Source organism: Streptomyces sp. NPDC102360, from assembly GCF_044766085.1.
Lineage (GTDB): Bacteria > Actinomycetota > Actinomycetes > Streptomycetales > Streptomycetaceae > Streptomyces.
Map to the genome: position 1 here is coordinate 226,758 of NZ_JBIWLG010000005.1, position 55,956 is coordinate 282,713.

Sequence of the window (55,956 nt, forward strand, 5' to 3'; positions counted from 1 at the left end):
GCCGAGGCCTCCGCCGAGATGAGCAGCTCGCCGGCCAGGCGGCGCATCCGCTCCTCCTTGGCCGATTCGCCGAGCGGCGCCTGCGGGGTGCGGAAGCCGCCCTCGCTGGGCACGGCGTAGATCAGCTCACCACCGGTGTTGCGGATCTTGACCGCGCCCAGCTCGTCCAGGTCGCGGGAGAGCGTGGCCTGTGTGACCGTCAGCCCGTCGTCGGACAGCAGCTTCGCCAACTGGCTCTGGGAGCGCACCGGCTGACGGTTGAGGATGTCCACTATCCGGCGGTGCCGCGCGGCGCGGGTCTGCGGCACGGCCGCCGCCGCATGCGCCAGGTGCGTTGCCGCGGCCACGTCTCTCTCCGCTTTGCTGCTCATCGTCGTCCCATTCCTCAGGCTCGTCCTTCGTCGTCGGCGGCCGCGTCCAGTACGGCGGGCAGCGCCGCGAGGAACGCGTCCGCCTCGGCGTCGCTCAGGTTCAGCGGCGGCATGAGCCGGACGACGTCGGGTGCGGGCGCGTTCACCAGGAGGCCCGCGTCCTGGGCCGCCTGCTGCACCTGCGGTGCGCGCGGCCCGGTGAGCACGATACCCAGCAGCAGGCCTTCGCCCCTGACATGGCCGACCAGCGGGTGGCCGAGGGCCTCGACGCCGGCCTTGAGGCGCTCGCCGACGGCCTTGGTGTTCTCCAGGAGGCCGTCGCCCGCGATGGTGTCGAGGACCGCGAGGCCCGCCGCGCAGGCGACCGGGTTGCCGCCGAACGTCGTGCCGTGCTGGCCGGGCTTCAGCAGCTTCGCCGTCTCGCCGAAGGCGATCGTCGCGCCGAGCGGGAGGCCGCCGCCGAGCCCCTTGGCGAGCGTCACGACGTCGGGCTCGATGCCCTCCTCCGCCTGGTACGCGAACCAGTGCCCGGTCCTGCCGACGCCGGTCTGCACCTCGTCGAGCACGAGCAGGGTGCCGGTGGCGCGGGTGATCTCGCGGGCCGCCTTCAGGTAGCCGGCGGGCGGTACGACCACGCCGTTCTCACCCTGGATGGGCTCGACGATGACGAAGGCCGTGTCGGTCGTCACCGCCGCCTTGAGTGCTTCCACGTCGCCGTACGGGACGTGCGTGACGTCGCCCGGCATCGGCGTGAAGCCGTCCTGCTTTCCGGGCTGTCCTGTCAGTGCGAGGGAGCCCATGGTGCGGCCGTGGAAGCCGCCGGTGGTGGCGACCATGTGCGTCCGGCCCGTGAGTCGGCCGATCTTGAACGCGCCCTCGTTGGCCTCGGCGCCCGAGTTGCAGAAGAAGACCGCGCCGTCCCGCCCGAAGAGCTGGAGGAGACGCTCGGCGAGCGCGACCGGCGGTTCGGCGACGAACAGGTTCGATACGTGGCCGAGAGAGGCGATCTGCGTGGAGACGGCCTCGACGACCGCCGGGTGGGCATGACCCAGCGCGTTGACCGCGATGCCGCCGACGAAGTCCAGGTACTCCTTGCCGTCGGCGTCCCACAGCTTGGCGCCCGCGCCCTTGACCAGCGGCAGCCGCGGGGTGCCGTAGTTGTTCATCAGGGCGCCCTGCCAGCGCGCCGTCAACTCCTGGTTGGCCGTCACATCCTGGTCAGCGGTCATGAGTTGCCCTCCCCCTCCGTGTCGCCCTCTTTGTCGGCCATCACCATCGTGCCGATGCCTTCGTCGGTGAAGATCTCCAGCAGGATCGAGTGCTGGACCCGCCCGTCGATGACGCGGGCCGTGTGCACGCCGTTGCGCACCGCGTGCAGGCAGCCCTCCATCTTCGGGACCATGCCGCTCGCCAGCTCCGGGAGCAGCTTCTCGAGTTCGGTGGCGGTGAGCCGGCTGATGACCTCGTCGGAGTGGGGCCAGTCCTCGTAGAGGCCCTCGACGTCGGTCAGCACCATCAGCGTCTCGGCGTCCAGCGCAGCAGCGAGTGCCGCAGCCGCCGTATCAGCATTGACGTTGTAGACATGCGAGTCGTCCTGGGAACGGGCGATCGAGGAGACGACCGGGATCCGGCCGTCGGCGAGCAGGGCCTCGATGGCGCCGGTGTCGATCTCGGTGATCTCGCCGACGCGGCCGATGTCGACCAGCTCGCCCTCGATGCGGGGCTGGTGCTTGGTGGCGGTGATGGTGTGCGCGTCCTCGCCGGTGATGCCGACGGCGAGCGGGCCGTGCTGGTTGAGCAGGCCGACCAGCTCGCGCTGCACCTGCCCGGCGAGCACCATCCGTACGACGTCCATGGCGTCCTCGGTGGTGACCCGGAGGCCCGCCTTGAACTCGCTGACGATGCCGTGCTTGTCGAGCGCCTTGCTGATCTGCGGGCCGCCGCCGTGCACCACGACCGGCTTGAGTCCGGCATGGTGCAGGAAGACGACGTCCTGCGCGAAGGCGGCCTTCAGGTCTTCGTCGATCATGGCGTTGCCGCCGAACTTGATGACGACCGTCTTGCCGTTGTGCCGGGTCAGCCAGGGCAGCGCCTCGATGAGCGTCTGTGCCTTGGGGAGCGCGGTGTGCTTCCGCGCTCCGGCCGCCTTGGTCTCTTTCGGCTCGTTGGCCTCGTGGGCCTCGTGGGCCTCTGGGGTCTCGCTCATGAGGAGTACGCGCTGTTCTCGTGGACGTAGTCGGCGGTCAGGTCGTTGGTCCAGATCGTCGCGGTCTCCGCGCCCGCGGCGAGGTCGGCGGTGACGACGACCTCCCGGTAGCGCATGTCGACCTTCTCGCGGTCCTCGCCGACGCCGCCCTTCTTGCAGACCCATACGCCGTTGATCGCGACGTTCAGCTCGTCCGGCTCGAAGGTGGCCTTCGTGGTGCCGATGGCGGAGAGGACGCGCCCCCAGTTGGGGTCCTCGCCGTGGATGGCGCACTTGAGGAGGTTGTTCCGGGCGATGGAGCGGCCCACCTCGACGGCCTCGTCCTCGCTCGCGGCGTTGACGACCTCGACCTTGATGTCCTTGCTGGCGCCCTCGGCATCGCCGATGAGCTGCCGGCCGAGGTCGTCGCAGACCTCGCGGACGGCCTGGGCGAACTCCTCGTACTCCGGGGTGACTTCGGCGGCTCCGGAGGCGAGCAGCAGCACCGTGTCGTTCGTGGACATGCACCCGTCGGAGTCGACCCGGTCGAAGGTGACGCGGGTGGCGTCGCGCAGCGCCTTGTCGAGCGTCTCGGTGTCGAGGTCGGCGTCCGTGGTCAGCACGACCAGCATGGTGGCGAGGCCGGGGGCCAGCATGCCGGCGCCCTTCGCCATGCCGCCGACGGTCCAGCCCTCGCCCTGGTGCACCGCCGTCTTGTGCACGCTGTCGGTGGTCTTGATGGCGATGGCGGCCTTCTCGCCGCCGTGCTCGGAGAGCTGGGACGCGGCCGTCTCCACGCCGGGCAGCACCTTGTCCATGGGGAGCAGCTCACCGATGAGCCCGGTGGACGCGACGGCCACCTCCCCGGCGTTGAGCTCCAGCACCTCGGCGACCTTCTCCGCCGTGGCGTGCGTGTCCTGGAAGCCCTTGGGGCCCGTGCAGGCGTTGGCCCCACCGGAGTTGAGGACGACGGCGGAGACGAGGCCGCCCTTGAGGACCTGCTCGGACCAGAGGACCGGGGCGGCCTTGACGCGGTTGGAGGTGAACACGCCCGCGGCCGCCAGGCGGGGGCCGCGGTTGACCACGAGGGCCAGGTCCGCGTTCCCGCTGTTCTTGATTCCGGCGGCGATGCCCGCGGCCTGGAATCCCTTGGCTGCCGTCACACTCACGGCGCGACTCCGATCGTCGAGAGCCCGGTGGTCTCGTCGAGACCGAGGGCGATGTTCATGGATTGAATGGCACCGCCGGCGGTGCCCTTGGTCAGGTTGTCGATCGCGCTGATGACGATGACGCGGCCCGCCGCTTCGTCGTACGCGACCTGGATCTGCGCCGCGTTCGACCCGTACACGGCCGCCGTCTGCGGCCACTGGCCCTCGGGCAGCAGGTTGACGAACGGTTCGTCGCCGTACGCCTTCTCGTACGCGGCGCGCACCTGGTCGGCGGTGACGCCGTCCTTGGCCTTGGCGCTGCACGTGGCGAGGATGCCGCGGGGCATCGGCGCGAGCGTCGGCGTGAAGGAGACGGAGACCCGCTCCCCCGCCGCGGCGCTGAAGTTCTGGATCATCTCGGGGGTGTGCCGGTGACCGCCGCCCACCCCGTACGGCGACATGTTCCCCATGACCTCGCTGCCGAGCAGGTGCGGCTTGGCCGCCTTGCCCGCGCCGGAGGTGCCGGACGAGGCGACGATCACGGCCTCGCTCTCCACGAGGCCCGCCGCGTACGCGGGGACGAGGGCGAGCGAGACGGCCGTCGGGTAGCACCCGGGCACCGCGATGCGCTTGGACCCCTCAAGGGCGGCGCGGCTACCGGGCAGCTCGGGCAGGCCGTAGGGCCAGGTGCCGGCATGCGCGGAGCCGTAGAACTTCTCCCAGTCGCCCGCGTCCTTCAGCCGGAAGTCGGCGCCCATGTCGACGACGAGGACGTCCGGTCCGAGCTGCTCGGCGACGGCGGCGGACTGCCCGTGCGGCAGCGCCAGGAAGACGACGTCGTGCCCGGAGAGCACCTCCGTCGTGGTCTCCTGGAGGACTCGGTCGGCGAGCGGGAAGAGGTGAGGCTGGAGCGCGCCCAGGCGCTGCCCCGCGTTCGAGTTGCCCGTCAGGGCGCCGATCTCCACCTCGGGGTGAGCGAGAAGCAGGCGCAGCACTTCGCCGCCCGCATATCCACTCGCTCCCGCCACTGCTGCGCGTACCGCCATGGAACCCTCCTCTTGGATGGCATGACTATACGTCGCTGTGCACGTTTATGCAACGAGTGGTGTGATCGGCACAGTCCGGCCACGGGAGGCGGCGCATGCGGCTCAGCCGCGCTCCAGGCGTACGACGACGGGCGCGCCGAACGGGTCTCCGAACTGGCTGGCCTCCACCTTTCCCGCGCCGATCCATTCGTCGGTGCCCGGGATCCGGTGGATCTCCGGTTCCTTCGCCTGCCCGGCGCGCGGGCAGCGTACCCGGGGGCGCACCGCTTGCCCTGGAGTGCGCTCCAAGTCATACGGTCGAGCACGTAGGGCACCGGCACCATCACAGGAGGCAGCACCTATGTCGAACCTTCCCACTCGCCGCCTGGGCGGGCTCACCGTCTCCGCGCAGGGCCTCGGCTGCATGGGCATGAGCCACGGCTTCGGACCGTCCGACGACGAGCAGTCAATCGGCACGATCCACCACGCCCTCGACCTCGGTGTCACCCTGCTCGACACCTCGGACTTCTACGGAAGCGGGCACAACGAGGAGCTGATCGGCCGCGCCCTCGCCGCGCCGGGCCGCCGCGAACAGGCCGTCCTGGCAACGAAGTTCGGCTTCGCGAACGAGCTCGGGCAGCCGGTCGAGATTCGCGGCGACGCGGCCTATGTGCGCCAGGCCTGCGAGGCCTCGCTGCGCCGGCTCGGCGTCGACCACATCGACCTGTACTACCTGCACCGCGTCGACCGGGACGTGCCCATCGAGGAGACCGTGGGCGCCATGGCCGAACTCGTGAAGGAGGGCAAGGTGCGCCACCTCGGCCTCTCGGAGGCGGGCACGGACACGCTGCGCAAGGCGCAGGCGACGCATCCCATCGCGGCGCTGCAGAGCGAGTTCTCGCTGTGGACGCGCGACCTGGAGGCGGAGATCCTGCCGGTGTGCCGGGAGCTGGGCATCGGCCTCGTGCCGTTCTCGCCGCTGGGCCGCGGCTTCCTCACGGGCGCCTACAAGTCGACGGAGCAGTTCCAGGAGGGCGACCTGCGCCGCTCCCAGCCGCGCTTCACGGACGGCAACCTGGAGCGCAACCTCGCGATCGTCGCCCGCCTGGAGGAGCTGGCGGCCCAGAAGGGCGTCACGGCGGGCCAGTTGGCGCTCGCGTGGGTGCAGCACCAGGGCGACGACGTGGTGCCGATCCCCGGCACCCGCCGCCAGAAGTACCTGGAGGAGAACGCGGCGGCGGCGACGCTCGAGCTGTCGGCGGACGAGCTGGCCGCGATCGACGCGGCGGCCCCGGCCGGCGAGGTGGCCGGGGACCGCTACGACGCGGGCAGCATGCGGTTCGTGAACGGCTGAGCGCGCGCCTCGCGAGGTTCAGCCCTTCTTGATCCTCAGGAACGTCACCGAGTTCCCCGGGAACGTGTACGTGAATCTGTCGGACACATCCGCGAAGGTCGACGTCACCGGCTTCACGGGCCGGTCGGTCGCCGTGTTCTCGGCGGCGGGCGCCGCCGTCAGCGTCGTCACCGCCGCCGAGTGCGCGACGTCCGCGCCGCCGAGGTCGACCTTCGTACGGGCCGCGGAGTCCTGCGCGTTGACGACCTTGACGATCAGGTCGCCGGTGGCCTTGTCCCGTGTGACGACCTGACGGAAGGGCTCCGCCGGTTTGTCGTCCTTGAAGGAGCCCCACTCCTGACCGTCGAGGTACAGGGTGACCTGGCGGCCACGGACCTTGACGTCGACGTCGTAGGCGCGGCCCGTCTCGATCGATCCGGCCTTGGACATCAGCGTCGACTTGCCGCCGTTCACGGCCTGTTCGACGGCCGACTGCGTGTTGTTCCAGCCGCCGAGGTTCCACCAGTAGTAGTTCCCGGTGTCCTTGACCCCGAAGGCGACGAGGAAGCCCTCCTTGCCGGACTTCTTGGTCGCCTTGACGTGCAGGTCGTAGTTCTGCCAGCTCGGGTCGCCCGCCGTGACCAGCGTGTTCTCGGCGGCGGCGTCGGACTGTACGTACTGCCCGTCCTGGACGCTCCAACTGCCGCTGCCCGACCCCTTCCACTGCGCGGCGTCACCGCTGAAGTCGTCGCTCAGCAGCGTCTTCCCGTCGGCGTCCGTGACCTTCACGTCGTCGTACGCGGCGCTGGTGGCCCAGGTCGACAGGCCCACGGCGCCGGTGATCGGCTCCAGGGTCGACGGGGTGGCGGTGGCACTGGACGGAACCACGCGGTCGCCGACGTTGCGCATGAAGAGCTTCTGCACCTCGTAGTCGGCCGAGCCCCAGGACTTCTGGTCGTTGAACCAGATCATGTCGGGCTTCCACTGCACGGTGTCGGTGCGGGCGAACAGCGGCGCATAGGAGGCGAGCTTGACGACGTCCGCGTTGCGTTCCAGGCCCGTCATGTAGGCGGCCTCGGACATGGCGTTGGACCACTGGTTGCCGAGCGAGGCGTACTCGCCGAGGAAGACCTTGGGGCCCTGCCTGTCGTAGGAGTCGTAGCGCTCGTTGTTCTGGAGGAACCACTGCGGGCTGTTGTAGTAGTGCTCGTCGACCATGTCGACCTTCGCGTCCTTGTTGAGCTTCCAGGCCGTGTCGAAGGTCGTACCGCTGTCGTCGGGGCCGGAGTTGGAGATGACGGTGATGCCCGGGTACTTCGCCTCGATGGCGGAGCGGAACTGCTTGAAGCGCGCCATGTACTCGTTCGGCAGGTTCTCCTCGTTGCCGACCGCGAGGTGCGTGAGGTGGAAGGGCTTCGGGTGGCCCATCTCGGCGCGGAGCTTGCCCCACTTGGTGCTCGTCGGCCCGTTGGCGAACTCGATCAGGTCGAGCGTGTCCTGGATGTGCCGCTTCAGAAGCGCGTCGTCGTCGGTGGCCTTGTTCTGGCCGCAGCCGGTGACGAGGGCGGGGACGACGGGCAGCGGCATCGCGCCGATGTCCTCGGCGAACTGGAAGTACTCGAAGTAGCCGAGGCCGTAACTCTGGTTGTAGCCCCAGAAGTTCGCGTTGGTGGCGCGCTGCTCGACCGGGCCGACCGTGTCCTTCCACTGGTACGCACGCTTGCGCTCGTAGCCGGAGGCCTCGTCGTAGCCCTTCATGGAGCCGGTGTTCACCAGGCAGCCGCCGGGGAAGCGTACGAAGCCGGGCTTGAGGTCCGCGACCTTCTCGGCGAGGTCCTTACGTAGGCCGTTCTTGTGGCCCTTGTAGGTGTCGCGCGGGAAGAGCGACACCATGTCGAGCGCGGCGTCCTTCGTGGCGGCGACGGTGAGGCGCCCCGTCGTGGTGTCCTGGCTCGGTGTGAACGTCGCCCTGTACTGGGCCCAGCCGCCGCGCGTCCGCAGCTTGCGGGGTGTGGCGAGGGCGCCGTCGGCGTCGCCGAGGGTCACGGTGAGCTCTGAGTCGCCGCGCGCCCAGAGCGAGAAGTCGTACGCCTTGCCCTTGGCGAGGGTGTATCCGGTGCCGTAACCGGAGTTGGTGGCGCTCGAACCAGCCCCCAGGGACAGGTAGTTGCGGTTGCGGGCGTTGAGGCGCCCGTCGTCGTCGACGACCTTCGCCGTGCCGCTCGTCCTCCAGGCGGTGAGCGGGGTGTAGTCGCTGTTGTCGGCGGTGGAGTACTCGAAGGACCGGTTCTGTACGAGTTCGGCGTAGAGCCCGCCGTCGGCGGCCCGGTTGATGTCCTCGAAGAAGACGCCGTACATCGTGTCGTCGATGGCCGCGCCCGAGCGGTTCGGGTCGACGGTGACGGAGTAGTCGGTGACATCGGCCGCCGCCCCCGTGCCGCCCTTCTCCGCGGCCGATGACGGCAGCACGGCCGCGCTCACCAGCAGGGATCCCGCGGCGGCTGCCAGCCCCCATGTCCTCCAGCGTCTGCGTCGTCCACGCGTCATGCGCACTCCTCAGCCCTATGCGAAAGCCCTAGACGGATGTTCGATATCTCGTACGGCGTCCTAAACTGCGAACGGCAAGATAGGGAGCAGAGGTACGCGCGTCAACGGTTCGCGCAGAGGTGAGCGGAGTGGTGTACGTGGCAGCGGAACTCTGGCCGGTTTCCGACGTGTTGGCGTTTCTGGCGGGGAGCTGGCGGGTCGAGCGGACGGTGCGGGATCTCGCGGCGGACGTGACGGGGACGTTCAGCGGGACGACGGACTTCACGGCTGAGGGGGACGGGCTGCGGCACTTCGAGTCGGGGATGTTCGAGTGGCGTGGGGTTGTTCGGCCCGCCGAGCGGACGCTTCGGTATGTGCCGGGTGAGGAGCGGGGCACGGCCGTGGTGTGCTTTGCCGATGGGCGGTTCTTCCATGGCCTGGATCTGCGGGCGGGGCGGTATGTCGCCGACCATCCGTGTTCGGCGGATCTGTACCGGGGGGAGTTCACCGTGTACGGCGTGGATGCCTGGCGGGCCGTGTGGCGGGTGAAGGGGCCGGCCAAGGATCTGTTGCTGGTGACGGAGTACCGGCGGGCCGAGGATGGCGGAGGCCCCCGTGGTTGAGGCCGCGGGGCTCTGCCCCGGACCCCGCGCCTCAAGCGCCGGCGGGGCTTCAAAAGATCGGGGCTCTGCCCCGGACCCCGCTGCTCAATCGCCGCAGGGGCTTGATTGGCTCAGCCGCCGCGGGGGCTTGAATTGCCCACCCGCCACGGAAGCTTGAAAGGCCCACCCGCCGCAGGGGCTTCACACGGTGAAGTACAGCGCCATCCACTGGTCCGGGTGTTCCAGAGGGGCGAAGCCGATTTCCTCGTAGACACCGTGGGCGTCCCGCGTCGCCAGGAGGATGCGGCGGATGCCGAGGGGCTTGAGGTGGTCGCGGACTGCCGTCACCATCGCCTTGCCGATGCCCTTGCCGCGTACGGAGCGGTCCACGTACACGTCGCAGAGCCAGGCGAACGTGGCCTCGTCCGTGACCACGCGCGCGTAGGCGACCTGTTCGCCCGAGGCCGCGTCGTACACGCCGAAGTTGAGGGACCCGGCGAGCGCCTTGTCCTGCTGGGCGCGCGGCCGGTCGAGCGCCCAGTACGCGTCCTCGGAGAGCCACGCGTGGACGCGGTCCGTGTCGAGGCGGGCGGGGTCGGTGGATATCGCGTAGCCGTCGGGCAGTGAGCTGGTCATTCCGGGATCCTCACAGGTCGGAGGCGTGCGCGTCGAGTGGATTCGGATCCAGGACCTTCGCGCAGGCCTGCTTCAGGCGGCGTACGCCCTCGGTGAGCTCCGCGGTCGACGCGACGCCCACGAAGCTCAGCCGGATGTGCGGCGCCGGGGGTTCGGCCGAGAAGTACGGGCGGCCGGGGGCGACCGCGACGCCCGCGCGCAGGGCGCCCGCGACCAGCGCCGTCTCGTCGCCGCCCTCCGGCAGGCGCAGCCACAGGTGGTAGCCGCCGGCCGGGATGTGCGTGAGGTCGAGCGCCGGGAGGTCCGTGGTGATCGCGGCCGCCAGGATGTCGCGGCGCGACCTCAACTGCCCCGCCAGGGTGCGCAGATGGCGCGGCCAGGCCGGGGACCCGACCAGTTCGAGCGTGGCCTCCTGGAGGGGGCGCGGCACGAAGAGGTGGTCGACGACCTGGATCGCGCGCAGCCGTTCCAGGACGGGGCCGCGGGCGGCGAGGCAGCCGATGCGCAGGCTCGGCGAGGTCGCCTTGGTGAGTGAGCAGACGTGGACCACCACGCCGTCCGGATCGTCGCTCGCCAGCGGCCTCGGCAGCGGCCCCGCGTCCTCGTGGACGAGGCGGCGCACGAAGTCGTCCTCGACGACGAACGCCCCGGCCTCCCGCGCGATCCGCAGCACCTCGGGCCGGCGGTCGGGCGAGAGGACCGCCCCCGTCGGGTTCTGGAACAGCGGCTGGCACACGAAGAGCCTGGCGCCGGTCGCCTTGAAGGCCTGCGCGAGGAGTTCGGGGCGTACTCCGTCGCTGTCCACCGGCACCGGTACCGGCCGGAGGCCCGCAGCCCGCGCGATCGCCAACATGCCCGGATACGTGGGTGATTCGACGAGGACGGGGGCGCCGGGCGGCGCGAGTGCGCGCAGCGCCGTGGTGAGCGCCGACTGCCCGCCGAACGTGATCAGCACGTCCGAGGCGGAGACCGCCCCGCCGATGCCGCGCGCGAACCACTCACGCAGTTCGGGGAGGCCGTCGACGGGCGGCTTGGCCCAGGCCCCGGGGCGCCGTCCGGCGCGCGCGAGGGCGGCGGACATCGCGGTGCCCGGTTGCAGTACCGGGTGCAGATAGCCGGTGTTGAGCTCGATCACGCCGGGTGGCGGCGGCGAGAGGGTGACCAGGACGCCCGCCGCGTCGACCGCGCGCGGCACGACCTCCGTCGCGGCGTCGGCGCTCAGCGCGACCTCCTGCCAGGAGGTGTCGCCGACGGGTCCGGCCGAGGCCCGCGCCTCGGCCCGGTAGGCGCCGGCTCCGGGCCGGGTGACGACGAGCCCCTCGGCGGCGAGCTGGGCGAGCGCGCGGGAGACCGTCACCGGACTCACCTTGAAGCGCTCGACGAGCGAGCGGCTCGACGGCAGCTTTTCGCCCGCCGAGTAGCGGTTCAGCTCGGATCGGAGCTGTTTCGCCAGTTCACTCACGCTGCTACTCTGTTGCATGAGAGCACAGAATAGCGCTATCGAGCGGGACCGGGTAGCAGTTGCCGGCCGACCGACCGCCACGGCCACCTCGCCCGACGCGGCCGAAGCCCTCGCGCCCCCGGTCCGGCCGGGCAGGCTCGCCGGAACGCTGCTCGCCGCCATCGGCGTCACGTCCTTCTCGCTCACCTTCCCCGCCACCGCCTGGGGCCTCGAGGGCTTCGGCCCGTACTCCCTGATCAGCGTGCGCTGCGCCCTGGCCGCGCTCGTCGCGGGCGCCTGCCTGCTGGCCCTGCGCGTCCGGCCTCCCGAGCGGCGGCACTGGGCGGGCCTCGCCGTCGTCGCCGCCGGAGTGGTGGTCGGTTTCCCGCTGCTCACCACGCTCGCCCTTGAGACGGCGACGACCGCGCACTCCGCGGTGGTGGTCGGCCTGCTGCCGCTGACCACGGCCCTCTTCTCGTCGATACGCACCGGAACCCGCCCCTCGCGCACCTTCTGGATCGCCGCGTGCGTGGGCGCGGCCGCGGTCATCGCGTTCACTGTGCAGCAGAGCGGCGGCGCCCTCACCCGGGCCGACCTGTTCCTGTTCGGGGCGCTGCTGATCTGTGCGGCGGCCTACACCGAGGGCGGCCGGCTCGCGTCCGTGCTGCCGGGCTGGCAGGTCATCGCGTGGGCGCTCGTGCTGTGCCTGCCCCTCGCCGTGGCGGGCGCGGCGATCTCCCTGCCGTACGAGCCCGTGCACCTGACCGGGCACGCCGTGGCGGGGCTGCTGTGGGTGGCGGTCGGCTCGCAGTTCCTCGGCCTGGTCGTCTGGTACAAGGGCATGGCGATGATCGGCATCCCAAAGGCGAGCCAACTCCAGCTCGCGCAACCGCTGTTGACCCTCATCTGGTCGGTCGCCCTGCTCGGCGAGACGCTGCCGGTCGCGGCACCGCTGACCGCGGTGGCGGTCCTGCTGTGCATCGCGGCCACCCAGCGCGCCCGCGGCTGAACACCCGACGGGCTCCAACTCCCGTGCACGGCCGTACACTTGCCGCACAGCACGGCAGGCACGTACGGCACGTAGAGGAGGTCACTCCTGATGCGCGCAACCGTAGGGGACCAGCTCCTGGTGCACGGCCGGATCGTCGGGCAGCACGACCGGGTGGCGCAGATCGTCGAAGTGCTCGGCGCGGACGGCGATCCGCCGTTCCGCGTGCGGTTCGAGGACGGCCACGAGGCGATCATGTCGCCGGGGCCCGACGCGGTCGTCCGGCACCCGACCACACAACGGGACTGACCTCAGGGCGTGTAGTGGTCCGCCACCACACGGGCCATCGCGCCGTTCCTGTCCTGCCCGACCTCCTTGGCCGAGAAGAAGACGTGCCCGCGCACCTCCGGGAAGCGGTCCGCGAACGTGAGGTGCCGGGACAGTTCGGCAGGGTCCTGCCAGGCGGCGGGCTGCGCCGGATCGCCCGCCTTGTAGAGGGCCTCGCCCACGTAGAGCCGCACACCCGTGCCGTGCACGACACCGGCCCACCACGGCACGAGCTTGGCGTAGTCGGCGGCGGTGAACCCGATGTTCCAGTACACCTGCGGGCAGATGTAGTCGATCCACCGCTCGCGCACCCACTTACGGGTGTCCGCGTGCAGGTCGTCGTAGGTCTGCACGCCTGCCGTGGTGTCCGAGCCGAGCCGATCGGTGGCCTTGTTGCGCCACACTCCGAACGGGCTGATGCCGAACTTCGTCCGAGGCCTGGTCTTCTTGATGCGCGCCGCCATCTCCGTGATCAGCCAGTCGATGTTGTGGCGCCGCCAGGCCGCCCGGTCCGGGAAGTCGCCGCCGTACGTGGCGTAGGCCGCGTCGTCGTCAAAGGTCTGGCCCGCGACGGGATACGGGTAGAAGTAGTCGTCGAAGTGCACGGCGTCCACGGGGTACTTCTCGACCGCGTCCAGCATCGCGTCCACGACGAAGCGGCGGACCTCCGGCAGGCCGGGATTGTAGTAGAGCTTGCCGCCATAGGTGACGACCCAATCGGGGTGCAGCCGCGCCGGATGCGTCGGGATCAGCCGGCTGGGGTCCGTGTGGTTGGCGATCCGGTACGGGTTGCACCAGGCGTGCAGTTCCAGGCCGCGCGCGTGCGCCTCGGCCACCGCCGTGCCGAGCGGGTCCCAGCCGGGGTCCTGCCCCTGCGTTCCGGTGAGGACGGCGGACCACGGTTCGTGATCGGAAGGCCACAGGGCGTCGGCGGTCGGCCGGATCTGGAAGATCACGGTGTTGAGCCGTCGGCGAACGGCCGTGTCCAGGTGTGCGATCAGTTCGGCGCGCTGCTCGGCGGCGCTCAGGCCCGCCCGCGAGGGCCAGTCCCGGTTCGCCACCGTGGCCAGCCACATGCCCCGCAACTCCCGCCGCACCGGCACCGAGGCGACGGCGTCCGCCGCCGTCAGGGCGGTCAGCGCGAGAGCCGCCCCGAGCGTGAAACCGCGCCGCGACATACGTGAGATACGTCCCATAGGTTCCCCCCAAACACATGTGACACGGTGTTGACCGCATGAACAGGCGTTAACCCGGGCTCCACCTCACCCATGTCTACGGGGTAACGTGCGGATCCGGAAGCCCCCGGGAAGACACTGTGCCTGGCATCGGTGAGCCCGGAAGAAGAGCGAAAGGCACGAGGTGACGGACCCCTTGAGTGACATCCAACGCGTCGGCGTGGTGGGCTGCGGCCAGATGGGCGCCGGGATCGCGGAGGTCTGCGCCCGTGCGGGACTCGATGTGAAGGTGGCCGAGACCACTGGCGAGGCCCTGGAGTACGGGCGCACGCGACTGCTCAGCTCCCTCGCGAAGGCGGCCTCACGCGGAAAGATCACCGAGGAGGAGCTGGCCGAGACGCAGGAGCGCCTCACCTTCACCACGGACCTCGGGGAGTTCTCCGACCGCGACCTCGTCATCGAGGCGGTCGTCGAGAACGAGCAGGTGAAGACGGAGATCTTCCAGGTCCTCGACCAGGTCGTGACCCGGTCCGACGCGATCCTCGCCTCGAACACCTCCTCCATCCCGCTGGTGAAGCTGGCCGTGGCGACGTCCCGCCCGGACCACGTGGTCGGCATCCACTTCTTCAACCCGGCGCCGGTGCAGAAGCTCGTCGAGCTGATCCCCGCGCTCACCACCTCCGAGGGCACGATCAGCCGCGCCCAGGTCATGGTGGAGAAGATCCTCGGCAAGCACGCCATCCGCGCCCAGGACCGCTCGGGCTTCGTGGTGAACGCACTGCTGGTGCCGTACCTGCTCTCCTCCATCCGGATGTTCGAGTCGGGCATCGCCAGCCGCGAGGACATCGACAACGGCATGGAGCTCGGCTGCGCCCACCCGATGGGCCCGCTCAAGCTGGCCGACCTGATCGGCCTGGACACCATCGTCTCCATCGCGGACTCGATGTACGACGAGTACAAGGAGCCGCTGTACGCCGCTCCCCCGCTGCTGCAGCGGATGGTCGACGCGGGCCGGCTCGGCCGCAAGAGCGGTTCGGGCTTCTACACCTACGCCTGACCACGCTGCGTGACGCCCGAATGGGCCCGGTGTTCTTTCGAGCACCGGGCCCATCGCGTTCGCACGGGGAGCGCGCGGGTGACCCGCATATGCCGTTCGCACACGCTCCCTCCGCGCCCACCAGGCGAGTTGACTTCTGGTACGCACATCAAGGGATGTGCGCCCATGGAAGGGAGCCAACTCGTGACCACCGACCCGGAGAATCCCGTGGTCCCGGAAGAACTCGCTGAGTTACGACGGGTCTTCGAGGTCCAACTGGCCCGCATCGACGGTCAACTGGCGCTGCACACACACCGCGACGACCAGACCGTCAAGGATCAGGACGACCTCGGCACCCGGCTCAGCGCGCTCGAGAACACTCGCTGGCCGCTGCCCACGGTGGCCGCGCTGACCTCGGTCTGCGCACTGGCCGTCGTGGTGTGGCAGGCACTCGGCCACTAGCCCCGAAGGGCGCTAGCCGAGGCTGTGGTGGTGCAGGAGAAGTAGTGCGGCCGCCATGTTGGCGGCCGGGACCTCTCCGCGAGCGATCATGTCGGGGACGAGTTTGAGCGGGACCCATTCCCTGCGGTCCGACTCGAAATCGTCCTGGGGGTGGCCGATGTACGTTCCCTCGTCGGTCCAGTAGATGTGGTGCCGGGCGTCGGTCAGGCCGTTGGACGGTTCGACGCTCATCAGGTGCCGCAGCGGTCCCGGCCGCCAGCCGGTCTCCTCCTCCAGTTCCCTCGCCGCCGCGTACGCGATGTCCTCGCCGTCCTCGACGACACCCGCGGCGAGTTCCCAGCCCCAGCTGTCGGTGATGAAGCGGTGCCGCCACAGCAGGAGCACTTCGTGCGCCTCGTTGACGATCGTGGCCACGGCCACGGCGCGCAGGCGTATCACGAAGTGGTCGAGGTGCCGACCGTCCGGCAGAGCGACGTCTGCCAGGTTGACGCTGAACCATCGGTTTGCATACACAGTTTGTTCGTTCTGTTTCGTCCACTGCACGGTTCTGCCACCTTCCGCCGAGTTGCTGGCAATATCGCAGCAGTGGCGTTCGCGGGCTCCCCGCGCAAAGGCTCACAGTGGTACGCGCAGCGCTCCATCGATGAGTTCGGCGGCCTCGGCCGTACCTGCGCATCCGCTGCGCACCAGGTGCTCGCGGACGGCCCGGAGTCTGTCGCGAAGGCGCTGAGACTCCATGCCCCGAGCGGTCTCGGCCATTTCCACGGCGGTGGCCACGGCCTGCTCCGCGTTCCCCTGTCTGAGCTGGATCTGGCTGAGCACGGCGAGCCGGTGCACACGCCCCCGATCGTGCGCCGGGGTGTGCACCGCCTCCTGCGCGTGCTCCTTGGCGGCGGCGTAGTCCCCGAGGCTCAACAGGGCCTCCGCCACCTGTACGTTGACGAATCCAGGCTGCACGTAACCGGTCTCGTCCGGCTCGTGCCCACGCCGGATGCGATCGGCGGCGGACTCCGCACGCCGGATGCACTCCAGGGCGCTCGTACCGTCACCGAGGTGTGCGTACGCCTTCGCCTGCATCGCGTACAGATCCGACGCGAGCGCGGGCGAGATGTGCCGCCCGGCGGCGCGCAGCGCGGCCTCCGCGAAGGCGACCGCCTGCCGGTGATCGCGCATGTGCAGCGACTGGTTGACGAGCAGCGCGATGACATACGCCCCAAGTCCCCTGTCGGCACTGGCCTTCGCGAGCCGCAGCGCCTGATGGAAGTAGCGCTGCGCGAGTCCGTGTGCGTCCGAGTCGTACGCGCAGATGCCCGCGATGGCCACCAGGCCGCCGGTGGCGCGGTGCAGTTGGCGCCCGGTGTCGTCCGTGTAGCTGCCGCGCAGCAGTGGCGCCGCCTCGGTGTTGAGGAAGCCGACGATGCGGCTGCGCGTCGCGATGCCGCCCGCCTTGCGGTACATCTGCTCGTAGTGGGCGCGGGCCGAGCGCATCATCTCCAGGTCGGCGACGCTGACCGGGTGGCGGCCGCCGCGCGAGACGTCGGTGTCCTCGGGCGGGTTCTCCCACTCCCACACCGGCATCACGGCCGGGGTGCCGGTGACGGCGGGCGCGTCCAGGATGTGCCGGCGCTGCTGCTGGTCGGAGCGCCACAGAGCGGTGGCCCGCTCCACGAAGCCGGACAGCGTCGTCACATGCGCGGCGGCCGGCTCGCAGGAGACGCCGAGGCCGATGTCGTCGAGGGTGACGTGCCGGTGCAGCCGTGCCGCCAGTACCTCGCAGATCAGATCGGGCACCTGGCCGCGCGGCCGCTGGCCCTTCAGCCAGCGGGCGACCGCGGTGTGTTCGTAGCGGAGGGCCAGGCCGCGCGCCTTGCCCTCCTGATTCACATGGGCCGCGAGTCCCGCATGGGAGATCCCGGCCTCGTCGAGAATCGCGTCGAGCAGGGTGTTGGGCTGCATCGAGAGCCTCCGTTGCCCGCCATTGGCTCGGTGGCGCCAGCCTAGTCGAGCCGCGTTCACACGGGGTGTGATCGGAATGCCCAAGTCCGTGGCGTGTGCGCGCTGTTGTGGCGGATTGGGACCCGGTTGACTGAATTGCCTCGCAAGAGGCCGGCCGGGCCGCCGGCTCCCCCTCGTACAGCGCGGCGGCCCGAAACCCGTGTCGTCCGCCCGCTCGCCTGCCCGACCCACTCCGCGACGGGCGGACGACGCGGCCCCGGCCTCGTACGGTCGTGAACGGTCGGCGTGCGGTCGTGAACAGGCGGGATTTCAGAGCACCTTGTGGGCCGTGCGCACGGCGGACCCGGAGTGCTGGGCGGGCACCCGGCTCCGGTCGTTGCGCAGCACGAGCAGCGCGGCGTCGTCGTCGAGCGGGCCGCCGGCGTGGCACAGGAGCCGACTGTAGACGGCGTGGATGACGGCCTGGGGCGTGATCGGGCCCCGGCGCACCGCCCCGTCGAGCGTGGACCGCAGCGGGAAGAACCGGCCGTGGTGGTCGCGGGCGTCCTCGAGGCCGTCGGTGTGCAGCAGCAGCCCCTCGCCGGGCCGGATCCGCCCGCAGCGCACAGGGGGCAGCTCGGCGGGCAGCGGGAACGGGCCGAGCGGAGGCATCGGATCGCCGCCGCTCATCGGCTCCACGCAGCACTCGGCGCCGGGGCGCAGCAGATACGGCCAGGGGTGGCCGCAGTTGAGGGCGTGCACCGCGCCGTCCTGCCGGATCTCCAGGAGCAGCAGCGTCACGAACTCCTCGGAGAGGGGGTGCTCCGGCTCCCCGCCGCCGGCGGAGGGGTGCTCGTAGCGGGCGCGCTGGCGCAGGTAGCGGGCGTGCGCGCGCTCCAACCTCCGTAACACAGGGCCGAGTTCGTCCTCGTCGTGCGCGGCCTCGCGGAAGCTGCCGAGGACGGCGCCAACGGTGCCGAGCGCGGCGATCCCGTGCCCACGTACGTCGCCCATGACCACACGGACGCCGTGATCGGTGGCGACGACGTCGTACAGATCGCCGCCGACGCTGGCGCCGCGGTCCGCGGAGAGCTGTCCCGCGGCGAGCGCAAGCCCGTCGAGCCGGGGCGGCAGCGGGCGCAGCAGCGCGGACTGCGCGGCGTCCGCGACGGCCCGCGCCTCGCTCAACTCCCGCATCAGGGTGTGGCGTACACGCAATATCAGCCCGGTGCCGACGGCGAAGAACACGGCGCCGGTCGCGATCCGCGCACCCGGCCCGTCCAACTGCGCGAGCGGACAGACGATTTTGTACGTCATCGCGACCGCGCCCCACGCGGTCGGCAGCCCCAGCATCAACATACGCCGGGAGCGCCTGGGTTCGAGTCCGGTGGGTGCCCTGGTCTTGATACGAATCATGCCGACGGCTCCCTAGGCCCACTGCAGCGCGCTCGCCGGTCGGCCCGGCGGCCGCAATGATTCTGTCGACCGCCTGCCCGCTCGGGGCCGGATCATCGAGAATCCTCACTCGAATGAGTGAGGGGTGCACCCGGTCTCCCGGATGCACCCCTCACGTGCGGCTACGCGCGCTGTCACGCGCCGGCGTTGTTACGCGCCGCGCAGCACCGCGCCCGTGCGCTCGGCGGCGAGCGCCACCGCGGCGTCGCGCGCGGCCGACGCCTCGTCGGCCTTCAGCGTGCGGTCACCGGCCCGGAAGCCCAGCGCGTAGGCGAGCGACTTCTTGTCGTCGCCGAGCTGCTCCGCGTTCTCGTAGACGTCGAACAGGCGGATGGACTCGAGGAGTTCACCGGCGCCCTCGCGCAGCGCCTGCTCGACCTCGGCGGCCGGCACCGTCCTGTCCACGATCAGCGCGACGTCCTGCGTGGCGACGGGGAACGTGGAGATCCGCGGCGCCTCGAGCGGTCCGGTGCCGGCCTGCTCCAGGGCGTCGAGGTCCAGCTCCATCGCGCAGGTGCGCTCGGGCAGGTTCAGCGCCTTGACGACGCGCGGGTGCAGCTCACCGGCGTGGCCGATCAGCTGGTCGCCCGCGTACAGGGCGGCGCAGCGGCCCGGGTGCCACGGCTCGTGCCGGTCGGCGCGGACGGTCAGCTCCGCGTGCGCCTCGCGGGCGAGGATGCGCGCGGCCTCGATGGCGTCGGCCCAGTCGGCCGGGCGGCCCTTGCCCCACCAGCCGGCCTGCTCGCGGGCGCCCGCGAGGACGACGGCGGCACGGCGCGGCTGCGCGGGCAGCGCGGCGTTCAGGCCGGCGATCTCCTCGTCGGTCGGACGGCGGTCGACGGGGAGCCGGACCGGGGCGATCTCCTCGCCGGTCGGCCGGAACACCAGACCGGTCTCGAAGAGCGCCAGGTCGTGGCTGCCCCGGCCGTCGTTGCGGCGCAGCGCCGAGAGCAGCCCGGGCAGCAACGTCGTACGGAGCGCGGGCTCCTCGTCGTTGAGCGGGTTGATCAGCTTGACGACCTTGCGGCGGGCGTCGTCCGCCGCCAGGCCGAGCTGGTCGAAGACGCCTTCGCCCAGGAACGGGTAGTTGAGCGCCTCGACGTACCCGGCGCCGGCCAGGGCGCGCCCGACGCGGCGGTGCAGGCGCTGCCGCGCGGTCAGGCCGCGGCCCGCCGGGGGCTTCGGCAGCGTGGAGGGCAGGTTCTCGTAGCCCTCCAGGCGGATGACCTCTTCGGCGAGGTCGTTCGGGTCCACGAGGTCGGGGCGCCAGGACGGCACGGTGACCGTCAGGACGTCCTGACCGTACGCGTCGCAGCCGACCGCCTGGAGGCGGCGCACCACGGTCTCGCGGCCGTACGCCACGCCCGCCACCTTGTCCGGGTGGTCGGCCGGGACGGTGATGGTGTGCGGCCCGGACGGGGCGACGACCTCGGTGACGCCGGGCTCCGCCTTGCCGCCCGCGAGCAGCGCGAGCAGGTCGACGGCGCGCTGGGCGGCGGCCGACGCGGCCTGCGGGTCGACGCCGCGCTCGAAGCGCTTGGACGCCTCGGAGGACAGCTTGTGGCGGCGCGCGGTGCGGGCGATGGAGACGGCGTCGAAGTGCGCGGCCTCGATGACGACATCGGTGGTACCGGTGTCCTCCGCGTGATCCGCGATCTCCGTGTTGGCGCCGCCCATCACACCGGCGAGGCCGATGGGGCCGCGGTCGTCCGTGATGACCAGGTCCTCGGCGTCCAGCTTGCGCTTGGTGCCGTCGAGGGTGACGAGCTGCTCACCCTGCTCGGCGCGGCGGACGCCGATCGCGCCCTGGACCAGAGAGCGGTCGTAGGCGTGCAGCGGCTGGCCGAGCTCCATCATCACGTAGTTCGTGACGTCGACCGCGAGCGAGATCGGGCGCATGCCGACCTTCTGCAGGCGGCGCTGCAGCCAGATCGGCGAGCGGGCCTCGGGGGACAGGCCGCCGATCGTGCGCGCGGTGAAGCGGTCGCAGCCGCGGCGGTCGGTGATCCGCACCGGGTAGCCGTCGGCGTTCGGCGTCGGCACGTCGAGGAGGGCCGGGTCGCGCAGCGGCAGACCGTAGGCGATGGCGGCCTCGCGGGCGACGCCGCGGATGGACAGGCAGTCGCCGCGGTTGGCGGTCACCGCGATGTCCAGCACCTCGTCGACCAGTTCGAGCAGCTCGATGGCGTCGGTGCCGACCTCGTGCTCCGGCGGCAGCACGATGATGCCGCCGCTGCCGTCGTCGCCCATGCCCAGCTCGTCGCCGGAGCAGATCATGCCGTGCGAGGTCTTGCCGTACGTCTTGCGCGCGGCGATCGCGAAGTCGCCGGGCAGCACGGCGCCCGGCAGGACCACGACGACCTTGTCGCCGACGGCGAAGTTCCGGGCGCCGCAGACGATCTCCTGCGGCTCACCGGTGCCGTTGGCCTGCCCGACATTGACGGTGCAGAAGCGGATGGGCTTCTTGAAGCCCTCCAGCTCCTCGATGGTCAGCACCTGACCGACGACGAGGGGGCCCTTGAGGCCTGCGCCGAGCTGCTCGACCGTCTCGACCTCGAGGCCTGCGGAGACGAGCTTGGCCTGCACGTCGCGGCCGGTCTCGGTGGCGGGGAGGTCGACGTACTCCCGCAGCCAGGAAAGCGGGATACGCATCAGATCTCCATCCCGAAGGGCCGGGTGAACCGGACGTCACCCTCGACCATGTCTCGCATGTCTTCGACGTTGTGGCGGAACATCAGCATCCGTTCGATGCCGAACCCGAAGGCGAATCCGCTGTACTTCTCGGGGTCCACACCACAGGCGACGAGCACCTTCGGGTTGACCATGCCGCAGCCGCCCAGCTCGATCCAGCCCTCGGACGAGCAGGTGCGGCACGGGCGGTCGGCGTTGCCGACGGACTCGCCGCGGCACACGTAGCAGACCATGTCCATCTCGGCGGACGGCTCGGTGAACGGGAAGAAGTTCGGGCGCAGCCGCGTCTTCATGCCGGGGCCGAACAGCGCCTGGACCATGTGGTCGAGGGTGCCCTTGAGGTCCGCCATGGTCAGGCCCTCGTCGATGGCGAGCAGCTCGACCTGGTTGAAGACGGGGGTGTGCGTGGCGTCCAGCTCGTCGGCGCGGTACACGCGGCCGGGGCAGATCACGTAGACCGGGGGCTCGCGGTCGAGCATCGAGCGGATCTGCACGGGCGAGGTGTGCGTGCGCAGCACGAGACCCGCGTCGTCCGCCCCCTGGGTCGCCTGGGCACCCTCGACGAAGAAGGTGTCCTGAGTACCGCGGGCGGGGTGGTCAGGGCCGATGTTCAGCGCGTCGAAGTTGAACCACTCGGCCTCGATCTCCGGGCCCTCGGCGACCTCGTAGCCCATGGCCACGAAGACGTCCTCGATGCGCTCGGAGAGCGTGGTCAGCGGGTGCCGGGCGCCGGTCTGCGCGCGGTCGTGGGGCAGCGTGACGTCCACGGCCTCCTCGACCAGGACGCGGGCGTCGCGCTCGGCCTCCAGCTCGGCCTGGCGGGCGGCGAGGCCCCGGCCGACGGCGGCGCGGGCCTGCCCGACGAGCTTGCCCGCCGCGGCCTTGGCCTGCGGCGGCAGCGCGCCGATCTCGCGGTTGGCGAGCGACAGCGGCGAGGTGCCGCCGGCGTGCGCGGTCTTGGCCTCCGCAAGCGCTTCGAGCGAGTCCGCGGCGGCGAAGGCGGCGAGCGCCTCCGCCTGCACGCGCTCGATCTCTTCCGGTTTCAGTGCCTCGACCTCGACAGGGTCGTACGACTTGTTCGGTGCCGACATCTCTTCCCGTGCTTCCGATTGGCGTGGCTGATGGTCCCGCAGACGCGTTCGACGGCCGTCGAGTGGCGGGGACGCAAACGTGCCAAAGGACGAGTCTAACGGGGGTGAGGTGGGTGTTCCGCCCGTGGTGCCTGCGCTCGTCCGCTGGGGATCAGCTGGTGAGATACGCCGGCGTCGCCACGGGCAACGTAAATCGGAACTCGGCGCCGCCACCGGGCGCCCGGCCGACGGTGATCGTCCCGCCGTGGGCCTCGACGATGCCCTTGACGATGTAGAGCCCGAGGCCCGTCCCGCCGCGCTTGCTGCCCCGCCAGAAGCGGGTGAAGACGCGGTTCATGGACTCCTCCGGGATGCCGGGGCCCTCGTCGGACACGGTGACCGATGTGCCGGTGGGCGTGGTGGGCTCTACGTCAATGGTGACGGTTCCCTCGCCGTGGCGCACGGCGTTTTCCAGCAGGTTGCTCAGGACCTGGTCGACCTTGTCCGGGTCGGCCCACGGGTCGGGCAGCGGATGCTTGACGCGCAGCAGGAACCGGTCGGCCGACTGGCCCGCGGCGACGTGCGCCTGGATGTGCCGGGAGACGGCGGCCGCGACGTCGACGGGCTGGCGCCGCAGTTCGAGCCGGCCGGAGTCGATCCGGGAGATGTCGAGCAGCTCGGTGATCAGCCGCGTGACGCGGTTGGCGTCGGCGTCGACCGTCTCCAGCATCAGCCGCTTCTGCTCGTCCGTGAACCGCTCCCACTTGGCGAGCAGCGTCGCGGTGAAGCCCTTGACCGAGGTCAGCGGGGAGCGCAGCTCGTGGGCGACGGTGGCGATCAGCTCGGCGTGGCTCCGTTCGGTACGCCGCCGGGCCTCGGTGTCCCGGAGCGACACGACGACGCGGCGCACCGGGCCCGTCGGCCGGATCCGTACGTAACGCGCGGTGACCAGGACCTCCCGGCCGCCGGGCAGTAACAGGTTCCGCTCGGGCTGCCCGACCCTCGTCGCGAGCCCGCCGTACGGGTCGGTGAGCTGCCACCAGCGCCGGCCTTCGAGGTCCTCCAGCGGAAGGACGCGCTCGAGCGGGGCGTCCAGGGCGGTGTCCGCCCGGACCGCGGTGACGCGCTCCGCGGCGGCGTTGAAGCAGATGACGCGGCCCTGCTCGTCCGCGACGACGAGTCCGTCGGGCAGGTCGTCGGGGTGGATACCGAGAGCGGCGAGCTCGTCGGGCCCGGCCGCGTCGGGACCGGCCAGTCCCCGCGAGCCGCTGCCATTGACGACACTCATCTCCCGCGCTCCCCCTCCCGGCGGTCGATCCGGAAAAGTCACCCTACTAGTCGGCAGTGACGGAGCGGCACCCTCCGGGGGCACGCTGCGCACGCGCGGAGGCGTACAGGCACACGGCGGCGGCCGTCGCGAGGTTGAGGCTCTCGGCCTTGCCGTGGATGGGCACGCGCACGACGGCGTCGGCGAGTGCGCGGGTCTCCTCCGGCAGGCCCCAGGCCTCGTTGCCGAACACCCAGGCGGTCGCGGCGCCCATGGTCCCCTGGTCCAGCTCGCCGTCGAGGTCGTCCTCGCCCGCTCCGTCGGCGGCGAGGATCCGCACGCCCGCCTCCTTGAGCCCGGCGACGGCCTCCTCGACGGGTACGCCGACGGCGACGGGCAGATGGAACAGGGATCCGACAGAAGCCCGCACGGCCTTGGGGTTATACAGATCCACGGAGGCGTCGGTCAGCACGACGGCCTCGGCGCCGGCGGCATCGGCGCAGCGGAGCACGGTCCCGGCGTTCCCGGGGTCGCGCACATGCGCGAGGACGGCGACGAGCTTGGGCCGCGCGGCGAGGATCTCCTCGAACGGTGTGTCCAGGAACCGGCACACGCCCACGAGGCCCTGCGGGGTGACGGTGGTGGAGATGTCACCGATGACGTCCTCTTCGGCGAGGTGCACACGGGCGCCCGCGTCCCTGGCCTCCCCGACGATGTCGGCGTAGCGCTCGGCGGCGTCGACGGTCGCGAACATCTCGACGAGCCCGCCGTGCGCGGCGGCCTCCCGCACGGCCTGCGGCCCCTCGGCGAGGAACAGCCGCTCCTTCCCCCGGAAGTTCCGCTTGGCGAGCCGCCGCGCGGCGACCACGCGGGGCGACTTGGAGGAGATCAACTCGGGCGTTGCGACCATGCGCCTAACTTTCGGGAGGGTGACGGGCTTGGGGCCTGATCAATGGTTGCGCTGCACCGTGCCGACTCGCCGCACCGGGGCCTGCGCCCAACGTCCTGGTTGCGCCGCACCGGGGTGCCGCCTTGCCCACCCTGCCGCCCAAGGCGGCAGATTGCCCATGGCGGCGGGGCACATTCAAGCCCCGCCGGCGATTGAGGCGCGGGGTCCGGGGCAGAGCCCCGCGCGGTGCGGCATGCGATGACGGCCCCGAACAACGTGGGACCCGCAAGCCAACCGGCTTGCGGGTCCCACGTCACATGCAGCTCAGCGGAGCGTTCACGCAGCCTTGGGCGCGTTGACGTCCGACGGCAGCGCCTTCTGCGCGACCTCGACGAGCGCGGCGAACGCGTTGCTGTCGTTCACGGCCAGCTCGGCCAGGATCTTGCGGTCCACCTCGATGTTGGCGGCCTTCAGACCCTGGATGAGGCGGTTGTACGTCATGCCGTTCTGGCGGGCAGCGGCGTTGATGCGCTGGATCCACAGCTGACGGAAGTCGCCCTTGCGCTTCTTGCGGTCGTTGTAGTTGTAGACCAGGGAGTGGGTGACCTGCTCCTTGGCCTTGCGGTACAGACGCGAACGCTGACCGCGGTAGCCGCTGGCCTGCTCGAGGATCGCCCGACGCTTCTTGTGCGCGTTCACCGCGCGCTTGACGCGTGCCACTGTTAACTCCTTGTAGCGGGGCCGGGGTTGTTGTCACCCGGCCCAAATTCGAATGGGTCCCGGTCTAGCCGACGTACAGGGCGTGGAAACGCCCGTACATCACTTGCCGAGAAGCTTCTTGATCTTCGCGGCGTCGCCCGGGGCCATCTCGGCGTTGCCGGTGAGGCGACGCGTCACGCGGGACGACTTGTGCTCGAGCAGGTGGCGCTTGCCGGCGCGCTCGCGCATGACCTTGCCGGAGCCGGTGATCTTGAAGCGCTTGCTGGCACCGCTGTGCGACTTGTTCTTCGGCATAGCGCCGTTCTCTCCTCGTCAGTGGCATTCCCAGCCGGTTCGTGCAGGGCGCGAACCGGCCGTGGTGGAACGTCAGTTGTGTCAGTTGGTATCCGTGACGCACAGGCTGTGCGCCGCACGGATCATGCCTCGGCCGGAGCCTCGACGGGGGTCTCGGCGGCCTCGGCGGTCTCGTCGAGCTCGACCTCGTCGTCCTCGCCCTCAGCCGCGTTCTGCGACTTGCCCGGGTTGGCCTTGGCGTCGGCCTTGCGGGCGGCCTGCGCCTCGCGGGCCTCGGCCATCGCCTCGGTCTTCTTCTTGTGCGGACCGAGGACCATGATCATGTTTCGGCCGTCCTGCTTCGGGTTCGACTCGATGAACCCGAGGTCCTGGACGTCGTTCGCGAGCCGCTGCAGCAGCCGGAAGCCGAGCTCCGGACGGGACTGCTCGCGACCACGGAACATGATCGTGATCTTGACCTTGTCGCCCTGCTTGAGGAACCGGACGACGTGACCCTTCTTGGTGTCATAGTCGTGCGGGTCGATCTTCGGCCGGAGCTTCATCTCCTTGATGACCGTGTGCGCCTGGTTCTTGCGCGCCTCACGGGCCTTCATGGCCGACTCGTACTTGAACTTCCCGTAGTCCATGAGCTTGCATACGGGCGGACGGGCGTTCGCCGCCACCTCGACCAGGTCGAGGTCGTACTCCTGAGCAAGCTCAAGGGCCTTGGCAAGCGGAACAATCCCGACCTGCTCGCCGCTTGGACCGACAAGTCGCACTTCGGGAACGCGAATCCGGTCGTTGATGCGGGGCTCGGCGCTGATGGATCCTCCTCGGTAGCACCACACGACGGCCTGGCGGACCGCCGCGTACGTTTGTGACGTAAGTACCAACCGCGCCGAAACACAGAAAATGCCCCGGACGGTACACAGGCGGGGCTCCAAGGAATACCGGAGCACCACCACGGTGAACCGCGGGGCGCAGACTCGGACGGCTCCGTCGTCCGTACGGAACGACGGGGACCGTCTGACCGGTGACCCACCGCCCTGGTCGGACGGTCAGGTGGGAGATCGGAGCCTCCACTTGTGGGCCGGTCACGTCATCCGCGAGAACATCGAGGACGTGTGTCCGGCCGGTCGTTACACAAGGTTAGCAGGACTTGGGGGGTGCGCCCAATCGGGTGCGCGCGACATATCGTGGGGCCCATGAGTGACGCGACCCCCGCAACCGACAACCCCGGCGCCCCTGACTTCGAAGCGCTGACCCGAGACATCGCCGAGGTGCCCGCCGTAGAAGTCATCGTGACGGTCGCGGTGAACCTGATGAGCGCCGCCGCGGTGAAGCTCGGCCTCACCGAGGAGGGCGACGCCCACAAGGACCTCGACGAGGCGCGGAAGCTGATCCACGCCCTGGCCGGCCTGCTCGACGGCAGCGCCACGGAAATCAGCTCCTTCCACGCCGCTCCCCTCAAGGACGGCCTGAAGTCGCTGCAGCTCGCGTTCCGCGAGGCCTCCGTCGTGCCGGACGAGCCGGGCAAGGGCCCGGGCGAGAAGTACACGGGCCCTGTGTACGGCTGAGAATCAAATCAACGGGCTACGTACTACGTACGTAGCCGACGACATCACTGACGTACGTACAGGGGCTCGCCCGGTGGCGTCGCCTCGGTCGGCAGGAGTGCCAGATCGAGGCCACGCACCAGGCGGGCCCTCAGTGTTTCGTCGGCGGCGATGCGGCCGGCGAGGGCCTGGGCCGTGGCCTGGACGTCGGCGCCCGCGTCGAGGACCAGGGCCAGGGTGCCGTCCGCCTGGCCGGGACCCAGGTAGGCGCGGGCCACGGAGGGCTCGGCGGCGACCGCCGCGCGCGCCGCGTCCCTGACGGCCGGGTCGGCGAGCGGGTCGGCGTCGGTGCGGCCCTCCGCGAGGGCGTACAGGGCCGGGCCCGTCAGCTCGTACGGGACGGGACCCGCGACGTCGAGGACGACGGTGTCGGCCTTCTCGTGGGCCGCGGCCTGGAGCGCCTGGTGCAGCGGGACGGCCACCGGGCGGGCCTCGGGGTCCCACAGGGCGAGCGACTGGGTGGACGTGAAGGCGGGGAGCGCGGTGCGCTCGCCTGCCTTCAGTGTCGGGACCGCCATGTCCGACGTCTTCTCGCGGCGCAGGCCCTTCTCGTCCTCCTCGACCTCGCCGAGCACGGCGACCACGGGGACGAGCAGCCGGGTGCCCTTGAGCGCCGCCAGGACCGGGCCGTGGGCCGTGCGGTCCTTCGACCAGGCGGCCAGGGCCTCGGTCAGGTGCGGGTCCGCCGTACCGTCGTCGTCGGAGAAGCCGGGGTCGGGAATGTTCTTGTTCGCCACGTTCACCGAGCCTACCGAGCGGCCGGGGACGGATTCTCAGCGGACCCTGCGACGGGACCCATGGTCCGCACAGGGCGGCGACGGAGCATCGCGGCATGTCCCGCCGAACGAGAAGACGCGGCTTCGCCGCCACCGCCGTCGTACTCGCCGCCGCCGTCGGCGGCACTACGGTCTACACACAGACGAGGCCGCACGACGCCACCGCCCTCGTCTCGCACACCGCCTCCGCACAGAGGAGTCCCACGCCCGTGGACACCGTGGACAAGGACGCCGAGCTGGCCACGGCCGTGAAGGCGGCCGCTCAGGGGCACGACGGCGAGGTCTCCGTCGCCGTGTACGACGAGACGAGCGGGAACGGCGCCTCGTACGCGTCGGGGGACGGGACGTACGACACCGCGAGCATCGTGAAGGTCGACGTGCTCGCCGCCTTGCTGCTGCAGGCGCAGGACGCGGGACGGACGCTGACCGCGCAGGAGCGGACGTACGCCACCGCGATGATCGAGAACAGTGACAACGCCGCGGCGACCGCGCTGTGGGACGAGATCGGGCAGGCCGAGGGGCTCGACGCGGCGAACGAGCGGATGGGCCTGACGGACACCAGCGGCGGGGACGGAGCGTTGTGGGGTCTCACGCAGACGACCGCCGACGATCAACTCGCCCTGCTCAAGCAGGCGTTCGGGGTCGGTGACGATCTCGTGCTGAGCGCGGACTCGCAGGCGTACGTCCAAAAACTCATGGGGAACGTGGAGAGCGACCAGGTTTGGGGCGTGTCCGCGGCCGGGGGCGGGGATGCCGCGCTGAAGAACGGGTGGCTGCAGCGCAGCACGACCGGGCTGTGGGACATCAACAGCGTCGGGCGGGTCACCGTCGACGGGCAGCGGTACCTGGTCGCCGTGGTGTCCAACGGCAGCGCCGCCAAGGACGCCGGCATCGAGCTCGTCGAGAACGTGGCGAAGGCCGCCGTTCCGGTGGTCAGCGGCGACGCGTGAGGCGGTGGCCGCGCCACAGGTAGCCGGCCGCGCCGAGCAGCAGCACCCCGACGGTGCCGGCGAGCACTCCCGCCCAGGTGGCCAGGGAGCCGCCGGAGTCGTCGTCGGGTCCTGGGCCGAAGTACTTGTGGCCGTACGAGGCCGGGGCCAGGCGCTGCGGCTTCAGTTTCGCGCCCGCGGTGATCGCGGCGGCCGGGTCGACGAGGCCGAAGCCGCGGGAGTCGTCACGGCCGCCGGAGGGCGGGTCTTCGGCCGTGTCCTCCATGAGCTTCTTGATCTGCGCGGGACTCAGGCCGGGGTGGGCGCCCCGGGCCAGGGCGACGGCGCCGGACACGAACGCGGAGGCTGCGCTCGTCCCCCACGCCGAGTAGTACTTGCGGTCGGGGTCGGCCGTGACGATGCCGCGGCCCGGGGCGGCGACGGAGGCGTACCAGCGGCGGGTGGAGAACGAGGCGCGGGTGCCGGTCGAGTCGACGGCCGTGGCGGTGATGACGCCGGGGTACGCGGCCGGGTAGGAGGCTCGGTCGCCCTGCTCGCCGCCGTTGCCCGCGGAGGCGACGACGGAGACGCCCTTCTTCAGCGCGTACTGGACGGCCGCGTCCTCGCTCGCCTCGGGGTGGGCGGTGTTCGAGTCGTCGCCGAGGGACAGGTTGATGACGTCGGCGCCGTGGTCGGTGGCCCAGCGGATGCCGTCGGCCAGGGCGTTGCCGCGGGTCTCGCGGGCCTTCGCGCGGGACGGGTCGCCGTCCTCCAGGATCACCCGGACCGGCAGGATCTTCGCCTGCGGGGCCACGCCCATGACACCGTCGCCGTCGTCCTTGCCGTGCCCGTGGCCCACGATGATGCCGGCGATGGCGGTGCCGTGCCGGGCCCAGGGGCGGTCGCCGCGCTCGGCGCCGAAGCCGATGAGGTCCTTGCCGGGCAGCACGCTGCCCTTGAGGTCCGGGTGCTCGTCGTCGACGCCCGTGTCCAGGACGGCGACCGTGACGCCCTTGCCGCGCGTCGTCTTCCAGGCCTCGTCGGTGTGCAGCGCGGTGAGGCCCCACTGCTGGGCGCGGACCGAGTCGGCGTGGGCGACGGTGGCGGGGAGCAGCGCGAGGAGGGCCGCGGTGCCGGCCGCGGCGATCGTGTGGTGACGCTTCATGGCTGCTACTGCTCCGTGTCCCGGTCCGCGGTCTTCTTGACCGTCTTGCGCAGGTCGCGTTCGATCCGGTCGGCGACGCCCTGCGCGTCGTGGCCGAGTCCCGCTTGGGCGGGGGCGCTGGTGGCACCGGACTTCATGGCGTCGGCGGCCGGTTGCGGCTCGCTGACGGTGCGGCCGTCGGCGAAGCCGGAGACCGCGTAAACGACGACGGGGGCGTCGGTCAGGATGTTGATCGCCCAGGAGGCGCGCTGGCGGTCGCCGAACCCGGCGGCCAGGGTGTCCTTGGCGGCGTAGGGCCGGGGCATGAGGTCGTCGCGCCGGTCCAGGCCCTGCTCCATGAAGCGGGAGCGCAGCGCCTGCGTGGCCTCCGCGTCGGCCTTGGTGAACATCAGGCCGACCGTGGTGACGCTGCTCTGTGTGGCGTCGGTGTACGTGGCGCGCAGCAGACGCAGGCAGCCGGCCGAGCGCAGCGCCTTGTGCAGCAGCGGGTCGAAGGCGTTGGCACAGGTCGCGTCGGGGGCGACCGCTATCCGCGTCCAGGTGCGGTCGGCCCGGCCGGGGCCCGCGCCTTCGCCCTTGAGCGTGCGCGGGAACAGCTGGTCGACGGGGACACCGTGCCAGAGCTGGCCCGCCTCGCGGTACGCGGTCTGCACGGACGGCGGGCCGCTGTCGTCGCCGGTGAGCAGGGTGCCGGTCGTGGCGCCGCCGAGCAGGCCGAGACCGAGCACGAGGCAGGCCGCGATGGCCGCGGTCCGCGGTGTGAGGCGGGGGCCGACGGGGCGCAGGAGCGTGGTGCTGTCGTCGTAGTGGTCCGGACGCGCGAGCCGTACGAAGGGCCGGCCGGCGGTTTCGGGGCGCGGCGTCAGGTCGACCGCGCCGACGGGACGCCGCGGCGGCTGAGGCGGAGGCGGAGGTATGGGCGGCACCCCCGCCGCGCCGGGCGCCGGAGACGATGCCGCGGGCGGTGCCGCAGGCGCGGGGGGCGTGACGGGCGGCGCCGCGGGCGCGGGCGGCACGGGGCGCAGCCGGGTGGTGGACTCGGCGGGGGCTTCCTTCGACGCACCGGGGGCGACGGGCGGAAGCGGTGCGCCGGGCACCGGTTCGGAAGCGGACGACGGACCGGGGGCTCCGTCGGAGACAGGACGTGGGGCGGGCGCCTGAGCAGAAACGGACGACGCACCAGGAGCCCCAGCAGAAACAGACCGCGAGCCGGACGCCTGAGCGGGAGCAGGCGGCGCACCAGGAGCCCCAGCAGAGACAGACAGCGAGCCAGAGGCCTGAGCGGGAGCGGGCGGCGCACCGGGAGTCCCTGCAGAAACAGACCGCGAGCCAGGCGCCTGAGCGGAAACGGACGACCCACCAGGAGCCCCAGCAGAGACAGACCGCGAGCCAGAGGCCTGAGCGGGAGCAGGCGGCGCACCGGGAGTCCCGGCAGAGGCAGGACGTGGGGCGGGCGCCTCAGCGGGAGCGGGGCGTTGTGCAGGTGGGGTTTCGGGGGGAAGGGGGATGCCGGAGCTCTTCGTCTGAGGGTGCCGGGGGCCGTCGTCCGGGGTTCGCGGCGAAGCCGTCGGCTTCTCCCCCTTGTTGGCCGGCGGCGGGCCGTCGGGCAGGCGGGAGGACGCGCTCGGCGGCGGCGGGGACGCGGGGGACGAAGACGACGAAGTCCGGGGCGACGGAGTGGCCGAGGGCGGCGAAGGCGTCCGGGGCGACGGGGCGGCCGGGGCCGGCCGCGGAGGTGTGGGGGGCAACGGTGGGGCCGTGGGGGGAAGTTCGGTGGAGGGGGGCGGCGTCGTGGGGCGCGGAGGGACGCGTCGGGCTTCCGTGCTCATGCCTCCCCCGTCTCCTCAAGCCAACGTGCGCGTCACTCTAACGGGCCCGACCAGGTCAACGCGTACTCCGCACACGGGATCGACCGATCCATCACCATCCGTCCCCCTACCCTGCGGTAATCCTGTCTGGCAGGCTTCGGCCATGACACCGCGCGCCGCCGATCGGGCCCGGTACGACCGGGCCACCGCTCATCTCGACGCCCCACTGGCGATCGTGGACCTGGACGCGTTCGACGCCAACGCCGACGACCTGGTGCGCCGGGCCGCCGGAAAGCCGATCCGCGTCGCCAGCAAGTCCGTGCGCTCCCGCGCCCTGTTGGAACGGGTGCTCGCGAGGCCGGGCTTCGCCGGGATCATGTCGTTCACCCTCGCCGAGTCGCTGTGGCTCGCGCGGTCCGGGTTCGACGACGTACTCCTCGCCTACCCCTCCGCCGACCGCTCCGGCTTCGCGGAGCTCGCGCACGACCCGAAGCTGGCGGCGGCCGTGACCGTGATGGTCGACGATCCGGCGCAGCTCAGGCTGATCGACGGCGCGCGGGACGGGGGCCGCGAGGAGATCCGGGTCTGCGTGGAACTGGACACCTCGTGGCGCACCCTCGGCGGCCGGGTCCGCGTCGGCGCTCTCAGGTCCCCCCTGCGTACGCCCGCCCAACTCGCCGACCTGGCCCGCGTCGTGACCCGCCGCCCCGGCTTCCGGCTCGCGGGGATCATGGCGTACGAGGGTCATGTGGCGGGCGTCGGGGACTCGCTGGCGGGGCGTCCGGTGCGCTCGCGGGCGATCCGGCTGATGCAGGCCGCCGCCCGCAAGGAGCTGGCGGTGCGGCGGGCGGAAGTGGTGCGGGCCGTGCGGTCCGTGGCGCCGGACCTGGAGTTCGTCAACGGGGGCGGCACGGGGAGCGTGCAGCACACGGCGGCGGAGGCGGCCGTGACCGAGATCGCGGCGGGCTCAGGGCTCTACGTCCCGCGGCTCTTCGACAACTACACGTCGTTCACGGGGCGTCCGGCCGCACTGTTCGCGCAGCCCGTGGTGCGCAGGCCGGGCGTCGGTGTCGTCACCGTGCTCGGCGGTGGCTATCCGGCCTCGGGCGCGCCCGGCGCGGACCGGCTTCCGGTGCCGTATCTGCCGGAGGGCCTGCGCTACGACGCGCAGGAGGGCCCCGGCGAAGTACAGACGCCGCTGCTCGGTTCGGCAGCCGACGATCTGCTCATCGGGGACAAGGTGTGGTTCCGGCACGCGAAGGCCGGGGAGCTGTGCGAGCGGTTCGAGACGCTGCACCTGGTGTCGGGCGACCGGATCGTGGAGACCGTGCCGACGTACCGGGGTGAGGGCTACGCGTTCCTGTAACCCCCACCCACCGACGCAGGGCTCAGTGGGCTCAGAAGATCGAGTCCACCTGGTCGGGGACGACCGAACCGTCGTCCCTGAGCAGCGGTCCGAAGCCGCCCTCCGGCTTGTTGTACCCGGCCGTTGAGCACGGGTACGTACCCGTCTTCTGCGGCAGCGGCTCGATGAACATCGGGTTGGCAACCCAGCGTCCGTCGGCGTTGTCGTAGGCCCGGCACATGACCTCGGGCTTGTTGCGGTTGAGGACGAGGTGCGCGCCGGTCGCGTCGCCGACGAAGGTCACGTCGGTGTCGGCGTCACCGCCGCCGAGCGCGATGCGCTTGTCCCAGCGCTGCTTCTCCCAGGCCGACTTCCCCTTGATGTGGAAGATGTCCTGGTTGATCCAGCAGCGCTTGCCGTCGATGTACGGGATGGCCTCGCCCTGGTTCACACCGACGCCGCCGCAGCCCTCGTTGTACGTGGTGATGCGGCCCTCGCGGTCGAGGATCGAGCGGATGGCGATGGTGTGCTTACGGTCGATGCCGACGCCGCGCGACCACACCTCGGTCACCGGCTCGGACCCGGCCGACACGATGTAGACGTCGAAGCCGGCCCGTTGCAGCGTACGGATCAGGTCGCGCTGCTGGTCGTAATAGCGCACGTAGCCGGGGATGGTGTGCGTGCCCAGCTTCTGCGTGGAGCCGACGGGTGCGGCGAGCGCCTCGGCGCGGGCCGCGGCGGCGTACGACTCCAGTTCGGGCACGGTGTGGCCCGCGAACAGCTGAGGCACCCAGGCGTACTGGGGCACGGTGCGGCGGTGGTTCCACTCGCCCGCGAAGGCGGCGGCGCCGCTCATCGTCTTTCCGGACTCACGGATGTTGAAGATCTCGTCCGTGCAGTCGGTGTCCGTGGACGTGGGCAGCGGGGCGCCCACCGGGACGTCCGTGCCGCAGGCGGCGGTCAGCGCCTTGTCGGCGTCGTCGGTCATCCACTTGCTGGTCTTCTTCCAGCTCGCGGGCCGCAGGATCTTGTCGTGCTTGAGCGACCAGGCGATGGTCGCGTCGGTGACGTCGTTCTTGCTGACGGTGTTGTCCCAGTCGAACGCGGCGACGGGACGGGGGCCCTTGTGCCCACCGCAGATTCCCCGTTCGTCGATCATGCGCTGGAGCTTGGCCCGGTTCTGGCCGTACCAGGGCAGCTTCTTCGACAGCTGGGGGCAGTTGGCGGAGGCACTCTGTCCTGAGGAGGACTGTGCGGACGTGGCGGCGGCCGCAGGTGTGGTGAGGCTCGCGGCCGCCATGAGGGCGGCGGCCGCGACCGAGGTCCACGCGGCAACATGTCTGTTACGCATGTGAGTGGACCGTACACGCGTGAGCGCGTTGCTCACAGGGTTCTCACGCCGGTGTCACGTACGCCCCCGAGATCCCGCCATCGACCAGGAAGTCGGTGGCGTTCACGAACGCCGCGTCGTCGCTGGCGAGGAAGGCGACGGCCGCCGCGATCTCCGTCGCCTCGGCGAACCGACCGACCGGAATGTGCACGAGGCGGCGCGCCGCCCGCTCCGGATCCTTGGCGAACAGCTCCTGGAGAAGCGGGGTGTTGACGGGCCCGGGACACAGTGCGTTCACTCGGATGCCCTCCCTCGCGAACTGCACGCCCAGCTCGCGGGACATCGCGAGGACGCCGCCCTTGGACGCGGTGTAGGAGATCTGCGAGGTGGCGGCGCCCATCCGGGCCACGAACGACGCCGTGTTGATGATGGAGCCCCTCCCCTGGCGCCGCATGTACGGAATGGCCGCCTTGCAGCACAGGTACACGGACGTCAGGTTGACCTCCTGGACCCGCTTCCAGGCCTCCAGGCCGGTGTCGAGGATCGAGTCGTCGTCGGGCGGCGAGATGCCCGCGTTGTTGAAGGCGATGTCGACGCTGCCGTAGGTGTCGTACGCGGTCCTGAACAGCGCCTCGACCTGCTCGGCGTCCGTGACGTCAACCTGGACGAAGGTGCCGCCTGCGTCCTCGGCAGCCTTCTTGCCGGCGCTCTCGTCGATGTCGCCGCAAACGACGTGCGCACCCTCGGAGGCGAGCCGGCGCGCCGTGGCGAGGCCGATGCCGCTGCCGGCGCCGGTGATGACGGCGGTGCGGCCGACGAGGCGGCGGCAGATGATCTCTTCGCTCATAGGGTGCTCAGGCCTCCGTGCTTTCCGTGCTGATGAAGACGTTCTTGGTCTCGGTGAACGCGGCGAGGGCGTCGGGGCCGAGTTCGCGCCCGAGTCCGGACTGTCCTTGGCCGCCGAAAGGGGTCCAATAGCGCACTGCCGAGTGCGAGTTGACGGACAGGTTCCCGGCGCGGACGGCCCCCGAGACACGCAATGCGCGGCCCACGTCGCGGGTCCAGATCGAGCCGGAGAGCCCGTAGTCGGTGGCGTTCGCGAGGCGCACGGCGTCCGCCTCGTCGTCGAAGGGGAGGACGACGGCGACCGGGCCGAAGACCTCCTCGACGGCGGCGCGCGCGTCGGGGGCGGCGGCGGTGAGGACGGTGGGCGGGAACCAGAAGCCGGGACCCTGCGGGGCCGCGCCCCTGATCGCGGGCTCGCACAGCGGGACGTAGGACCGCACCCGTTCCAGCTGTGCCTTGGAGATGAGCGGCCCCATCTGCGTCTTCTCGTCGGACGGATCGCCGACGAGGACCGACTCCACGGCCGGGGCGAGCAGCTCCAGGTACCGCTCGTACACGGACCGCTGTACGAGGATGCGGGTGCGGGCGCAGCAGTCCTGGCCGGAGTTGTCGAGGAACGACATGGGGGTGGCGAGGGCCGCGGCCTCGACGTCCGCGTCGGCGAACACGATGTTCGGGCTCTTGCCGCCGAGTTCGAGGGTCACGCGCTTCACGCGGTCGGCGCACTTGGCCATGACCTGCTTGCCGACGCGGGCGGAGCCGGTGAACACGATCTTGGCCACGCCCGGATGCTCGACGAGGGCGTCCCCCGCGACCGGCCCCTCCCCCGGCAGCACCTGGAAGAGGCCCTCGGGAAGCCCTGCCTCCAGGGCGAGTTCGGCGAGCCGCAGGGCGGTCAGCGGGGTCGTCTCTGCGGGCTTGAGGAGCACCGCGTTGCCCGCCGCGAGGGCCGGGGCCGTGCCCCAGGCGGCGATCGGCATCGGGAAGTTCCACGGCGCGATGACGCCGACGACGCCGAGCGGTTCGAGGAGCGTGACGTCGAGGCCGCCGGCCACCGGGATCTGGCGCCCCGTCAGCCGCTCGACGCCACCGGCCGCGTACTCCAGCAGATCGCGTACGTTGCCGGCCTCCCAGCGGGCGTTGCCGATGAGGTGACCCGCCTCGCGGACCTCCAACTGGGCGAGTTCTTCGAGGTGTTGGTCGACGGTGGCGGCGAAGCGGCGCAGCAGGCGGGCCCGGTCGGCGGGGGCGGCGGCGGCCCAGGCGCGCTGGGCGCCGGTGGCGCGGGCGACGGCGGTGTCGACGTCCTCGCGGGTGGCGGGCGGGACGGTGGCCACGAGCTCTTCCGTGGCAGGGTTCAGTACGTGCAGCAAAGCGGTCCCTTTCACAGCCTCTCGAATCCCCGGCTTCACAGCCGCTCGAATCCCCTGCGGAGTTCCCAGTCGGTCACGGCGGCGTCGTACGCGTCGAGCTCGACGCGCGCCATGTTGCGGTAGTGGGCGACGACCTCGTCGCCGAAGGCGGCCTGGGCGAGGGGGCTGTTCTCCCAGAGCTCGGCGGCCTCGCGCAGCGTGGACGGGACGTGCGCGTAGTCGGCGGTGTAGGCGTTCCCGGCGCAGGCCTCGGGGAGTTCCAGCTTGTTCTCGACCCCGTACAGGCCCGCCGCCACGAGCCCGGCGACGGCGAGATACGGGTTGACGTCGCCGCCCGGGAGCCGGTTCTCGAAGCGGGTCGAGCGGCCGTGGCCGACGACGCGCAGCGCGCAGGTGCGGTTGTCGTGACCCCAGGCGACGGCGGTCGGCGCGAAGGACCCCGGCTGGAACCGCTTGTACGAGTTGATATTGGGCGCGTAGAGCAGCGAGAAGTCCCGCAGCGCGGCGAGCTGACCGGCGAGGAAGTGCCGCATGAGCTCCGACATGCCGTGCCCGCCGGAGCCGGCCATGACGTTCGTGCCATCGGAATCGGCGAGCGAGAGATGAATGTGGCAGGAGTTCCCCTCCCGCTCGTTGTACTTCGCCATGAAGGTGAGCGAGCAGCCCTCCTGCGCGGCGATCTCCTTGGCGCCGGTCTTGTAGATCGCGTGCTGGTCGCAGGTGGCGAGGGCCTCGGCGTAGCGGAAGGCGATCTCGTGCTGCCCGGGATTGCACTCCCCCTTCGCGGACTCGACGGTGAGCCCCGCGCCCGCCATTTCATTGCGGATGCGGCGCAGCAGCGGCTCGATGCGGCCGGTGCCGAGGACGGAGTAGTCGATGTTGTACTGATTGGCCGGCGTAAGGGACCGGTAGTTGGCGTCCCAGGCCTGCTCGTACGTGTCCTTGAAGACGATGAACTCGAGTTCGGTGCCGACCTGCGCGGTGAGCCCGAGCTCGGCGAGGCGCTCCAGCTGGCGGCGCAGGATCTGCCGGGGCGCGGCGACGACCGGGGAGCCGTCGTCCCAGGCGAGGTCGGCGGTGAGCATGGCCGTGCCCGCGTTCCACGGGACGCGGCGCAGGGTGGACAGGTCGGGGCGCATGGCGAAGTCGCCGTAGCCACGGTCCCAGGACGACATCGCGTAGCCGTCGACGGTGTTCATCTCGGTGTCGACGGCGAGCAGATAGTTGCAGCCCTCCGTGCCGTGCTCGAGGACCTCGTCGAGAAAGAAGCGGGCGGCGAAGCGTTTGCCCTGGAGGCGGCCCTGCATGTCGGGGAACGCCAGGACCACGGTGTCGATCTCTCCGCTTCCGACGAGGGCGTGCAGTTCCTCCACGGTCAGCGGGGATGTGCGGTCTGCCACGGGAAGATCCTCCTCAGGTCAACCGGAACCACAACGTAATCGCCGGGCCGCCACCAGGGAAGCAGCCACGGGGCACGCCGAGTGGACACTGCCCCGGTGGCGCTGCCCGCATGCTGAACGGCCCGGTGGCGTGCGCCGTGATCTCGTACGCTCGGGTGGCTCGGGACGTACGGCATCGGGGAACGGCATCGGGGAGCGCGACACCATGGTGAGCAGGCCGCTGATCGGCATCAGCACCTACCTGGAGAGCAAGGCCAGTTGGGGCATCTGGGAGCTGCCCGCGGCGCTGCTGCCCGTCGGCTACCCGCGGCTCGTGCAGGAGTCCGGCGGGCTCGCCGCCATGACACCCCCGGACGACCCGAAGCACGCGCCGTCGGTGGTGGCCCGGCTCGACGGGGTGATCGTGGCGGGCGGCCCCGATGTGGACCCGGGCCGGTACGGCGCCGAACGCGACCCGCGCACGGGTCCGGCCGCCGGGGACCGGGACACCTGGGAACTCGCCCTGATCCGGGCCGCGTTGACGTCCGGTACGCCGCTGCTCGGCATCTGCCGCGGCATGCAGCTGCTCAACGTCGCCCTCGGCGGCACGCTCACGCAGCACATCGAGGGCCACGTCAAGGAGACGGGCGTCTTCGGCACCCACACCGTCACTCCGGTGCCGGGCACCCGCTACGGCGACCTCGTCCCGGAGCCCGCCGAGGTCCCGACCTACCACCACCAGGCGGTCGACCGCCTCGGCAGGGGCCTGGTCGCCTCGGCCCACGCGGACGACGGCACGGTGGAGGCGGTCGAACTCCCCGGCATGTCCTGGGTGATGGGCGTGCAGTGGCACCCCGAGATGGGCGAGGACGCGCGGGTCACGGAAGGTCTGGTACGGGCCGCGGGTACGCCGCACGGTTTCTGAGCCGGGTCCGCAGCCAGGCCAGGGCGGCGGCGCCCTGCGCGCGCTGGAACGGCCGCAGGGTGGGCAGGCCGGGTGGGGCGGGCCGGGCAGCGTGCTCCAGGAAGAACCCGGCGAGCGCGGCGAGCGTCCGCGTGACACCCTCCGGGTCGGCCGCGCGCCCCAGCGGATGCCCCGTGAAGCCCTCTTCCGGATCGGGCCCGCCCTGCGCCCGGACGCACGGCAGCATGAACAGCAGATCGAACCAGGGAGCGGCCCGCAGGGCGTGCGGCCAGTCGACGAAGACGACGTCGTGCTCGGTGAGCAGAATGTTGTCGGCACGCAGATCGGCGTGCGCGAGCGTGTCGCCGGACGCGAACCCGCGCCAGGGCGCGGCGAGTTCGGCAAGCCACTCGACGTTGCCGACGGCCCACGGATCAAGGCCCGCGTCCGCCACCCGCCCCTCGTCGAGCAGCACCCGCCAGCCGTTGAAGCGCTCGCCGAACTCCTCACCGACGGCGCGCACGGGGAACGGGGCGGGCGTGAGAACCCGGGCCAGCTCCCCCACACCATCCAGCACCCGCGCCAACTCCCCCTCCTGCCAAGGCACATGGGGCTGCCGCCCCGCCACGTCCTCGAAGGCGAGGGCGACCCAGGTCCCGTCGTCGTACGCGCCGAGCAGACGCGGAGCGGGCACCCCGACCGGCAGCGCCGCGGCATTGCGCGCCTCCCGGCGATGCATCCGGGGACTGACCGGGTTCACCTCGGCACTCACAGCCTTGACGAACGCCCGCCGCCCATCGTCGAGCACGACCCGCGCGGCGACCCCGGGCGAGAACCCCCCGGACTGCGTCACGGCCTCCACGACCGCAGCCCCGAGCACGTCCTCGACCCCGACACGGACAGGACCAGGAAGCGCACTCCATGGGGTACGCACACCGGCGGCGGAAGGCGCTGACGTCATGAAGCGATGGTGCCGCCGCCGAACAACGGCCCGCCACTCGATTTCAACCGCCCTCTCGGCGACAAGTGCCCCATTCAAGCGGTCTCGACGACAAGCACACACCCTGGCGGCCTCGGCGACGAGTGCCCCATTCAAGCCCCTGCGGCGATTGAGCAGCGGGGTCCGGGGCAGCGCCCCGCGACCGGGAGCCGGACGAGGCTCACCCGGACCGGGTCAGCGACAGCAAATCCCGCGCCGGGCCGACAGGCCGATGCCCCGTCGGCCACACCGCCCGCAACTCCCTCGCCAACCCCACCCCCTCCAACGGAATCTCCACAAGCCGCCGAGCGGCAAGCTCCTCCCCCACCGCCAACTCGCTTAGCACGGAGGGCCCCGCCCCACTCACCGCCGCCGACTTCACCGCGGTCGTCGACGACAGCTCGATCAACGGCCGCGCAAGCCCACCGAGCGCCGCGTCCAGGACCTGCCGTGTCCCCGACCCCTCCTCCCGCAGAATGAGCGGGGTGACGGCCAACTCCCCCGCGGCCAGCGGCTTGCGGCGACGCGCCCACGGATGCCCCGGCGCCGTCACCACGATCAGCCGGTCGTGCGCGATGACCGCCGAATCGAGCCCCGCGGGAACCGTGCGCCCCTCCACGAACCCGAGGTCCGCCTCACCCCCGAGCAGCCGCTCCGCGACCGCCGTCGAGTTCCCCGCGAGCAGCGACACCGCCGTGTCGGGCCGCTCGGCGCGCAGCGCGATCAGCCAACGCGGCAGCAGATACTCGGCGATCGTCATGCTCGCCGCCACCCGCAGCCGCGAGTCCCGCCGGTCCCGCAGCGCGGAGGCCCCCGCGTCGAACTGCTCGGCCGCCTCCACGATGGGCCGGGCCCAGTCCGTGACGAGCGCCCCGCTGTCGGTGAGCCGCGAGCCGCGCGGCGAGCGGTCGACGAGGGCGAGCCCCAGCTGCCGCTCCATCGACCTGATCCGGCTGCTCGCGGCGGGCTGCGTAATGCCGAGGGCGCGGGCGGCCGCGCCGAGGCTGCCGAGCCGGGCCACCGCGAGCAGCAGTTGCAGCGCGCCGAGTTCGGGCACGCGGTGCGCGAGCCCCGCGTCCGGCGCCTGCTCCGTGATCCCTGTCCGCTCGTGGCTCATAAGGCCAGGTTATGCCCTCATAGCGAGATCGTCCCTGGTGGGGGCCGATGGCCGGCGGGACCGTAGAACCATGGTCACCGCCGCCCACCCCGCACCTCGCCCCCGCTCCCTCCCGCTCCCCGCCTCCGGCGTCCGCGCCGCCGTCCGCCAACTCGGCCCGAACTGGTACGCCTCCGTCATGGGCACCGCGATCATCGCCAACGCGGGCGCCACGCTGCCCGTGCACCTAGCAGGCCTGCGCACCGGCCTCACGGTGATGTGGGCCCTGTCGTTCGTGCTGCTCCTCGTTCTCCTCGGAGCCCGCGCCCTGCACTGGGCTCACCACCGGGACCGGGCCAGGGAGCAGCTGCTCGACCCGACGGTCGCACCGTTCTACGGCTGCCTGTCGATGGCGCTCCTCGCGGTGGGCGCGGGCACGGTACTCGTGGGGCAGGACTGGATCGGTGTCCGGGCGGCGATCACCGTGGACGCCGTGCTGTTCGTGGCCGGCACCGTCGTCGGCCTGGCCGCGGCGGTCGCCATCCCGTACCTGATGGTGGTCCGCCATCGCATCGCCGCCGACGAGGCCTCGCCGGTGTGGCTGCTGCCGGTCGTGGCGCCGATGGTGTCCGCGGCCGTGGGGCCCCTGCTGCTGCCGCACCTGCCGGCCGGGCAGGCGCAGCAGACCCTGTTGTTCGCCTGTTACGCCATGTTCGGCCTCAGCCTGCTCGCGACCCTGGTCATGCTGCCGGTGATCTTCGCGCGGCTCGTCACGGCGGGCCCGCTGCCGCTGCTGCTGACGCCGACGCTGTTCCTCGTGCTCGGTCCGCTGGGCCAATCGACGACCGCGGCCAACAAGTTCGCCGACGTCGCGGGCGGCGTACTCCCCGCCTCGTACGCCCACGGCTTCACCGCGTTCGCCGTCCTGTACGGGGTGCCGGTGATGGGGTTCGCCCTGATGTGGCTGGCGCTCGCCCTCGCGATGGTGCTGCGGGCTCGCCGCCGGGGTATGGGGTTCGCGATGACGTGGTGGGCGTTCACGTTCCCCGTCGGCACGTGTGTGACGGGGGCGGAGGGGCTGGGCAGGCACACGGGGCTCGTGGTGTTCGACGGCCTCGCGGTCGTGCTTTACGTGGGGTTGGTGGGGGTCTGGGTGGTCGCCGCGGTTCGCACGGTGTGCGGGCTTCTCGGCGGGCGGCTTCTGGCGGCACCGTGATGTTTACGGTCGGCCGTCCGCCGCTCCGGGGCTCTGCCCCGGGCCCCGCTGCTCAATCGCCGCAGGGGCTTGATAGATCAAGCCCCGCCGCTTCCACCAACGACGGTCCGTACCAAGTGAGATGGCGGCCGCTGACCAGTGCGGTCGGTGTCTCGAAGCATTCCGGGCCGTCGTCCTCCGTGAAGCGGTACGGCTCGTCCGGGAGGATCACCACGTCCGGGTTCCGGGCGCGGAGTTCGTCGAGGGTGATGCGCGGATAGCGCTCGGCGTGGCCCGCGTACAGGTTGTCGACGCCGAGCCGGGCCAGGAGGTCCCCCGCGAAGGTGTCCCGGCCGAGCACCATCCACGGCCGCCGCCAGATCGGCACGACGGCCGTCGACCGGCGCCCGGGCGCGGGGAGTCGGGCCCAGGCGGCCTCCGCCTCGTCCAGCCACCGCGGCCGCGCCGCCGCCCCGCACGCCCGTAGCACCCGGTCCAACTCCCGTACGGCCTGCGGCAGTTCACGTACCTCGGTGACCAGCACCTCGACGCCCGCCGCACGCAGGTCGGCGATGTCGCCCGGCCGGTTCTCCTCCTCGTTGGCGACGACCAGGTCCGGACGCAGCGCGACAACCGCGCGCACATCGGGGTTCTTGGTGCCGCCGATCCGGGCCACGTCGAGATCCGCCGGATGGGTGCACCAGTCGGTCGCGCCGACGAGCACACCGGGGAGCGTCACGGCGACGGACTCGGTCAGGGACGGCACGAGCGAGACGACACGCACGGCGGCGGGCCTACTTCGGGCCCGGCTCGTCGACCGCGTCGATGTGCTCGGCGACCGCCACGACGACCACGCGCGCGTCCGGCACGGTCGCCCGCCACCGGTGCCGCACGCCGCCCGTCAGGTACAAGGTGTCACCGCGGACGAGCCGGTACGCGCGTCCCTCCGCCTCGACTTCGACGGCGCCCTGGGTGACATGCATCAGCACGTCGTTGCGGAGCTGGAACTCGCGGCCCGGATCGTGGTCGCCGACGAACTCCTGGGCGTGCATCTGGTGGTGGCCGCGGACCAGCGACCGTACGACGAACCCGTCCGCGTCCTCCGGAGCACCGCTCTCCACGGAGGTGTCGTCCGCGCGCACCAGGTCCACGGTGCGGGCCGGGTCGGCGGCGGCGAGGAGCTCGACCGCGGTGGTGCCGAGCGCGTCGGCGACCTTCTCCAGGGAGCGGCGGCTGGGCCGTGCCCGCTCGTTCTCGACCTGGCTGAGGAACGGCACCGACAGGCCGCTTCGCCCGGCGACGGCCGACAGGGTCAGTTCGAGGGAGCGACGGCGGCGCCGGACGGCCGCGCCCACGCGAAGTGATTCCTTGTGTTCGTCCATGACTTCCGCTCCCTCCCACCGGTTGCCCTGTGCGTTTCCCTGTTCATGCGCCCGGTTCTTCATGCGCCCGGTTCTTCATGCGCCCGGTTCTTCATGCGCCCGGTTCTTCATGTGCCCGATTCGTTTGAATGCACCCTACGCATGTTCACCCCGCGGTTTCATGTGAGCGCGGGAAACGCCGTGAGGGGCGGGCTCCCTCTCGGGAACCCGCCCCTCACGAACGGTCACGCCTCAGAAGGCGGTCAGGAAGAAGTCAGGAAGAGGTCAGGAAGAGGTCATCCGCTTCTCGACGTCCTGGTGACTCTTGAGCCACGTGGCGACCGCGGCCTCCTCGTGTCCCTGACCCTGCTTCGTGATCTCGGACTCCAGGCTCGCCAGCTCGCCCTCGCTCATCTTGAAGTTCTTGAACCACTTCGTGAGCTGCGGGTACTTGCTGGGGAACTCCTTGTTGGCGATGGTGCGGATCTTGTCGCCCGGACCCCACGCCTTCTTCGGGTCCTTGAGCTTGGTCAGCTTGTAGTCGTTGTACGCCCAGTGCGGCGACCACAGCACGACCGCGATCGGCTCCTTCTTGGCGTACGCGCGCTTGAGCTGCGCCAGCATCGCCGGCGTGGAGCCGTCGACGACCTTGTACTCCTTGTCGAGGCCGTAGGCGGGCAGTACGTCCTTCTTCAGCAGGCTCATCTCGCCGGTACCGGCCTCGATACCGATGATCTTGCCGTCGAAGAGCTTCGACTTGCCCTTCAGGTCCTCGTAGGACTTGACGCCCTTCACGTAGGACGGAACAGACACTTCAAGGGAGGTCGGGCTGTACCAGCTGCCCAGGTCCTTGAGGTTGTTCTTGTTCTTGTCCCAGTAGTTGGACTGGGCGTGCGGCAGCCAGGCGTCGAAGTTGACGTCGAGGTCACCACTGGCCAGGCCGGTGTAGACCGGGCCGACGTCCATCTGCTTCAGGTTGAGCTTGTAGCCCTTCTTCTCCAGAACGTTCTTCCAGAGGTGCGTGACCGCGATGTCCTCGTCCCAGGGGAACCAGGCGACGTTCACGGGGCGCTTGGCCTCGGCCGGAGTCCCCTGCTTGACCGGGGCCACCTTGTTGACGAAGCCGGGGTTCTTCTTCAGCCACGCCTTGACGGCGTCCGGCTGCTTGCCCTTGCCGACCTTGTTGATCTCGGCCTCAAGACTCGTGAGCTGCTTCTCGCTCATCTTGAAGTTCTTGACCCACTTGTTGACCTCGGGGAAGTCCTTGCCGAAGCCCTTGCGGGCCAGCGAGTGCACCCCGTCACCCTTGCCCCAGGCACCCTTGGGGTCCTTGAGCTTGGTGAGCTTGTAGTCGTTGTACGCCCAGTGCGGCGACCACAGCGGAACGACGATCGGCTTCTTCGCGGCGTAGGCACGCTTCAGCTGCGCCAGCATGGCCGGCGTGGAGCTGTCGACGACCTTGTACTCCTTGTCGAGGCCGTACGCCTTGAGGACCTTGCTCTTCAGCAGCTGCATCTCGCCGGCGCTGGCCTCGATGCCGGTGATCTTGCCACCGAACTTGTCGGCCTGGCCCTTCAAGTCCTCCATGGACTTGATGTCCTTCATGTACGAAGGCACGGCCAGTTCGAGGGACGTGGGCCCGTACCAGGAACCCAGGTCCTCAAGCTGCTTGCCGTACTTCTTCCAGTACTGCGCGTGCGTCGTCGGCAGCCACGAGTCGGTCTGGAAGTCGACACTGCCGTCGGCGAGCGAGGTGTAGAGGGGGCCGGCGTCGAACTGCTTGGTCTCGACGTCGAAGCCGCGCTGCTCGAGGATCTCCTTCCACAGGAACGTCGAGGCGACGCCCTCGTCCCACGGGATGTAACCGATGGAGATCTTCTTGCCCTGACCCACGTTCGTGGACGCTGCGGTCGGGGAACCGCCGGTGCTGGTCTGGCCGAACATGCCCATGCCGCCCGCGACCAGCGCGAGGACGACGACTCCGACCACGGCGACGGCCGGGCGGGGACGGTAGGACCAGATCTTCAGGCCGTGCGTGGCCCGCAGCTTGTTGAGTGCGCGGCGGCCCAGCGGGGAGACCTGCTGACCGAGCGAGCTGGTCATGCGGTCCAAGTAGACCGCCAGGATCACGATCGAGATACCGGCCTCGGCACCCAGACCGACGTTCAGCTGACCGATGGCCTCGTTGACCGAGCCACCGAGTCCGCCGGTACCGACCATGCCCGCGATCGCGGCCATCGACAGACCCAGCATGATGACCTGGTTGACGCCCGCCATGATCGTCGGCAGGGCGAGCGGCAGCTGCACGCGCCACAGCGTATTGCTGGGCTTGGTACCGAACGCGTCGGCCGCCTCCACCAGTTCCTTGTCGACCTGCCGGATACCCAGCTCGGTCATGCGCACGCCCGGCGGCACCGCGAAGATCAGCGTCGCGACGATTCCGGCCGGGGCACCCGAACCGAAGAACAGAATGGCGGGGATCAGGTAGACCATCGCCGGCAGCGTCTGCATCAGGTCGAGGACCGGACGGAACAGATTGCTGACCCGGCTGGAGCGGGCCGCCCAGATACCGAGCGGCACGCCGATGATGAGCGCGATGACCGTCGACACGAGGACGAGCGACAGCGTCAGCATCGCGTCGTCCCACAGCTCCAGGTTCTGGATGAACCAGAACCCGACGAAGGCCAGGACGGCGCCCACGGTGCCGCGCAGCCAGAACGCGATCACGGCGAAGATGCCCGCCAGCAGAAGCGGCTCGGGCGCCTGCAGAACGTCGCTCAGGCCGTTGTAGACACCGTTGAAGATGTCCTCGAAGAAGCCGAACAGCCAGTCGAGGTGGGTCAGCATCCACTGGACGATGCTGTTGACCCAGTCACCAAAGGGGATCCTAGGCACCGGCATTCACCTTCTCCGCCGGCTCGTCGCCCTCGCCACGCGGCGACGGGACGGCGTCCTTCTTGTCCTTCGTGAGGCCGGCGGCCTCACCGTTCGTACCGTTCTCGACGGTCTTCATCGGCTCGCCGAGCACGGCGAGCAGCCGCTCGCGCGGCACCACACCGACGAGCTCGCCCTCGTCGTCCACGACGGCGACGGGTATCTCGCTCGTCGAGCACGGCGTGAACAGGTCGATGATTTGCGCGTCCTGGTGGACCTTCGCCGGGGCGTCGTCCATGTCGTAGCCGTCTTCGGCGTCGGCCATGATCGCGCTCGCGCTCAGCACGCGGGAACGGTCGACGTCCTGGGTGAAGGAGGCCACGTAGTCATTGGCCGGCGTGACGAGGATGTCCTCCGCCGAGCCGATCTGGACGATCCGACCATCGCGCATGACCGCGATGTTGTCGCCCAGACGCATCGCCTCGTTGAGGTCGTGCGTGATGAAGACGATCGTCTTCTTCAGCGTCTTCTGCAGCTCAAGGAGCTGGTCCTGCATGTCACGCCGGATCAGCGGGTCGAGCGCGCTGAACGACTCGTCCATCAGCAGCAGATCGGCATCGGTGGCGAGCGCGCGGGCCAGGCCCACACGCTGCTGCATACCGCCGGACAGCTCGTCGGGGAAGGACTTCTCCCACCCTTCGAGGCCGGCGAGACGCAGCGCCTCGGTCGCCCGCTCCTCGCGCTCGGCGCGCGGAACGCCCTGCACCTCCAAGCCGTAACCCGCGTTCTCCATCACGGAGCGGTGCGGGAACAGCGCGAAGTGCTGGAACACCATGCTGATCTTGTGGGAGCGCACCTCGCGCAGCTCCTTGGGAGCCAGCGCCGTCAGGTCCTGCCCGTCGAAGCGCACGTGTCCGGCGGTGGGCTCCAGGAGTCCGTTCAGCATCCGCAGGAGCGTGGACTTACCGGATCCCGACAGACCCATGACGACGAAGATCTGGCCGGACTCCACCGTGAACGACGCGTCGATCACGGCGGCGGTGGTTCCTTCGGCGCGCAGCTCCTCACGATCCACACCGTTACGGAGCTTCTCCACACCCTCATCGGGTTGTCTGCCGAACACCTTGTACAGGTCTTCGGCTTCAAGCCTGGACACATACACCTCTCGGGTCGAAACAACACGGCCCGCCTCCCCCGCCGGCGGGCCGTAGAGCGATACGGATCCGTCCGCTTGACCGGTCCGTCCTCAATAGTTGAAGTACGGACCGGCACCGCTCCGTGGCCGCGCCTGCCCCCGTTTATCCGAAACAAACGGGGGAGTTACCCAGTTCACAGCATGTTCACTCATACTGTTCGCATCCTTACGGTCGGTGACTGTCAGTGGCGTGCGGCATGATGCGAACGTGACCCAGACGACATCCACGACAGGATCGGCGGACCGGACGGACCACCGCCTGATGCTGCTCGACACCGCATCTCTGTACTTCCGGGCCTACTTCGGGGTTCCGGACTCCGTGAAGGCCCCGGACGGCACCCCGGTGAACGCGGTGCGCGGGCTCCTCGAATTCATCACCCGCCTCGTGCACGACCACCGCCCCACGCACCTGGTGGCGTGCATGGACGCGGACTGGCGCCCCCAGTGGCGCGTCGACCTCATCCCTTCGTACAAGGCGCACCGCGTCGCCGAGGAGACTCCCGCCGGCTCGCCGGACGCGGAGGAGATCCCCGACACGCTCTCCCCTCAGGTCCCGGTCATCGAGGCCGTGCTCGACGCGGTGGGCATCGCGCGCGTGGGCGTGGAGGGGTACGAGGCGGACGACGTGATCGGTACGTTCACGGGGCGGGCCGAGGTGCCGGTCGACATCGTCACCGGCGACCGCGACCTCTTCCAGCTGGTCGACGACAAGCTGGAGCGGCGCGTGCTGTACCCACTGAAGGGCGTCGGCACGCTGCAGGTGACGGACGAGGACCTGCTCCGCGAGAAGTACGGGGTGGACGGCTCCGGGTACGCGGACATGGCACTGCTGCGCGGCGACCCGAGCGACGGGCTGCCGGGCGTGCCCGGCGTCGGCGAGAAGACGGCGGCGAAGCTGCTCGCGCAGTACGGGGACCTGGCCGGGATCATGGCGGCCGTCGACGACCCGAAGTCGAAGCTGACGCCGACACAGCGCAGGCGGCTCGACGAGGCGCGCCCGTACCTGGCGGTGGCACCGAAGGTGGTGCTGGTCGCCGGGGACGTACCGCTGCCGGAGGTGGACACGGCACTGCCGCGCGAGCCGCACGACTCCGCGGCCCTCGACGAGTTGGCGGCCCGCTGGGGCTTGGGAGGTTCTTTGCAGCGCCTCCTCAGCACCCTCTCAGAATGAGGTGTTAGCTTAGGTATACCTAACTAATAGTGGATCGAGGGAGACCGCCCATGGCCGAGCGCCCCGCACGCCCGCCCCGCAAGGCCCGCTCCGCACAGGTCGTGCGCGCCGAGAGCCTCACACCCCACATGCGACGGGTGGTGCTCGGCGGCGAAGGGCTCGCGGACTTCCCGCAAGAGCTCGAACACACCGACCACTACGTGAAGTTGCTCTTCGCGCCGGCCGGGGTGACGTACGAAGAACCCTTCGACGTGGCCAGGATCCGCGAGGAGCTGCCCCGCGACCAGTGGCCCGTGACGCGTACGTACACGGTGCGCGCCTGGGACCCGCAGGCACTGGAGCTCACCCTCGACTTCGTGGTGCACGGCGACCAGGGCCTGGCAGGGCCGTGGGCCGCGGGCGTCGAAGGGGGCGAGACCATCCACATGATGGGCCCCGGCGGCGCCTACCACCCCGACACCACGGCGGACTGGCACCTCATCGCCGGTGACGAGAGCGCCCTGCCGGCGGTCGCCGCCGCCCTCGAAGCGCTGCCCGAGGGCACGCGGGCACACGCCTTCATCGAGGTGGAGGGCCCCGAGGAGGAGCAGAAGATCGACTCCCCCGTCGAGGTCACCTGGCTGCACCGCGCGGGCCGCCCGGTCGGCCAGGCGCTGATCTCCGCGGTGACCGGGCTCGACTTCCCCGAGGGCCGCCCGCATGTGTTCGTGCACGGCGAGGCGGGCTTCGTGAAGGAGCTGCGCCGCCATCTGCGCGTCGACCGCGCGATCCCGCGCGAGGACCTGTCGATCTCCGGCTACTGGCGCCTCGGGCACAACGAGGACGGCTGGCAGGCCTCGAAGCGCGACTGGAACGCGCAGGTGGAGGCCGAGCAGGAGGCCTGATCCCGCGCCTCCGCCGCCGTACCCTTTCTCCCTGTGAGAAGACGCAAGCGCCCCGCCCCGCCGCCCTCCCCGCTCGCGCAGCGTGCAGGCATCGACGCCGTCCGCGTACGGATGCCGGAGGGCGGGCCGGGGCGCACCGTGCGGGATCACCTCGTGCAGCGGCTTCCCGCCGAGGACACGGTGATCGACCGGATGATCGCGCAAGGGGCGTTCGTGACCGCGGACGGGCGCCCGGTCACCGCCGACAGCCCCTACGAGGCGGGCGGCACCGTGTGGTTCCACCGGGAGCTCGCGCCCGAGGTCCCCGTGCCGTTCCCCGTCGAGGTCGTGTACCGCGACGAGCACATCGTGATCGCCGACAAGCCGCACTTCCTCGCCACGACGCCGCGCGGCAGCCATGTCACCGAGACCGCGCTCGCCCGGCTCCGCCGCGACCTCGGCATCGAGCGGCTGAGCCCGGCCCACCGCCTCGACCGCCTCACGGCCGGGCTCGTCCTGTTCGTGGTGCGGCCCGAGGAGCGCGGCCGCTACCAGACCCTGTTCCGCGACCGCCTGGTCACCAAGGAGTACGAGGCGGTGGCCGCGTACGACCCGCGGGTGGAGCTCCCCGTCACCCTGCGCGGCCGGATCGAGAAGGAACCGGGAAGGCTCGCCGCGTTCGAGGTGCCGGGCGGTGAGCCGAACGCCGAGAGCCGCATCGAACTCGCCCAGCGCAAGGGCGACTTGGCGCTGTACCGCCTCACCCCGCACACCGGTCGCACGCACCAACTGCGTGTCCACATGAACCGCGTCGGCCTGCCGATCCTCGGCGACCCGCTCTTCCCGGAAGTCGCCGACCGCGCGGCGGACGACGACTTCCGGCGCCCCCTCCAACTCCTGTCCCGGTCACTGGAGTTCACGGACCCGGTGACCGGCCGCGAGCACCGCTTCGTGAGCCGGAGGGAACTCACGGCCTGGACCGCGTACGAGCGGTGGGACCGGGGGCCGGGCAAGGAAACCGGCTCACTCACCGATTGAGGAACCGGTGAGGAAACCGATGACGAAACCGGTGACGAAACCGGCTCACTCGCCGCGCCACCAGCGCAGGAAGCGCTGCCACAGGCCGAGTTCGGCCGACCCCTGCGAGTTCGGATGCACGTACGGGCGCGGCGGCCGCACGGCCGGATCGGGGGCCACCGGCGCGGCGGGCGCGGCCGGGGGCATCGTGGCCTGCGGCGGCGTGGTCGACAGGTCCGACGGGTCCGACGTGATCTTCCACTCCGGCCGCTGCGACGGCAGCTGGCCGGGCTGGGACTTCACGTCCTGCGGCGGACGCGGCGTGAAGTCCACCGGCAGCTCCACCAGGTGCCGCCCCATGATCGTCGAGGTCCACCTCAACTCGGTCTCGGACACCTCGAGTTCGGCGTCGGGCAGGCGCATCAGAAACGCGTCGACCCCGATCTCCGCCACCGCACGCCCGATGTCCTGCCCAGGGCACTCGTGCGGGCCGCCGCCGAACGCGAGGTGCGAGCGGTTGCCCATCATGTGGGCGCCGGGTTCGGGCCGCACCCTCGGGTCCGCGTTGCCCGGCTGGATGCCGAAGATCAGGCCGTCCCCCGCGCGGATGCGCTGTCCGCCCAGTTCCGTGTCCGCCTTGGCGAAGTAGCCGACGTTGGCGCTGAACGGCGGCTCGTCCCACAGCGACTGCTCGACCGCCTCCGGCACGGTCATCTGCCCGCCGTTGAGCCGCGCGCGGAACCGTGGGTCGGTGAGCACCACACGCAGTACGTTCGCGATGAGGTTGGCCGAGCCCTCGTATGTGGCGATGAGGATGAGCCGCAGAGTCTGCGCGACCTCGTCGTCGGTGAGCGCGGAGGGTGAGGTGATCAGGGTGCTGGTGAAGTCGTCCTCGAGCGGCGCGGCGCGGCGCCGCACGGCGAGATCCATCAGGATGCCCATCAGGTACTCGTTGCACGCGATGGCCGACTCGCCGCCCTTGAGCAGGTCGCGGGTGGCCTGCACGATGCGCTCGCTGTAGGCCTCGGGGGCGCCGAGCATCTCCAGCATCACCATCATCGGGAGGTGCTCGGCGAACTCGCTGACGACCTCGCAGGTGCCGCGCTCGGAGAACCGGTTGATGATCTCCTGCGTGGCCCTGTTGATGGAGCGGCGCAGCTCACGGTGTTCGACGGTCTCGACGGCGGCGGTGACCGGGCTGCGCAGCCGCAGATGCTCGGCGCCCTCCTCCATCGCGCACATGGGCTGCCAGGTGAAGACCGGGGCGAGCGGGTGTGTGGGCCCCGCGGTGCCGTCCTTGACGGCGCTCCAGTTCCGCGAGTCCCGGTTGAACAGGGACGTGGTGCTCACCATCTGGAGGTTCTCGGTGTGCCCGAGCACCGCCCACATGGGGACGTCCTCATGGATGAGCGCCGGGGCCACCGGGCCGTACTCGGCGCGGAGTTTCTCGTAGACGCCGGCGATGTCCGCGTCCGCCTCGGGCCCGTAGAGGCGGCGCAGACCGTCGGGGCCGAGGGCGTGGGCGGGGCAGCCCGGCGGCGGGGCGTCGAAGGCGGTGGGCGACTGTGGAGGCTGGGAGGGAGACGTCACGGGAATGCTCCGGTCGGTGTGGTTCGACGGCAGAAGAAGCGAACTACGTGAAGTGGTAGGGCTGTTGACTGAGTCTCAGGCGCGGTGCAGTGCCATCTCGTGCAGATACCGCATCAGCGTGAGCAGCACCTCGCGGCTGGACGCCCTGCGGCGCACGTCGCAGTCGACGATGGGGACGTGCGGGTCCAGGTCGAGGGCCGAGCGCAGCTCTTCGCTGGGATAGCGCGGCCCGTCGGGGAAGGTGTTGTTCGCGATCACGAACGGCACTCCGCGCTCCTCGAGCCGCCCGATCACGTCGAAGCTGACTTCGAGGCGGCGGGTGTCCGCGAGCACGACGGCGCCGAGCGCGCCCTCGAACAGGCCGTTCCACAGGAACCAGAACCGCTCCTGCCCCGGCGTGCCGAAGAGGTACAGGACGAGTTCCTCGGTGATGCCGATCCGGCCGAAGTCCATGGCCACGGTCGTGGCGGTCTTGGTCTCCGAGCCGTAGTTGTCGTCGACGCCGATACCCGCCTGCGTCATGGTCTCTTCGGTGGTGAGCGGCCGGATCTCGCTGACCGAGCCGACCATGGTGGTCTTGCCGACGCCGAAGCCGCCCACGATGACGATCTTTACGGCCGACGTGACGGTGTCGGGCAGTCGTTCCTCGGCCCGGGGCCCCGGAATGTTCAGACTCATCGCGGTATCGGTCCCGGCCGTGCTGTCAGAGCTTCTGTAGTCCATGCATCACCGCTTCGAGAAGGGAACGGTCCGCGACCGCGCCGCGGATCACCGGCGCACGTGCCTGCACCAGTTCGGCCGCGAGGAGTTCACCGAGCAGCACGGTGACCACGCTGAACGGCAGAGCAAGGTAGGCCGAGATCTCGGCCGTCGACAGGGGCGTCCTGCACAGGCGGATGACGGCGGCCTGCTCGGGCGGCGACGCCGGTGGCGGATCGCCGCGCGCCACGATCAGGGTCACCAGGTCGAGCGGCGCGCGATCGCTTCCGTCGGTGCCACCCGTGATGACGTAGAGACGCTCGGGGTCGGGTTTTCCGTCGCCCTGCTGCGCCCGGCGCTCGCGCTTGGGCGGCGGTTCCCTGAAGGGGGGTTCGGGGGGACGGTGCGTCATACGGTCTGGCCGTTGCGCCGTGGCGGACTCGTCAGATGGGCGCCGATCCGGATGACGAGGTCGCGCATCTGGTGGCTGACGAGGCCCGCGTCGACGAACTGGTCGGCGAGCACGGCGAGATACGCGCCCTTGCCCGCGGCCATCAGATAGAAGAAGCCGCCGTCGACCTCGATGATGACCATGTTCATCTTGCCGCTGCTCTCCGGGATCTCCGTGGCGACGGCGGAGGCCAGGGACTGAAGTCCCGCGCAGGCGGCGGCGATTCGGTCGGCGGCGTCGGGGTCACCGCCGTAGCGGGCGATGCGCAGCCCGTCCGAGGAGAGCACGACCACCTGCTTCACATTGGGCACGCACTCGGCGAGCTCCTTGAGCATCCAGTCGAAATTGGCCCGTTGCTGGATCACTGGTGGTCTCCCTCGTCGACCTGCTGGTTGTACGCGTCGCCATGCGGCTTGGCCGAGCCTTCCGGGTCCTCGGCGGTGTGCCCCACCGCTTCGGCCGCCTCGGCCGGGCCCCCCTCGGGCCGCAGTCCGCTCATGAACGCCTCGACCCACAGGCCGGGTTCGGGCTGCTCGGCCCCGTCGTGCCGGTCCGCCTCCCCTGGTGGGGCGGAGGCCGGTGCCGGAGTCCCGTACGCCGCCGGGGCGGGCTCCGCCGCGGGCGGTGGCGTCGAGAGGTCCGGGTTGCGGGGCGTCACGATGATCTGGTCCTCGATGACCTTCGTGTCGTACTTCCTGCGCCGCTGCGGCAGGCCGTTGGCCCGCCATTCCGTGACCACGGGAACGTCGTCCTCCATCGCGGCGACGAGTGGGGCGGAGGGGCGCGGGCCCGTGACGGGGCGCGGTGCCGTGGTGGGGCGCGGTCCCGTGGTCGGGCGGCGCGTCTTCTTCAGCCGCGGCTCCTCCTTGACCGGTACGCCCTTGTGGTCGACGCGGGGCACGGCGGAAGCGCCGATGCCGTGGGCGAGGCCCGGGGCGTGCTGGGTGCTCATCATGTCGCGCGGAACGACGAGCACCGCGCGCACGCCGCCGTACGCGGACTGGCGCAGCGAGATCTGCATGTCGTACATCGCGCACAGCCGGCCCACGATCGCGAGGCCGAGCCGCGGGCTCTCGCCGAGGTCGTTGAGGTCGTAGCCGGACTTGGCCTTCTCCAGCATTCCCTCGGTCTTACGGCGCTGCTCCTCGCTGAGGCTGACGCCGCCGTCCTCGATCTCGATGGCGACGCCCGTCTGCACCTCGACCGCGGTGACGTGCACCCGGGTCGTCGGCGGCGAGTAGCGGGTCGCGTTGTCGAGGAGTTCGGCGCAGGCGTGGATGACGGGCTCGACGGAGACGCCCCTGATGGCCACGTCGCAGATGGCGTGCAGGTCGATGCGCGGGTACTCGAGGATGCGCGACATGGCGCCGCGCAGCACGCTGTAGAGCTTGACGGGCTTGGGCCACTGACGCCCGGGGCGGGCGCCGCCGAGGACGGTGACGGAGTCGGCGAGGCGGCCGATCAGGGCCGTGCCGTGGTCGACGCGCAGCAGGTCGTCGAAGACCTCGGGGTTGCGGCCGTGGTCCTCCTCCATCTCGCGGAGTTCCTCGGCCTGCTTGTGCACGATGGCCTGGACGCGCCGGGCGACGGAGACGAAGGCGCGCTGTGCGGCGTCCCGCTGTGTGATCTCCCTGTCGATCTGCTTGAGCGCCATGCCCATCAACTCGCGCTCGCCGGGCGTGACATCACGGAAGGCGGGCTCGGAGTCGCAGGTGTTGCGGACGGCGTCGTACGGCCGGTCGCCGGCGCCCATCCGGTACAGGGCGTGTGGGAAGACCTCCTTGGCCACCCGCATCGTGCGCTGCTCCTGGGCGGCTATATGGGCTTCCAACTCGGCGACGTGCTGCGCGTATTGGGCGCGCTGTGCCCTGTTGACGCGGCCGCGGCGGACGGTCTCGGCGGAGACGGCGAGCACAAGGAGCACGCCGAGCGCGCCGCACAGGGCGACGGCCGGCCGGGCGGGCTGCGTGACCAGGGCGGCGGCTGCTCCGGTGGCGGCCGCCAAGACCATGGCGGGCAGCAACAGCACGCGCAGATAGGGGACTTCTCGGCCACCGGGAGGCGATTGAACACTCACCATGTATGCCCTCTGAACGGTCGGGTCTGGGAACGTCGGAGATTCAGGATGGTTCGTCACGCTTCAGACGCGCCGCATCGTGGAACTTCGGCGCATAGGGGAACAAGCGGCCGAATCCATCTCAACTCGGTGCGCTGCGAGCGAGCTTAGTCCGGCGGGATCATCGCCGGGTCATATTCAGTAAGGCCCTGAAATCCGCCCCACGACAGGAATACACTCGCTCCATTTACACGCTCGGTCGCGAATCGCACACGTGGAGCAATGGCGTCCGCGCGCGCGAACGGAGCCGAACGCAGCGGCGGGCCCACCCGGGATCCGGGTGGGCCCGCCGACGTACGCCCTGCTTCCGCTCCGGGCTTCTA

General features: G+C 70.8%; 53 protein-coding genes (2 of these 53 running past the window's edge). 14 read left to right on the plus strand and 39 right to left on the minus strand.

Features of this window, described 5'->3' with window-relative positions:
- The 6 genes from ACIRHA_RS21945 to ACIRHA_RS21970 form a co-directional block, all read right to left on the minus strand.
- Positions 1-371: the 5' portion of an arginine repressor gene (locus ACIRHA_RS21945; protein WP_403848177.1), read on the minus strand. It extends 190 nt beyond the left edge of the window; only the first 371 of its 561 coding nucleotides appear in the window; its start codon is at positions 369-371; its stop codon lies beyond the left edge, outside the window.
- A gap of 14 nt (positions 372-385) precedes the next feature.
- Positions 386-1,600, minus strand: coding sequence for an acetylornithine transaminase (locus ACIRHA_RS21950; RefSeq protein WP_403848180.1), 1,215 nt, complete (start codon positions 1,598-1,600; stop codon positions 386-388).
- Positions 1,597-2,577 carry an acetylglutamate kinase gene (gene argB, locus ACIRHA_RS21955; RefSeq protein ID WP_403848182.1) on the minus strand — a complete coding sequence of 327 codons (981 nt, stop codon included), beginning with the start codon at positions 2,575-2,577 and terminating at the stop codon, positions 1,597-1,599. The genes ACIRHA_RS21950 and argB overlap by 4 nt, the downstream gene beginning before the upstream one ends.
- Entirely contained in the window at positions 2,574-3,725 is a 1,152-nt protein-coding gene (argJ, locus tag ACIRHA_RS21960) for a bifunctional glutamate N-acetyltransferase/amino-acid acetyltransferase ArgJ (RefSeq protein WP_403848184.1), read from the minus strand. The genes argB and argJ overlap by 4 nt, the downstream gene beginning before the upstream one ends.
- Positions 3,722-4,750 carry an N-acetyl-gamma-glutamyl-phosphate reductase gene (gene argC, locus ACIRHA_RS21965; RefSeq protein WP_403848187.1) on the minus strand — a complete coding sequence of 343 codons (1,029 nt, stop codon included), beginning with the start codon at positions 4,748-4,750 and terminating at the stop codon, positions 3,722-3,724. The genes argJ and argC overlap by 4 nt, the downstream gene beginning before the upstream one ends.
- Positions 4,751-4,852: 102 nt before the next feature.
- Positions 4,853-5,014: a hypothetical protein gene (locus ACIRHA_RS21970; protein ID WP_403848189.1), complete on the minus strand. Its 162-nt coding sequence runs from the start codon at positions 5,012-5,014 to the stop codon at positions 4,853-4,855.
- Between the two features lie 76 nt (positions 5,015-5,090).
- Here ACIRHA_RS21970 and ACIRHA_RS21975 point away from each other — a divergent pair, with 76 nt between their 5' ends.
- Entirely contained in the window at positions 5,091-6,083 is a 993-nt protein-coding gene (locus ACIRHA_RS21975; protein WP_403848192.1) for an aldo/keto reductase, read from the plus strand.
- 18 nt (positions 6,084-6,101) lie between these two features.
- Here the strand turns inward: ACIRHA_RS21975 and ACIRHA_RS21980 are convergent, their stop codons facing one another.
- A complete protein-coding gene (locus ACIRHA_RS21980; RefSeq protein ID WP_403848195.1) occupies positions 6,102-8,609 on the minus strand; it encodes an alpha-L-arabinofuranosidase C-terminal domain-containing protein in 2,508 nt (835 codons plus the stop codon).
- Between the two features lie 137 nt (positions 8,610-8,746).
- Between ACIRHA_RS21980 and ACIRHA_RS21985 the strand changes: the two genes are divergently transcribed.
- On the plus strand, positions 8,747-9,211 hold the full coding sequence (locus tag ACIRHA_RS21985; RefSeq protein WP_403848198.1) for a DUF6314 family protein: 465 nt from the start codon (positions 8,747-8,749) through the stop codon (positions 9,209-9,211).
- 180 nt (positions 9,212-9,391) lie between these two features.
- On the opposite strand, the gene ACIRHA_RS21990 is transcribed toward ACIRHA_RS21985, so the two are convergent.
- Positions 9,392-9,826, minus strand: coding sequence for a GNAT family N-acetyltransferase (locus ACIRHA_RS21990; protein WP_403848200.1), 435 nt, complete (start codon positions 9,824-9,826; stop codon positions 9,392-9,394).
- 10 nt (positions 9,827-9,836) lie between these two features.
- On the minus strand, positions 9,837-11,306 hold the full coding sequence (locus ACIRHA_RS21995) for a PLP-dependent aminotransferase family protein (RefSeq protein WP_403848202.1): 1,470 nt from the start codon (positions 11,304-11,306) through the stop codon (positions 9,837-9,839).
- Between ACIRHA_RS21995 and ACIRHA_RS22000 the strand changes: the two genes are divergently transcribed.
- Together ACIRHA_RS22000 and ACIRHA_RS22005 are read left to right on the plus strand one after the other, a co-directional pair.
- Positions 11,305-12,276 (plus strand): DMT family transporter, encoded by a 972-nt coding sequence (locus tag ACIRHA_RS22000; protein ID WP_403848205.1) that lies wholly within the window; start codon positions 11,305-11,307, stop codon positions 12,274-12,276. The genes ACIRHA_RS21995 and ACIRHA_RS22000 overlap by 2 nt on opposite strands.
- A 90-nt stretch (positions 12,277-12,366) precedes the next feature.
- The gene (locus ACIRHA_RS22005; protein ID WP_403848208.1) at positions 12,367-12,564 is read left to right on the plus strand and encodes a DUF1918 domain-containing protein; all 198 of its coding nucleotides are present in this window, start codon (positions 12,367-12,369) and stop codon (positions 12,562-12,564) included.
- A 2-nt stretch (positions 12,565-12,566) separates the two neighbouring features.
- Here the strand turns inward: ACIRHA_RS22005 and ACIRHA_RS22010 are convergent, their stop codons facing one another.
- The gene (locus ACIRHA_RS22010; protein ID WP_403848211.1) at positions 12,567-13,778 is read right to left on the minus strand and encodes a glycoside hydrolase family 10 protein; all 1,212 of its coding nucleotides are present in this window, start codon (positions 13,776-13,778) and stop codon (positions 12,567-12,569) included.
- A gap of 175 nt (positions 13,779-13,953) precedes the next feature.
- On the opposite strand from ACIRHA_RS22010, the gene ACIRHA_RS22015 reads away from it, so the two are divergent.
- Together ACIRHA_RS22015 and ACIRHA_RS22020 are read left to right on the plus strand one after the other, a co-directional pair.
- Entirely contained in the window at positions 13,954-14,814 is an 861-nt protein-coding gene (locus tag ACIRHA_RS22015) for a 3-hydroxybutyryl-CoA dehydrogenase (RefSeq protein WP_403848214.1), read from the plus strand.
- A 183-nt stretch (positions 14,815-14,997) separates the two neighbouring features.
- Positions 14,998-15,255, plus strand: a complete 258-nt coding sequence (locus ACIRHA_RS22020) for a hypothetical protein (protein ID WP_403848217.1) — start codon at positions 14,998-15,000, stop codon at positions 15,253-15,255.
- Positions 15,256-15,267: 12 nt separating this feature from the next.
- Here ACIRHA_RS22020 and ACIRHA_RS22025 read toward each other — a convergent pair whose 3' ends face one another.
- From ACIRHA_RS22025 to infC, 10 genes are all read right to left on the minus strand, one after another.
- On the minus strand, positions 15,268-15,798 hold the full coding sequence (locus tag ACIRHA_RS22025) for an NUDIX hydrolase (RefSeq protein ID WP_266721602.1): 531 nt from the start codon (positions 15,796-15,798) through the stop codon (positions 15,268-15,270).
- A 72-nt stretch (positions 15,799-15,870) separates the two neighbouring features.
- Positions 15,871-17,211: a transcriptional regulator gene (locus ACIRHA_RS22030; protein WP_403848221.1), complete on the minus strand. Its 1,341-nt coding sequence runs from the start codon at positions 17,209-17,211 to the stop codon at positions 15,871-15,873.
- A 309-nt stretch (positions 17,212-17,520) separates the two neighbouring features.
- Entirely contained in the window at positions 17,521-18,606 is a 1,086-nt protein-coding gene (locus tag ACIRHA_RS22035) for a PP2C family protein-serine/threonine phosphatase (RefSeq protein ID WP_403848224.1), read from the minus strand.
- 189 nt (positions 18,607-18,795) lie between these two features.
- Positions 18,796-21,297, minus strand: a complete 2,502-nt coding sequence (gene pheT, locus ACIRHA_RS22040; protein ID WP_403848227.1) for a phenylalanine--tRNA ligase subunit beta — start codon at positions 21,295-21,297, stop codon at positions 18,796-18,798.
- Positions 21,297-22,427: a phenylalanine--tRNA ligase subunit alpha gene (gene pheS, locus ACIRHA_RS22045; RefSeq protein ID WP_403848230.1), complete on the minus strand. Its 1,131-nt coding sequence runs from the start codon at positions 22,425-22,427 to the stop codon at positions 21,297-21,299. Before pheS ends, pheT begins: the two co-directional genes overlap by 1 nt.
- A gap of 151 nt (positions 22,428-22,578) precedes the next feature.
- Positions 22,579-23,694: an ATP-binding protein gene (locus tag ACIRHA_RS22050; protein WP_403848233.1), complete on the minus strand. Its 1,116-nt coding sequence runs from the start codon at positions 23,692-23,694 to the stop codon at positions 22,579-22,581.
- A 46-nt stretch (positions 23,695-23,740) separates the two neighbouring features.
- Positions 23,741-24,583 carry a TrmH family RNA methyltransferase gene (locus ACIRHA_RS22055; RefSeq protein ID WP_403848236.1) on the minus strand — a complete coding sequence of 281 codons (843 nt, stop codon included), beginning with the start codon at positions 24,581-24,583 and terminating at the stop codon, positions 23,741-23,743.
- Between the two features lie 315 nt (positions 24,584-24,898).
- Positions 24,899-25,282 carry a 50S ribosomal protein L20 gene (gene rplT / locus ACIRHA_RS22060; protein ID WP_072484442.1) on the minus strand — a complete coding sequence of 128 codons (384 nt, stop codon included), beginning with the start codon at positions 25,280-25,282 and terminating at the stop codon, positions 24,899-24,901.
- 99 nt (positions 25,283-25,381) lie between these two features.
- Complete coding sequence (rpmI, locus tag ACIRHA_RS22065) at positions 25,382-25,576, minus strand: 50S ribosomal protein L35 (protein WP_266721587.1); 195 nt, start codon at positions 25,574-25,576, stop codon at positions 25,382-25,384.
- A gap of 122 nt (positions 25,577-25,698) precedes the next feature.
- A complete protein-coding gene (gene infC, locus ACIRHA_RS22070; RefSeq protein ID WP_403848240.1) occupies positions 25,699-26,403 on the minus strand; it encodes a translation initiation factor IF-3 in 705 nt (234 codons plus the stop codon).
- 357 nt (positions 26,404-26,760) lie between these two features.
- Here infC and ACIRHA_RS22075 point away from each other — a divergent pair, with 357 nt between their 5' ends.
- On the plus strand, positions 26,761-27,132 hold the full coding sequence (locus ACIRHA_RS22075; protein ID WP_403848243.1) for a DUF1844 domain-containing protein: 372 nt from the start codon (positions 26,761-26,763) through the stop codon (positions 27,130-27,132).
- A gap of 44 nt (positions 27,133-27,176) precedes the next feature.
- Here ACIRHA_RS22075 and ACIRHA_RS22080 read toward each other — a convergent pair whose 3' ends face one another.
- On the minus strand, positions 27,177-27,908 hold the full coding sequence (locus ACIRHA_RS22080; protein WP_403848245.1) for an SseB family protein: 732 nt from the start codon (positions 27,906-27,908) through the stop codon (positions 27,177-27,179).
- A 95-nt stretch (positions 27,909-28,003) separates the two neighbouring features.
- On the opposite strand from ACIRHA_RS22080, the gene ACIRHA_RS22085 reads away from it, so the two are divergent.
- Complete coding sequence (locus tag ACIRHA_RS22085; protein ID WP_403848248.1) at positions 28,004-28,897, plus strand: serine hydrolase; 894 nt, start codon at positions 28,004-28,006, stop codon at positions 28,895-28,897.
- On the opposite strand, the gene mycP is transcribed toward ACIRHA_RS22085, so the two are convergent.
- Both mycP and ACIRHA_RS22095 read right to left on the minus strand, forming a co-directional pair.
- Positions 28,881-30,041, minus strand: a complete 1,161-nt coding sequence (mycP, locus tag ACIRHA_RS22090) for a type VII secretion-associated serine protease mycosin (protein WP_403848251.1) — start codon at positions 30,039-30,041, stop codon at positions 28,881-28,883. The genes ACIRHA_RS22085 and mycP overlap by 17 nt on opposite strands.
- A gap of 5 nt (positions 30,042-30,046) precedes the next feature.
- Positions 30,047-31,138 carry a hypothetical protein gene (locus tag ACIRHA_RS22095; RefSeq protein ID WP_403848254.1) on the minus strand — a complete coding sequence of 364 codons (1,092 nt, stop codon included), beginning with the start codon at positions 31,136-31,138 and terminating at the stop codon, positions 30,047-30,049.
- Between the two features lie 874 nt (positions 31,139-32,012).
- Between ACIRHA_RS22095 and ACIRHA_RS22100 the strand changes: the two genes are divergently transcribed.
- Entirely contained in the window at positions 32,013-33,215 is a 1,203-nt protein-coding gene (locus ACIRHA_RS22100; protein WP_403848257.1) for an amino acid deaminase/aldolase, read from the plus strand.
- A 31-nt stretch (positions 33,216-33,246) separates the two neighbouring features.
- Here ACIRHA_RS22100 and ACIRHA_RS22105 read toward each other — a convergent pair whose 3' ends face one another.
- The 4 genes from ACIRHA_RS22105 to ACIRHA_RS22120 are packed head-to-tail and all read right to left on the minus strand — an operon-like array spanning position 33,247 to position 38,143.
- Positions 33,247-34,545, minus strand: coding sequence for a haloacid dehalogenase-like hydrolase (locus ACIRHA_RS22105; RefSeq protein ID WP_403848260.1), 1,299 nt, complete (start codon positions 34,543-34,545; stop codon positions 33,247-33,249).
- A 43-nt stretch (positions 34,546-34,588) separates the two neighbouring features.
- Complete coding sequence (locus tag ACIRHA_RS22110) at positions 34,589-35,371, minus strand: 3-oxoacyl-ACP reductase (protein ID WP_403848263.1); 783 nt, start codon at positions 35,369-35,371, stop codon at positions 34,589-34,591.
- 7 nt (positions 35,372-35,378) lie between these two features.
- Positions 35,379-36,743, minus strand: a complete 1,365-nt coding sequence (locus tag ACIRHA_RS22115) for an aldehyde dehydrogenase family protein (protein WP_403848266.1) — start codon at positions 36,741-36,743, stop codon at positions 35,379-35,381.
- Positions 36,744-36,778: 35 nt separating this feature from the next.
- Positions 36,779-38,143, minus strand: coding sequence for a glutamine synthetase family protein (locus tag ACIRHA_RS22120; protein ID WP_403848269.1), 1,365 nt, complete (start codon positions 38,141-38,143; stop codon positions 36,779-36,781).
- 205 nt (positions 38,144-38,348) lie between these two features.
- On the opposite strand from ACIRHA_RS22120, the gene ACIRHA_RS22125 reads away from it, so the two are divergent.
- Positions 38,349-39,047, plus strand: coding sequence for a gamma-glutamyl-gamma-aminobutyrate hydrolase family protein (locus ACIRHA_RS22125; protein ID WP_403848271.1), 699 nt, complete (start codon positions 38,349-38,351; stop codon positions 39,045-39,047).
- Here ACIRHA_RS22125 and ACIRHA_RS22130 read toward each other — a convergent pair.
- Positions 39,001-39,987 carry a phosphotransferase family protein gene (locus tag ACIRHA_RS22130; RefSeq protein ID WP_403848274.1) on the minus strand — a complete coding sequence of 329 codons (987 nt, stop codon included), beginning with the start codon at positions 39,985-39,987 and terminating at the stop codon, positions 39,001-39,003. The genes ACIRHA_RS22125 and ACIRHA_RS22130 overlap by 47 nt on opposite strands.
- Before the next feature lie 199 nt (positions 39,988-40,186).
- Positions 40,187-41,122, minus strand: coding sequence for a LysR family transcriptional regulator (locus ACIRHA_RS22135; RefSeq protein WP_403848276.1), 936 nt, complete (start codon positions 41,120-41,122; stop codon positions 40,187-40,189).
- 70 nt (positions 41,123-41,192) lie between these two features.
- Here ACIRHA_RS22135 and ACIRHA_RS22140 point away from each other — a divergent pair, with 70 nt between their 5' ends.
- Positions 41,193-42,317: a TDT family transporter gene (locus tag ACIRHA_RS22140; RefSeq protein ID WP_403848279.1), complete on the plus strand. Its 1,125-nt coding sequence runs from the start codon at positions 41,193-41,195 to the stop codon at positions 42,315-42,317.
- 52 nt (positions 42,318-42,369) lie between these two features.
- Here the strand turns inward: ACIRHA_RS22140 and ACIRHA_RS22145 are convergent, their stop codons facing one another.
- The 4 genes from ACIRHA_RS22145 to ACIRHA_RS22160 all read right to left on the minus strand — a co-directional run bounded on the left by ACIRHA_RS22145 (position 42,370) and on the right by ACIRHA_RS22160 (position 47,687).
- Complete coding sequence (locus ACIRHA_RS22145; RefSeq protein ID WP_403848282.1) at positions 42,370-43,080, minus strand: helical backbone metal receptor; 711 nt, start codon at positions 43,078-43,080, stop codon at positions 42,370-42,372.
- Positions 43,081-43,090: 10 nt separating this feature from the next.
- Entirely contained in the window at positions 43,091-43,678 is a 588-nt protein-coding gene (locus ACIRHA_RS22150) for a helix-turn-helix domain-containing protein (RefSeq protein WP_403848285.1), read from the minus strand.
- 264 nt (positions 43,679-43,942) lie between these two features.
- The gene (locus ACIRHA_RS22155; protein ID WP_403848288.1) at positions 43,943-46,552 is read right to left on the minus strand and encodes an ABC transporter permease/substrate binding protein; all 2,610 of its coding nucleotides are present in this window, start codon (positions 46,550-46,552) and stop codon (positions 43,943-43,945) included.
- Complete coding sequence (locus tag ACIRHA_RS22160) at positions 46,545-47,687, minus strand: glycine betaine/L-proline ABC transporter ATP-binding protein (RefSeq protein ID WP_403848291.1); 1,143 nt, start codon at positions 47,685-47,687, stop codon at positions 46,545-46,547. The genes ACIRHA_RS22155 and ACIRHA_RS22160 overlap by 8 nt, the downstream gene beginning before the upstream one ends.
- A gap of 301 nt (positions 47,688-47,988) precedes the next feature.
- Here ACIRHA_RS22160 and ACIRHA_RS22165 point away from each other — a divergent pair, with 301 nt between their 5' ends.
- Genes ACIRHA_RS22165 through ACIRHA_RS22175 form a run of 3 tightly spaced genes read left to right on the plus strand, consistent with a single transcriptional unit; the run spans position 47,989 to position 50,798 of the window.
- A complete protein-coding gene (locus ACIRHA_RS22165; protein WP_403848919.1) occupies positions 47,989-48,897 on the plus strand; it encodes a 5'-3' exonuclease H3TH domain-containing protein in 909 nt (302 codons plus the stop codon).
- Positions 48,898-48,947: 50 nt separating this feature from the next.
- The gene (locus tag ACIRHA_RS22170) at positions 48,948-49,781 is read left to right on the plus strand and encodes a siderophore-interacting protein (protein WP_403848294.1); all 834 of its coding nucleotides are present in this window, start codon (positions 48,948-48,950) and stop codon (positions 49,779-49,781) included.
- Positions 49,782-49,814: 33 nt separating this feature from the next.
- On the plus strand, positions 49,815-50,798 hold the full coding sequence (locus ACIRHA_RS22175) for a pseudouridine synthase (protein WP_403848297.1): 984 nt from the start codon (positions 49,815-49,817) through the stop codon (positions 50,796-50,798).
- A 45-nt stretch (positions 50,799-50,843) separates the two neighbouring features.
- On the opposite strand, the gene ACIRHA_RS22180 is transcribed toward ACIRHA_RS22175, so the two are convergent.
- The 6 genes from ACIRHA_RS22180 to ACIRHA_RS22205 form a co-directional block, all read right to left on the minus strand.
- Entirely contained in the window at positions 50,844-52,367 is a 1,524-nt protein-coding gene (locus ACIRHA_RS22180) for a cytochrome P450 (protein ID WP_403848300.1), read from the minus strand.
- Positions 52,368-52,442: 75 nt separating this feature from the next.
- The gene (locus ACIRHA_RS22185) at positions 52,443-53,090 is read right to left on the minus strand and encodes a GTP-binding protein (RefSeq protein ID WP_403848303.1); all 648 of its coding nucleotides are present in this window, start codon (positions 53,088-53,090) and stop codon (positions 52,443-52,445) included.
- Positions 53,071-53,478 carry a DUF742 domain-containing protein gene (locus tag ACIRHA_RS22190; RefSeq protein ID WP_403848306.1) on the minus strand — a complete coding sequence of 136 codons (408 nt, stop codon included), beginning with the start codon at positions 53,476-53,478 and terminating at the stop codon, positions 53,071-53,073. Before ACIRHA_RS22190 ends, ACIRHA_RS22185 begins: the two co-directional genes overlap by 20 nt.
- Positions 53,475-53,882 (minus strand): roadblock/LC7 domain-containing protein, encoded by a 408-nt coding sequence (locus tag ACIRHA_RS22195; protein ID WP_266721521.1) that lies wholly within the window; start codon positions 53,880-53,882, stop codon positions 53,475-53,477. The genes ACIRHA_RS22190 and ACIRHA_RS22195 overlap by 4 nt, the downstream gene beginning before the upstream one ends.
- Positions 53,879-55,597 (minus strand): ATP-binding protein, encoded by a 1,719-nt coding sequence (locus ACIRHA_RS22200; protein WP_403848309.1) that lies wholly within the window; start codon positions 55,595-55,597, stop codon positions 53,879-53,881. The genes ACIRHA_RS22195 and ACIRHA_RS22200 overlap by 4 nt, the downstream gene beginning before the upstream one ends.
- A gap of 356 nt (positions 55,598-55,953) precedes the next feature.
- Positions 55,954-55,956: the 3' end of a DEAD/DEAH box helicase gene (locus tag ACIRHA_RS22205; RefSeq protein ID WP_403848312.1), read on the minus strand. It continues 2,808 nt past the right edge of the window; 3 of the gene's 2,811 nt are visible here — the last part of the coding sequence; its start codon lies beyond the right edge, outside the window — the gene reads right to left on this strand; the stop codon is at positions 55,954-55,956.

Excerpts from the sequence above, each read along its gene's own strand:
- ACIRHA_RS22050 (WP_403848233.1), bottom strand. The coding sequence starts at position 23,694 with ATGAGTGTCGTCAATGGCAGCGGCTCGCGGGGACTGGCCGGTCCCGAC.
- argB (WP_403848182.1), bottom strand. The coding sequence starts at position 2,577 with ATGAGCGAGACCCCAGAGGCCCACGAGGCCCACGAGGCCAACGAGCCG.
- ACIRHA_RS22055 (WP_403848236.1), bottom strand. The coding sequence starts at position 24,583 with ATGGTCGCAACGCCCGAGTTGATCTCCTCCAAGTCGCCCCGCGTGGTC.
- ACIRHA_RS22035 (WP_403848224.1), bottom strand. The coding sequence starts at position 18,606 with ATGATTCGTATCAAGACCAGGGCACCCACCGGACTCGAACCCAGGCGC.
- ACIRHA_RS22140 (WP_403848279.1), top strand. The coding sequence starts at position 41,193 with ATGGTCACCGCCGCCCACCCCGCACCTCGCCCCCGCTCCCTCCCGCTC.
- ACIRHA_RS21950 (WP_403848180.1), bottom strand. The coding sequence starts at position 1,600 with ATGACCGCTGACCAGGATGTGACGGCCAACCAGGAGTTGACGGCGCGC.
- ACIRHA_RS22105 (WP_403848260.1), bottom strand. The coding sequence starts at position 34,545 with ATGCGTAACAGACATGTTGCCGCGTGGACCTCGGTCGCGGCCGCCGCC.
- ACIRHA_RS22075 (WP_403848243.1), top strand. The coding sequence starts at position 26,761 with ATGAGTGACGCGACCCCCGCAACCGACAACCCCGGCGCCCCTGACTTC.
- pheS (WP_403848230.1), bottom strand. The coding sequence starts at position 22,427 with ATGTCGGCACCGAACAAGTCGTACGACCCTGTCGAGGTCGAGGCACTG.
- ACIRHA_RS22030 (WP_403848221.1), bottom strand. The coding sequence starts at position 17,211 with ATGCAGCCCAACACCCTGCTCGACGCGATTCTCGACGAGGCCGGGATC.
- pheT (WP_403848227.1), bottom strand. The coding sequence starts at position 21,297 with ATGCGTATCCCGCTTTCCTGGCTGCGGGAGTACGTCGACCTCCCCGCC.
- ACIRHA_RS22185 (WP_403848303.1), bottom strand. The coding sequence starts at position 53,090 with ATGGACTACAGAAGCTCTGACAGCACGGCCGGGACCGATACCGCGATG.
- ACIRHA_RS22165 (WP_403848919.1), top strand. The coding sequence starts at position 47,989 with ATGCTGCTCGACACCGCATCTCTGTACTTCCGGGCCTACTTCGGGGTT.
- ACIRHA_RS22125 (WP_403848271.1), top strand. The coding sequence starts at position 38,349 with ATGGTGAGCAGGCCGCTGATCGGCATCAGCACCTACCTGGAGAGCAAG.
- ACIRHA_RS22200 (WP_403848309.1), bottom strand. The coding sequence starts at position 55,597 with ATGGTGAGTGTTCAATCGCCTCCCGGTGGCCGAGAAGTCCCCTATCTG.
- rpmI (WP_266721587.1), bottom strand. The coding sequence starts at position 25,576 with ATGCCGAAGAACAAGTCGCACAGCGGTGCCAGCAAGCGCTTCAAGATC.
- ACIRHA_RS21975 (WP_403848192.1), top strand. The coding sequence starts at position 5,091 with ATGTCGAACCTTCCCACTCGCCGCCTGGGCGGGCTCACCGTCTCCGCG.
- argC (WP_403848187.1), bottom strand. The coding sequence starts at position 4,750 with ATGGCGGTACGCGCAGCAGTGGCGGGAGCGAGTGGATATGCGGGCGGC.
- ACIRHA_RS21995 (WP_403848202.1), bottom strand. The coding sequence starts at position 11,306 with ATGCAACAGAGTAGCAGCGTGAGTGAACTGGCGAAACAGCTCCGATCC.
- ACIRHA_RS22190 (WP_403848306.1), bottom strand. The coding sequence starts at position 53,478 with ATGACGCACCGTCCCCCCGAACCCCCCTTCAGGGAACCGCCGCCCAAG.
- ACIRHA_RS22100 (WP_403848257.1), top strand. The coding sequence starts at position 32,013 with ATGACACCGCGCGCCGCCGATCGGGCCCGGTACGACCGGGCCACCGCT.
- ACIRHA_RS22110 (WP_403848263.1), bottom strand. The coding sequence starts at position 35,371 with ATGAGCGAAGAGATCATCTGCCGCCGCCTCGTCGGCCGCACCGCCGTC.
- ACIRHA_RS22135 (WP_403848276.1), bottom strand. The coding sequence starts at position 41,122 with ATGAGCCACGAGCGGACAGGGATCACGGAGCAGGCGCCGGACGCGGGG.
- ACIRHA_RS21990 (WP_403848200.1), bottom strand. The coding sequence starts at position 9,826 with ATGACCAGCTCACTGCCCGACGGCTACGCGATATCCACCGACCCCGCC.
- ACIRHA_RS22005 (WP_403848208.1), top strand. The coding sequence starts at position 12,367 with ATGCGCGCAACCGTAGGGGACCAGCTCCTGGTGCACGGCCGGATCGTC.
- ACIRHA_RS22130 (WP_403848274.1), bottom strand. The coding sequence starts at position 39,987 with ATGACGTCAGCGCCTTCCGCCGCCGGTGTGCGTACCCCATGGAGTGCG.
- ACIRHA_RS22170 (WP_403848294.1), top strand. The coding sequence starts at position 48,948 with ATGGCCGAGCGCCCCGCACGCCCGCCCCGCAAGGCCCGCTCCGCACAG.
- ACIRHA_RS22000 (WP_403848205.1), top strand. The coding sequence starts at position 11,305 with ATGAGAGCACAGAATAGCGCTATCGAGCGGGACCGGGTAGCAGTTGCC.
- mycP (WP_403848251.1), bottom strand. The coding sequence starts at position 30,041 with ATGAAGCGTCACCACACGATCGCCGCGGCCGGCACCGCGGCCCTCCTC.
- ACIRHA_RS22010 (WP_403848211.1), bottom strand. The coding sequence starts at position 13,778 with ATGGGACGTATCTCACGTATGTCGCGGCGCGGTTTCACGCTCGGGGCG.
- ACIRHA_RS22085 (WP_403848248.1), top strand. The coding sequence starts at position 28,004 with ATGTCCCGCCGAACGAGAAGACGCGGCTTCGCCGCCACCGCCGTCGTA.
- ACIRHA_RS22150 (WP_403848285.1), bottom strand. The coding sequence starts at position 43,678 with ATGGACGAACACAAGGAATCACTTCGCGTGGGCGCGGCCGTCCGGCGC.
- ACIRHA_RS21980 (WP_403848195.1), bottom strand. The coding sequence starts at position 8,609 with ATGACGCGTGGACGACGCAGACGCTGGAGGACATGGGGGCTGGCAGCC.